The sequence below is a fragment of the Mycobacterium sp. shizuoka-1 genome (assembly GCF_002723835.1).
Classification (GTDB): domain Bacteria; phylum Actinomycetota; class Actinomycetes; order Mycobacteriales; family Mycobacteriaceae; genus Mycobacterium.
Window position 1 is genome coordinate 1 of sequence record NZ_BEWG01000033.1, and the last position, 55,135, is coordinate 55,135.

59 protein-coding genes and 1 other RNA gene (1 of these 60 cut by a window edge) are annotated in these 55,135 nt (G+C 65.5%); 27 read left to right on the plus strand and 33 right to left on the minus strand.

Going from position 1 to position 55,135, the window contains the following annotated elements:
* The 8 genes from ndhC to MSZK_RS11290 all read right to left on the minus strand — a co-directional run.
* Nucleotides 1–268, minus strand: a 268-nt coding sequence (ndhC, locus tag MSZK_RS11255; protein ID WP_099247983.1) for an NADH-quinone oxidoreductase subunit A, incomplete at its 3' end; no start/stop codon positions are given.
* A gap of 160 nt (nucleotides 269–428) precedes the next feature.
* Nucleotides 429–833 carry a hypothetical protein gene (locus MSZK_RS11260; RefSeq protein WP_233211233.1) on the minus strand — a complete coding sequence of 135 codons (405 nt, stop codon included), beginning with the start codon at nucleotides 831–833 and terminating at the stop codon, nucleotides 429–431.
* Between the two features lie 47 nt (nucleotides 834–880).
* Complete coding sequence (locus MSZK_RS11265; protein WP_099247795.1) at nucleotides 881–1,411, minus strand: YceI family protein; 531 nt, start codon at nucleotides 1,409–1,411, stop codon at nucleotides 881–883.
* A 21-nt stretch (nucleotides 1,412–1,432) separates the two neighbouring features.
* On the minus strand, nucleotides 1,433–1,816 hold the full coding sequence (locus tag MSZK_RS11270; protein WP_099247797.1) for a nuclear transport factor 2 family protein: 384 nt from the start codon (nucleotides 1,814–1,816) through the stop codon (nucleotides 1,433–1,435).
* Complete coding sequence (locus tag MSZK_RS11275) at nucleotides 1,816–2,169, minus strand: DUF6285 domain-containing protein (RefSeq protein ID WP_099247799.1); 354 nt, start codon at nucleotides 2,167–2,169, stop codon at nucleotides 1,816–1,818. The genes MSZK_RS11270 and MSZK_RS11275 overlap by 1 nt, the downstream gene beginning before the upstream one ends.
* Entirely contained in the window at nucleotides 2,166–3,137 is a 972-nt protein-coding gene (locus MSZK_RS11280) for a phosphotransferase family protein (protein ID WP_099247801.1), read from the minus strand. The genes MSZK_RS11275 and MSZK_RS11280 overlap by 4 nt, the downstream gene beginning before the upstream one ends.
* 1 nt (nucleotide 3,138) lies before the next feature.
* Complete coding sequence (locus MSZK_RS11285; RefSeq protein ID WP_099247987.1) at nucleotides 3,139–4,383, minus strand: acyl-CoA dehydrogenase family protein; 1,245 nt, start codon at nucleotides 4,381–4,383, stop codon at nucleotides 3,139–3,141.
* 17 nt (nucleotides 4,384–4,400) lie between these two features.
* Nucleotides 4,401–5,060, minus strand: coding sequence for a TetR/AcrR family transcriptional regulator (locus MSZK_RS11290; protein WP_099247803.1), 660 nt, complete (start codon nucleotides 5,058–5,060; stop codon nucleotides 4,401–4,403).
* 234 nt (nucleotides 5,061–5,294) lie between these two features.
* On the opposite strand from MSZK_RS11290, the gene MSZK_RS11295 reads away from it, so the two are divergent.
* Nucleotides 5,295–6,176 carry a cyclopropane mycolic acid synthase family methyltransferase gene (locus MSZK_RS11295; protein WP_199203295.1) on the plus strand — a complete coding sequence of 294 codons (882 nt, stop codon included), beginning with the start codon at nucleotides 5,295–5,297 and terminating at the stop codon, nucleotides 6,174–6,176.
* 10 nt (nucleotides 6,177–6,186) lie between these two features.
* Here the strand turns inward: MSZK_RS11295 and MSZK_RS11300 are convergent, their stop codons facing one another.
* The 5 genes from MSZK_RS11300 to MSZK_RS11320 are packed head-to-tail and all read right to left on the minus strand — an operon-like array spanning nucleotide 6,187 to nucleotide 11,006.
* Nucleotides 6,187–6,552 carry an RNA-binding S4 domain-containing protein gene (locus MSZK_RS11300; RefSeq protein WP_099247805.1) on the minus strand — a complete coding sequence of 122 codons (366 nt, stop codon included), beginning with the start codon at nucleotides 6,550–6,552 and terminating at the stop codon, nucleotides 6,187–6,189.
* 16 nt (nucleotides 6,553–6,568) lie between these two features.
* Nucleotides 6,569–7,474, minus strand: coding sequence for a hydroxymethylglutaryl-CoA lyase (locus tag MSZK_RS11305; RefSeq protein ID WP_099247807.1), 906 nt, complete (start codon nucleotides 7,472–7,474; stop codon nucleotides 6,569–6,571).
* Entirely contained in the window at nucleotides 7,471–8,676 is a 1,206-nt protein-coding gene (locus MSZK_RS11310) for a CaiB/BaiF CoA-transferase family protein (RefSeq protein ID WP_099247809.1), read from the minus strand. Before MSZK_RS11310 ends, MSZK_RS11305 begins: the two co-directional genes overlap by 4 nt.
* Entirely contained in the window at nucleotides 8,677–9,891 is a 1,215-nt protein-coding gene (locus MSZK_RS11315) for an alpha/beta fold hydrolase (RefSeq protein WP_099247811.1), read from the minus strand.
* Entirely contained in the window at nucleotides 9,891–11,006 is a 1,116-nt protein-coding gene (locus tag MSZK_RS11320) for a homogentisate 1,2-dioxygenase (protein WP_099247813.1), read from the minus strand. Before MSZK_RS11320 ends, MSZK_RS11315 begins: the two co-directional genes overlap by 1 nt.
* A gap of 190 nt (nucleotides 11,007–11,196) precedes the next feature.
* Between MSZK_RS11320 and MSZK_RS11325 the strand changes: the two genes are divergently transcribed.
* Nucleotides 11,197–12,180: an esterase family protein gene (locus MSZK_RS11325; protein ID WP_199203296.1), complete on the plus strand. Its 984-nt coding sequence runs from the start codon at nucleotides 11,197–11,199 to the stop codon at nucleotides 12,178–12,180.
* Nucleotides 12,181–12,239: 59 nt separating this feature from the next.
* Here the strand turns inward: MSZK_RS11325 and MSZK_RS11330 are convergent, their stop codons facing one another.
* A complete protein-coding gene (locus MSZK_RS11330) occupies nucleotides 12,240–13,238 on the minus strand; it encodes an oxidoreductase (protein ID WP_099247815.1) in 999 nt (332 codons plus the stop codon).
* Nucleotides 13,239–13,266: 28 nt separating this feature from the next.
* Nucleotides 13,267–13,860, minus strand: coding sequence for a TetR family transcriptional regulator (locus MSZK_RS11335; protein WP_233211234.1), 594 nt, complete (start codon nucleotides 13,858–13,860; stop codon nucleotides 13,267–13,269).
* A 100-nt stretch (nucleotides 13,861–13,960) separates the two neighbouring features.
* Here MSZK_RS11335 and MSZK_RS11340 point away from each other — a divergent pair, with 100 nt between their 5' ends.
* From MSZK_RS11340 to MSZK_RS11360, 5 genes are all read left to right on the plus strand, one after another.
* On the plus strand, nucleotides 13,961–14,791 hold the full coding sequence (locus tag MSZK_RS11340; protein WP_099247817.1) for a mycofactocin-coupled SDR family oxidoreductase: 831 nt from the start codon (nucleotides 13,961–13,963) through the stop codon (nucleotides 14,789–14,791).
* A gap of 7 nt (nucleotides 14,792–14,798) precedes the next feature.
* Complete coding sequence (locus MSZK_RS11345; RefSeq protein WP_099247819.1) at nucleotides 14,799–15,611, plus strand: mycofactocin-coupled SDR family oxidoreductase; 813 nt, start codon at nucleotides 14,799–14,801, stop codon at nucleotides 15,609–15,611.
* Nucleotides 15,608–16,411 carry a carboxymuconolactone decarboxylase family protein gene (locus MSZK_RS11350; RefSeq protein WP_099247821.1) on the plus strand — a complete coding sequence of 268 codons (804 nt, stop codon included), beginning with the start codon at nucleotides 15,608–15,610 and terminating at the stop codon, nucleotides 16,409–16,411. Before MSZK_RS11345 ends, MSZK_RS11350 begins: the two co-directional genes overlap by 4 nt.
* Nucleotides 16,384–17,850, plus strand: a complete 1,467-nt coding sequence (locus MSZK_RS11355; RefSeq protein ID WP_099247823.1) for an aldehyde dehydrogenase — start codon at nucleotides 16,384–16,386, stop codon at nucleotides 17,848–17,850. The genes MSZK_RS11350 and MSZK_RS11355 overlap by 28 nt, the downstream gene beginning before the upstream one ends.
* Before the next feature lie 124 nt (nucleotides 17,851–17,974).
* Entirely contained in the window at nucleotides 17,975–18,814 is an 840-nt protein-coding gene (locus MSZK_RS11360; protein ID WP_099247825.1) for a mycofactocin-coupled SDR family oxidoreductase, read from the plus strand.
* Here MSZK_RS11360 and MSZK_RS11365 read toward each other — a convergent pair.
* Nucleotides 18,807–19,406: a TetR/AcrR family transcriptional regulator gene (locus MSZK_RS11365; RefSeq protein WP_099247995.1), complete on the minus strand. Its 600-nt coding sequence runs from the start codon at nucleotides 19,404–19,406 to the stop codon at nucleotides 18,807–18,809. The genes MSZK_RS11360 and MSZK_RS11365 overlap by 8 nt on opposite strands.
* 143 nt (nucleotides 19,407–19,549) lie before the next feature.
* Between MSZK_RS11365 and MSZK_RS11370 the strand changes: the two genes are divergently transcribed.
* Genes MSZK_RS11370 through MSZK_RS11380 form a run of 3 tightly spaced genes read left to right on the plus strand, consistent with a single transcriptional unit; the run spans nucleotide 19,550 to nucleotide 21,737 of the window.
* The gene (locus tag MSZK_RS11370; RefSeq protein WP_099247997.1) at nucleotides 19,550–19,765 is read left to right on the plus strand and encodes a ferredoxin; all 216 of its coding nucleotides are present in this window, start codon (nucleotides 19,550–19,552) and stop codon (nucleotides 19,763–19,765) included.
* Nucleotides 19,762–21,042 (plus strand): cytochrome P450, encoded by a 1,281-nt coding sequence (locus MSZK_RS11375; protein ID WP_099247827.1) that lies wholly within the window; start codon nucleotides 19,762–19,764, stop codon nucleotides 21,040–21,042. Before MSZK_RS11370 ends, MSZK_RS11375 begins: the two co-directional genes overlap by 4 nt.
* A gap of 29 nt (nucleotides 21,043–21,071) precedes the next feature.
* Nucleotides 21,072–21,737 carry an FMN-binding negative transcriptional regulator gene (locus MSZK_RS11380; RefSeq protein WP_099247829.1) on the plus strand — a complete coding sequence of 222 codons (666 nt, stop codon included), beginning with the start codon at nucleotides 21,072–21,074 and terminating at the stop codon, nucleotides 21,735–21,737.
* A gap of 5 nt (nucleotides 21,738–21,742) precedes the next feature.
* Here the strand turns inward: MSZK_RS11380 and MSZK_RS11385 are convergent, their stop codons facing one another.
* Nucleotides 21,743–22,075, minus strand: coding sequence for a MarR family winged helix-turn-helix transcriptional regulator (locus MSZK_RS11385; RefSeq protein WP_233211235.1), 333 nt, complete (start codon nucleotides 22,073–22,075; stop codon nucleotides 21,743–21,745).
* 214 nt (nucleotides 22,076–22,289) lie between these two features.
* Here MSZK_RS11385 and MSZK_RS11390 point away from each other — a divergent pair, with 214 nt between their 5' ends.
* Nucleotides 22,290–23,141, plus strand: coding sequence for an oxidoreductase (locus MSZK_RS11390; RefSeq protein ID WP_099247833.1), 852 nt, complete (start codon nucleotides 22,290–22,292; stop codon nucleotides 23,139–23,141).
* On the opposite strand, the gene MSZK_RS11395 is transcribed toward MSZK_RS11390, so the two are convergent.
* The 3 genes from MSZK_RS11395 to hisN all read right to left on the minus strand — a co-directional run bounded on the left by MSZK_RS11395 (nucleotide 23,142) and on the right by hisN (nucleotide 26,753).
* The gene (locus MSZK_RS11395; RefSeq protein WP_099247835.1) at nucleotides 23,142–24,356 is read right to left on the minus strand and encodes an acyl-CoA dehydrogenase family protein; all 1,215 of its coding nucleotides are present in this window, start codon (nucleotides 24,354–24,356) and stop codon (nucleotides 23,142–23,144) included. It abuts the gene before it with no gap.
* A gap of 32 nt (nucleotides 24,357–24,388) precedes the next feature.
* Entirely contained in the window at nucleotides 24,389–25,771 is a 1,383-nt protein-coding gene (locus MSZK_RS11400) for an acyl-CoA dehydrogenase family protein (RefSeq protein ID WP_099247837.1), read from the minus strand.
* Between the two features lie 157 nt (nucleotides 25,772–25,928).
* Nucleotides 25,929–26,753 carry a histidinol-phosphatase gene (gene hisN / locus MSZK_RS11405; protein ID WP_099247839.1) on the minus strand — a complete coding sequence of 275 codons (825 nt, stop codon included), beginning with the start codon at nucleotides 26,751–26,753 and terminating at the stop codon, nucleotides 25,929–25,931.
* A gap of 123 nt (nucleotides 26,754–26,876) precedes the next feature.
* Here hisN and MSZK_RS11410 point away from each other — a divergent pair, with 123 nt between their 5' ends.
* Nucleotides 26,877–27,191, plus strand: coding sequence for a hypothetical protein (locus tag MSZK_RS11410; protein ID WP_099247841.1), 315 nt, complete (start codon nucleotides 26,877–26,879; stop codon nucleotides 27,189–27,191).
* Here MSZK_RS11410 and MSZK_RS11415 read toward each other — a convergent pair.
* Nucleotides 27,188–27,736: a TetR/AcrR family transcriptional regulator gene (locus MSZK_RS11415; RefSeq protein ID WP_099247843.1), complete on the minus strand. Its 549-nt coding sequence runs from the start codon at nucleotides 27,734–27,736 to the stop codon at nucleotides 27,188–27,190. The genes MSZK_RS11410 and MSZK_RS11415 overlap by 4 nt on opposite strands.
* A gap of 73 nt (nucleotides 27,737–27,809) precedes the next feature.
* Between MSZK_RS11415 and MSZK_RS11420 the strand changes: the two genes are divergently transcribed.
* Nucleotides 27,810–29,018, plus strand: coding sequence for an MFS transporter (locus MSZK_RS11420; protein ID WP_233211237.1), 1,209 nt, complete (start codon nucleotides 27,810–27,812; stop codon nucleotides 29,016–29,018).
* Between the two features lie 3 nt (nucleotides 29,019–29,021).
* On the opposite strand, the gene MSZK_RS11425 is transcribed toward MSZK_RS11420, so the two are convergent.
* Complete coding sequence (locus MSZK_RS11425) at nucleotides 29,022–30,389, minus strand: FAD-dependent oxidoreductase (RefSeq protein ID WP_099247845.1); 1,368 nt, start codon at nucleotides 30,387–30,389, stop codon at nucleotides 29,022–29,024.
* 194 nt (nucleotides 30,390–30,583) lie between these two features.
* On the opposite strand from MSZK_RS11425, the gene prfB reads away from it, so the two are divergent.
* From prfB to MSZK_RS11460, 7 genes are read left to right on the plus strand one after another with little or no spacing between them, the layout of a single operon-like run.
* A complete protein-coding gene (gene prfB / locus MSZK_RS11430; protein ID WP_099247847.1) occupies nucleotides 30,584–31,702 on the plus strand; it encodes a peptide chain release factor 2 in 1,119 nt (372 codons plus the stop codon).
* Nucleotides 31,689–32,687, plus strand: a complete 999-nt coding sequence (locus MSZK_RS11435; protein WP_099247849.1) for a mechanosensitive ion channel family protein — start codon at nucleotides 31,689–31,691, stop codon at nucleotides 32,685–32,687. Before prfB ends, MSZK_RS11435 begins: the two co-directional genes overlap by 14 nt.
* Entirely contained in the window at nucleotides 32,684–33,166 is a 483-nt protein-coding gene (locus MSZK_RS11440) for a hypothetical protein (protein ID WP_099247851.1), read from the plus strand. The genes MSZK_RS11435 and MSZK_RS11440 overlap by 4 nt, the downstream gene beginning before the upstream one ends.
* Before the next feature lie 40 nt (nucleotides 33,167–33,206).
* Nucleotides 33,207–33,896 (plus strand): cell division ATP-binding protein FtsE, encoded by a 690-nt coding sequence (ftsE, locus tag MSZK_RS11445; RefSeq protein WP_078020336.1) that lies wholly within the window; start codon nucleotides 33,207–33,209, stop codon nucleotides 33,894–33,896.
* Nucleotides 33,897–34,790 carry a permease-like cell division protein FtsX gene (gene ftsX / locus MSZK_RS11450; RefSeq protein ID WP_099247853.1) on the plus strand — a complete coding sequence of 298 codons (894 nt, stop codon included), beginning with the start codon at nucleotides 33,897–33,899 and terminating at the stop codon, nucleotides 34,788–34,790.
* Nucleotides 34,791–34,792: 2 nt separating this feature from the next.
* A complete protein-coding gene (gene smpB / locus MSZK_RS11455) occupies nucleotides 34,793–35,281 on the plus strand; it encodes an SsrA-binding protein SmpB (protein WP_099247855.1) in 489 nt (162 codons plus the stop codon).
* Nucleotides 35,278–36,123 (plus strand): EamA family transporter, encoded by an 846-nt coding sequence (locus MSZK_RS11460; RefSeq protein ID WP_371411327.1) that lies wholly within the window; start codon nucleotides 35,278–35,280, stop codon nucleotides 36,121–36,123. Before smpB ends, MSZK_RS11460 begins: the two co-directional genes overlap by 4 nt.
* 81 nt (nucleotides 36,124–36,204) lie before the next feature.
* On the opposite strand, the gene MSZK_RS11465 is transcribed toward MSZK_RS11460, so the two are convergent.
* From MSZK_RS11465 to MSZK_RS32620, 3 genes are read right to left on the minus strand one after another with little or no spacing between them, the layout of a single operon-like run.
* Nucleotides 36,205–37,386 (minus strand): sulfotransferase, encoded by a 1,182-nt coding sequence (locus MSZK_RS11465; RefSeq protein WP_099247859.1) that lies wholly within the window; start codon nucleotides 37,384–37,386, stop codon nucleotides 36,205–36,207.
* A complete protein-coding gene (locus tag MSZK_RS11470; RefSeq protein ID WP_099247861.1) occupies nucleotides 37,383–38,465 on the minus strand; it encodes a DUF1214 domain-containing protein in 1,083 nt (360 codons plus the stop codon). The genes MSZK_RS11465 and MSZK_RS11470 overlap by 4 nt, the downstream gene beginning before the upstream one ends.
* 9 nt (nucleotides 38,466–38,474) lie before the next feature.
* Entirely contained in the window at nucleotides 38,475–39,071 is a 597-nt protein-coding gene (locus MSZK_RS32620; protein ID WP_099247863.1) for a TetR family transcriptional regulator, read from the minus strand.
* A 199-nt stretch (nucleotides 39,072–39,270) separates the two neighbouring features.
* Between MSZK_RS32620 and ssrA the strand changes: the two genes are divergently transcribed.
* The 3 genes from ssrA (at nucleotide 39,271) to MSZK_RS32020 (ending at nucleotide 42,910) form a co-directional block, all read left to right on the plus strand.
* Nucleotides 39,271–39,639, plus strand: a transfer-messenger RNA (tmRNA) gene (gene ssrA, locus MSZK_RS11480).
* A 76-nt stretch (nucleotides 39,640–39,715) separates the two neighbouring features.
* Nucleotides 39,716–40,846: a tyrosine-type recombinase/integrase gene (locus MSZK_RS11485; protein ID WP_371411322.1), complete on the plus strand. Its 1,131-nt coding sequence runs from the start codon at nucleotides 39,716–39,718 to the stop codon at nucleotides 40,844–40,846.
* A gap of 528 nt (nucleotides 40,847–41,374) precedes the next feature.
* A complete protein-coding gene (locus tag MSZK_RS32020) occupies nucleotides 41,375–42,910 on the plus strand; it encodes a hypothetical protein (protein ID WP_142389910.1) in 1,536 nt (511 codons plus the stop codon).
* Between the two features lie 101 nt (nucleotides 42,911–43,011).
* Here MSZK_RS32020 and MSZK_RS11500 read toward each other — a convergent pair whose 3' ends face one another.
* Entirely contained in the window at nucleotides 43,012–43,650 is a 639-nt protein-coding gene (locus MSZK_RS11500; RefSeq protein ID WP_099247867.1) for a cation transporter, read from the minus strand.
* A complete protein-coding gene (locus MSZK_RS11505; RefSeq protein WP_199203297.1) occupies nucleotides 43,647–44,018 on the minus strand; it encodes a helix-turn-helix transcriptional regulator in 372 nt (123 codons plus the stop codon). The genes MSZK_RS11500 and MSZK_RS11505 overlap by 4 nt, the downstream gene beginning before the upstream one ends.
* 182 nt (nucleotides 44,019–44,200) lie before the next feature.
* On the opposite strand from MSZK_RS11505, the gene MSZK_RS11510 reads away from it, so the two are divergent.
* Nucleotides 44,201–44,416, plus strand: a complete 216-nt coding sequence (locus MSZK_RS11510) for an SHOCT domain-containing protein (RefSeq protein ID WP_371411323.1) — start codon at nucleotides 44,201–44,203, stop codon at nucleotides 44,414–44,416.
* Between the two features lie 5 nt (nucleotides 44,417–44,421).
* Complete coding sequence (locus MSZK_RS11515; RefSeq protein WP_099247871.1) at nucleotides 44,422–45,180, plus strand: sulfocyanin-like copper-binding protein; 759 nt, start codon at nucleotides 44,422–44,424, stop codon at nucleotides 45,178–45,180.
* Nucleotides 45,181–45,195: 15 nt separating this feature from the next.
* On the opposite strand, the gene MSZK_RS33405 is transcribed toward MSZK_RS11515, so the two are convergent.
* On the minus strand, nucleotides 45,196–45,327 hold the full coding sequence (locus MSZK_RS33405) for a hypothetical protein (RefSeq protein WP_255414206.1): 132 nt from the start codon (nucleotides 45,325–45,327) through the stop codon (nucleotides 45,196–45,198).
* 332 nt (nucleotides 45,328–45,659) lie between these two features.
* Entirely contained in the window at nucleotides 45,660–46,268 is a 609-nt protein-coding gene (locus MSZK_RS11525) for a recombinase family protein (RefSeq protein ID WP_099247873.1), read from the minus strand.
* A gap of 252 nt (nucleotides 46,269–46,520) precedes the next feature.
* On the opposite strand from MSZK_RS11525, the gene MSZK_RS11530 reads away from it, so the two are divergent.
* Nucleotides 46,521–49,250, plus strand: a complete 2,730-nt coding sequence (locus tag MSZK_RS11530; protein WP_158230568.1) for a restriction endonuclease — start codon at nucleotides 46,521–46,523, stop codon at nucleotides 49,248–49,250.
* Nucleotides 49,251–49,266: 16 nt separating this feature from the next.
* Here MSZK_RS11530 and MSZK_RS11535 read toward each other — a convergent pair whose 3' ends face one another.
* The 4 genes from MSZK_RS11535 to MSZK_RS11550 form a co-directional block, all read right to left on the minus strand.
* The gene (locus MSZK_RS11535) at nucleotides 49,267–49,515 is read right to left on the minus strand and encodes a helix-turn-helix domain-containing protein (RefSeq protein ID WP_099247889.1); all 249 of its coding nucleotides are present in this window, start codon (nucleotides 49,513–49,515) and stop codon (nucleotides 49,267–49,269) included.
* A 398-nt stretch (nucleotides 49,516–49,913) separates the two neighbouring features.
* On the minus strand, nucleotides 49,914–51,605 hold the full coding sequence (locus tag MSZK_RS11540) for a hypothetical protein (protein WP_099247891.1): 1,692 nt from the start codon (nucleotides 51,603–51,605) through the stop codon (nucleotides 49,914–49,916).
* A gap of 713 nt (nucleotides 51,606–52,318) precedes the next feature.
* Complete coding sequence (locus MSZK_RS11545) at nucleotides 52,319–54,265, minus strand: YhgE/Pip domain-containing protein (RefSeq protein ID WP_099247893.1); 1,947 nt, start codon at nucleotides 54,263–54,265, stop codon at nucleotides 52,319–52,321.
* 4 nt (nucleotides 54,266–54,269) lie between these two features.
* Nucleotides 54,270–54,965: a hypothetical protein gene (locus MSZK_RS11550; protein WP_099247895.1), complete on the minus strand. Its 696-nt coding sequence runs from the start codon at nucleotides 54,963–54,965 to the stop codon at nucleotides 54,270–54,272.
* Nucleotides 54,966–55,107: 142 nt separating this feature from the next.
* Between MSZK_RS11550 and MSZK_RS11555 the strand changes: the two genes are divergently transcribed.
* Nucleotides 55,108–55,135: the 5' end (the start) of a TetR/AcrR family transcriptional regulator gene (locus tag MSZK_RS11555; RefSeq protein WP_158230569.1), read on the plus strand. The gene runs 530 nt beyond the window's last position; only the first 28 of its 558 coding nucleotides appear in the window; it begins with the start codon at nucleotides 55,108–55,110; its stop codon lies off the right edge, out of view.

Here is a 55,135-nt window from a genome sequence, read left to right on the forward strand (position 1 = left end):
TCCCCAACGCATCAAACGACACCGCCCACGGATACAAAAACACGATCTCGATGTCGAACACGATGAACAACATCGCCGTCAGGTAATACTTGATCGGAAACCGCTGACCCACCGGCTCCCCAACCACCGGCTCGATCCCACACTCATAGGCCTCCAACTTGGCCCGATTGAACCGCCGCGGCCCCACCACCAACGCAATCACCACCGACACCACCGCAAAACCCGCCGCAATAACGCCCAACACCAAGATGGGTGTGTAGAGACTCATGTGGCTGTGTCACTCCTCGCTTGGGCTGGAGATGTGAGCTACGACACAGCCTAGCGATCTTGAGTCCCGCTGTCGCGATTTCGTTAGGATGACTCGAAGAGCTGAGCGCGGCCCGTCTCCATCCGAGAGGGCAAGGGCGCCAGCGTATTTGGCGTTTACGTCACTGCGCTGGCATGCGCAGCAAATCTACGACCGCCTCGCCGAGCCGGATCGGGTCGATCGGGTGCGGCACCGCAGCCTCGGCTCGCGACCAGTTGGCCAGCCAGGCATCGTCGGCACGGCCGGTCAGCACCAGCACCGGCGGGCAGTCGTCGATCTCGTCTTTGAGTTGTTTGGCAATGCCCATGCCGCCGACCGGTGCCGCTTCGCCGTCGAGGATCACCAGATCGAAGCCGCCGGCGTCCATCAGTTGGATCACCATGGGTCCGGTCGCCACGTCGGTATAAGTCAGCTCCGGCAGTTCCGGATGGACGCGCTTGCCCAGCGCCAGGCGGACCTGTTCCCGGGTGCGCGCATTGCTGCTGTAGACCAGCACGTGCAGGGATGGCGCATCCGGGCGGGGCACGGAGCCGATGCTACTGGGCCAATGGCGATTTCGGCNNNNCGCCGAAATCACGCTTTGGCGAAGACGACGTCGGCGATCAATGTGGTCATCACCGGCATCATCCCGATCATGTTGCCGCTGACCCCCAGCGTGGTGCGGTCGATCGTCGCCGTGGTGGTCAGCTGCACCGAGCCGTCGCCCAGCGTGGTGATCCTGGCCGGCAGCGGAAGCGGCCGGGTGATGCCCCGAACGCTGATCGTGGCGGTGAGGTTGGCGGTGTCCGGGCCGGTGGGCTCCAGTGCGCTCACCTCGACGCGGATGTCGGGGTGCTGGTCGACGTCGAAGAAGTCGGCCGAGCGCAGGTGCTCGTCGCGCTTCTTGATCCCGGTGGTCAACGACCCGGCCCGGATCTCCAGCTCACCGGACACCGAGTCGTCCGGGGCGAGCTGGCCCTGGCCGCGCACGTCGGTGAACTCGCCGGTGACGGTGAGCAGGCCCCAGAACGTCTTGTTCTTGAACCGCACCGAGGATCGCTCGGGCGCCAGTTGCCAACGCCCGGCGGCGTCGGGATTGCCGACTACAGCCTGCAGGTCGGACATGGATCTCCTTTCCCACACCCCTCAGGGCAGCAGTGGGGACAGCTCGGCCGGATCGAGGTATTCGTCGATGCGCCGGATGAGGTCGTCTTCTCCTAGTTGCACCACCAGGCATACCCGCAGAGCCAATGTCTCACCGGTGCCGGTGGTGCAGTGCAGGATGTGCTGCTGAACGAAGCCGCCGTCGAAGACGTGCCGGTCGAGTATCTCGTAGCGCCGGTCGCTGGTCACGCTGACGAACCAGTCGATGACCTTCAGCGCCCGCGCCTTGTCGCGTTCGCGGCCGCCGCCTTGCCGCCATACGGTGATGTCGTCGGACCACTGCGCGCTCACGGCGGCGACGTCCCCGGCGGTGATCGCGGCGAACAACTGGTCGGCGGCAGCGCGGATCCGGTTCTCGGCGGCCATCAGCGGTGCTCTCCGTCGGGTCGGTCGTATCCGGGGTGGGCGATGGCCAGCCGATGGCGGACCAGTGTCCGCAGACATCCCATGACGTCGTCGGCGCGGTTGTCGAGTTCACCGGCGCGGATCGCCGCAGCCAGTGCGTCCTCGTCGAGGTAGCCGAGCCCGGCCAGCGCGGCCAGCGGCTCGGCGGTGCTGTCGTCGAGCAATTCGCGCTCGACGATGCGCAACGCGTTGGCCGCGACGAGGGCGTGGAAGTTGACCGACCCGGTGGTGTTGGCGCGGACCTCTCCTTCCAGGAACTCGGCCGCGGCCGCGACCAGCTCAGCGGCGGTGGGCCGCCCGGTCAGGCCGGTCATGACGCTCCCTCCAGCAGGTCCAGAAGGTCCCATTCGGTCTCGCAGACCCGGCGCCCGATCGCGGCGAGCTCGACCGATCGGGTCTGGCCGGACAGGTGACGTTCGGCCTGGAACCGGCAGATCACCCCCCAGCGCAGGGTGGCCACCACGAGCCACCAGCGCAGCGCCTCGCGGTCGACGGGTGCTCCGCCGGCGGCTTCGTAGGCCGCGACGAACTCGTCGATACTGCCGAGCCCGCCGGCGGCCATGCCGGACGGTGCGCCGAACCGCCAGGCCCGGATGCAGAACCAGGCCAGGTCCTCATAGATCTCGCCGATGTGGACCAGCTCCCAGTCCAGTACGGCAGCCAGGTTCGAGCCGTCCACGATCAGGTTGCCCATCCGGAAGTCACCGTGCACCAGTCGCGGGGGAGACGGTGGCGGCCGGTGTGCGGCCAGCCATCGAAATGCCCATTCGAATGTCGCTGTGGTGTCCCTCATTTCATCCAGCTGTTGCCGCCACTGTGCCACGTCGTCGTGCGCGGCCAGGCCGGGGGCGTCGGCGGCGGAGCGGTGGATCGCGGCCAGCGCCTGCGCGCACTGCCGCAACAGCGCGGCCCTACCGTCGTCGTCGAGTTGGCGTTGGATGCGGCGCACGATGGTCTCGCCGGCGATCGCACCGCAGATCAAGAACGGATTGCCCAGTGCGTCAACAGAATCGGAGGCGATCAGTACGTCGGGAACCGGCGCACCGGCCGCCGCGGCGGCGGTCTGAACGGCCGCCTCCAACTCCATTCCGGCGTGCAGGTCGTCGGGCTGGCCGGTTCGCAGGATCAGGGGGCGCCGGGTCGACCCGGTCACCGCGTCGAACGCCCACGTGGTGCGGCTGGCTCCGCCGGTGAGCGCGCGCAGGTTGTCGATCTCGGTGGCCGCACCCAGCAGCGGTCGCAGCACCTGGGCCAGATCGTCGGACAGCGTCTCTGCGGTCACGTCAGCGGGCCGGCTTGCCGAACTTGAACATCCGCTGAGCGACCCGGCGCATTTGGATCTCCTCGGCGCCCTCGGTGATTCGGTAGCGGCGGTGATGGCGATAGATGTGTTCGAAGGGCTCATGGCGGCTGTAGCCGACACCACCGTGCACCTGCATGGCCCGGTCGGCCGCGTCGCATACCAGGCGGTTGGCGCGGTAGTTGGCCATCGACACCTTGTCGGACACTTCCAGGTGGTGGTTGCGGTCGAGTTCCCACGCGGCATAGCGGACCAGCAGCCGCACCATCTGGGCCTCGGTCTGCAGCTCCACCAGCGGCCACTGGACCGCCTGGTTGACCGACAGCGGCTTGCCGAACGTCACCCGCTTACCCGCATACTCCACAGCGCGATCGATGCAGTGCTGGGCGGCGCCCAGGCTGCTGGCTGCCTGGCGAATCCTGTTCTCGTGCAGGAAGGTCTGGGCCACCTCCAGGCCGTGGTCGAGTTCGCCGAGGACGGCGTCGGCCGGTACTCGCACATCGCGGAGTTCGACCTCGGCGTGGTCGGTGGGCATGTTGAACGTCCACCAGTAGAACGGCACCTCGAAGCCCTTGGCGTCGCACGGGACCAGGAACGCGGTGATGCCGCGGGCTTGGCCGGGCTCGCCGGAGGTGCGGGCGAACACCAGATCGTGGGTGGCTCGGTGCACCCCGGTGTTCCAGCGTTTGGAGCCGTTGATCACCCAGTCGTCGCCGTCGCGTTCGGCGCGGGTCTCCAGCCAGGTGGCGTCCGAGCCGTGGTCGGGTTCGGTGAGGCCGAACGCCATCGAGCGCGTGCCGGTCAGCATCGCTTCGATCCACTCGCTCTTCTGCTCGTCGGTGCCGAACCGGTCCATCATGATGACCTGCGGGAAGTTGCCGACGATCGACGACTCGTCCTGCAGGTCGTTGTGCAGCCCGAGGCCCTTGTGCGCCAGATGTTCCCGGATGACGGCCATGTCCAGGTTGGTGCCGTCGCGTCCGCCGAACTTCGACGGAAGCCCGTAGCGCAGCCAGCCGGCCTTGTCGGCCCGGCGGCGCATCTCGTCGAGCAGGTCCTCCCATTCGCGGCGGGGGATGCCGCCGTTTTCGACATCGGTGCGGGCGAATTCGCGGCGCTCGTCGAAGTACTGCATGTGTTCGCGCTCAAGCGGTTTGATCTCGGCCTCGATGAAGGCGTCCATCTCGGCCAGCAGCGCCGGAAGATGGTCGGGCAGGGTGAAATCCACGTTGATCTCCAATCACATCAGAAGCCGTAGAGCGTTTTCTTCCAAATGGTGGACAGGGTAGTGACGGCCTCGCCATCGGTGAGTCGCAGGCCCAAGCCCGCGCTGTCCGGGCGCAGGCACACGGTGGTGAACTGTTCGAACAGCAGCGCGATCGCCAGGGCGGTGTGCTCGGGCTGCAGGCCGGCGGCATAGCCATGGTCCTGGGCCCGGCGCACCGATGCGGTGACGATGTCGATACCGAACTGGCGGAACTGATTCTGCAGCGCGGCGAACCGGGGTTCGGTGGCGGCAAGTTGGTCGACGGCGACCATGATGCCGATGTTCTGTTTGAACATCTCCCAGTATGCGGTCACGACGGTGACGAAAAAGCTTGTGTCGTCCGGGGACTCGGGAAGATGCAAGCGCAGGCCGGACGGCAGGACGACATCGTGCAGAAAGGAGTCGGCCAGCGCCGCCAGCAGATCTTCCTTGTCATCGAAGTAGCGGTAGAACACCGCGGGCGATCGGCCGACGGCCGCGGTGATATCCACCAGGGTGGTGCCGTGAAATCCCCGCTCGGCGAAGAGCTTACGAGCTGCGTCTTCGATCGCCCGGCGGGTCTGTCTGCCTTTGGAGCTCAATGCGCGCGGGCCGTCGCTGGCCCCGTCCGCGATCGGCGGACGGCTGGACGGTTCCATAGGTTGGCCCCCGTGCTTGCCGGTGCAAAACTAAAGCTGACGTTACTTTTTGTTTCGCCGGTTTTCAAGAGCGCGGCGCTCCCTGAGAATTCGTGTTGACCTGGTGCAACGCACCCGACGGCCGCGTCGGGGCGCCGTTCTTGACATCGGTGCGTAAGCTTGAACGCGGGTTGGGGAGGCTCTTGAACAGACTGGAGCTGCGCAAAATCACAGCACACGTCGAAGGCTATTCCCTTGTCACAACCAGCGAGCACCGCACCTGTCCTGAAGCCGCACTTCGAAGACGTCCAGTCGCACTACGACCTGTCTGACGAGTTCTTCCGGCTCTTCCTCGATCCGACGCAGACGTACAGCTGCGCGTACTTCGAACGCGACGACATGACGTTGCAGGAAGCGCAGCTGGCGAAGATCGACCTGTCGCTCGGCAAACTCGGCCTGCAGCCCGGTATGACCCTGCTCGACGTCGGCTGCGGCTGGGGCGCAACGATGCGCCGGGCGATCGAAAAGTACGACGTGAACGTCGTCGGGCTCACGCTGAGCCGCAATCAGCAGGCTCACGTCGAACGGTCCTTCGCCGAGATGGACACCCCGCGCAGCCGCCGGGTGCTGCTCCAGGGCTGGGAGCAGTTCTCCGAGCCGGTGGACCGCATCGTGTCGATCGGCGCTTTCGAACACTTCGGCGCAGACCGCTATCCCGCATTCTTCGACTTCGCCTACGACGTGCTGCCCGCCGACGGCGTGATGATGCTGCACTCCATCATGCAGATCCCGAGGGCCGAGATGGAGGCGCGCGGGCTGCCCATCACGATGAGCATGCTGCGGTTCTTCAAGTTCATCTCGGTGGAGATCTTCCCCGGCGGCCACCTGCCGACCCGGGGTCTGGTTCAAGAACTGTCCGGCAAGGCCGGTTTCACCGTCGATCGGATCCAGTCGCTCGAGCAGCACTACGCCAAGACGCTCGACCTGTGGGCAGCGGCCCTCGAGTCCCGCCGCGACGAGGCCATCGCGATCCAGTCCGAAGAGGTCTACGACCGCTACATGAAGTACCTCACCGGCTGCGCTGACTTGTTCCGTAACCGCTATACCGACGTCTGTCAGTTCACGCTGAGCAAGTGAGCCCGGCGGGTCATCGCAGGCCCGCGCGCCACCTGTCCAGCGCCCGGCGTTCGCGCTTGGTCGGACGACCCGCGCCGCGCTCGCGAGCCGCCACCGGTATCACCGGAATCTTGGGCGGCGCGGGAGTGCGGTCCAGATAGCAGGTCGCGGCGTCGACCGCGCCGACCCGCTTCGGTATCGCCCGCACCACCTCCACGACCCGCGTCGTGTCGCCCACCAGGGCCCGAACCACGTCGCCGGGGGAGACCGTCGTCGAGGGCTTGGCCACCCGGTCGTTGACCCGCACGTGCCCGCCCCGGCACGCCGCGGCCGCGTCGGGACGGGTTTTGGTCAGCCGCACCGCCCACAACCATCGATCCACCCGGGTCGAGTCCATGAGGGGCGGCGTCCGCTCAGTCCCGGATCCGGTCGCCGGCGCGCAGCAGCGCGCTGGGCAGCGGATGGCCGACGGCCGATTGTGCGACGGCGGCGGCGCGGATCGCGGTGTCGAGGTCGACGTCCACACCGATGCCGCTGTCGCGCAACAGATAGACCAGGTCTTCGGTGGCGATGTTGCCGCTGGCACCCGGCGCGAACGGGCAACCACCCAGCCCGCCGACCGACGAGTCGAGCCTGCTCACACCGGCCGTCACCGCGGCGTAGGCGCTGGCCAAGCCGGCCCCGCGGGTGTTGTGGAAATGGGCGCCCAACGGCAGGTCGCCGATGCGCGGTGCCACCTGATCGATCAGTGCGGTGACCCGCCCCGGGGTCGTGGTGCCGATCGTGTCGGCGATCGCCAGCCGGTCGGCACCGAATTCGCATGCGGCGTCGACGATCTGGAGCACGCGATGCGGTGGGGTCGGCCCGTCGAACGGGCAGTCCCAGGCGGTGGCGATGATCACCTCGACGGTCACGTCCGCGTCGTGGGCGATCGCCACGATCTCGGCGATCTGCGCGGTGGCCTCCGCGCTACTGCGCCCGACGTTGGCCCGGCTGTGCCCGTCGGCCGCCGACACCACGTACTCCAGCGAGCGCAGGCCGGCCGCGATCGCGCGCCTGGCACCGTTGGGGCTGGCCACCAGTGCGGAGAACTCGATGTCGGGATAGTCGCCGAGGCGGGCGGCCAACTCGGGCGCGTCGGCCAATGCCGGAACCTTCGACGGCGAGACGAACGCCGTCGCCTCCACTTCGCGAACCCCGGTCGCGGCGATGGCATCGAGCAGTTCCAGCTTGGCCGACAACGGAATCGGGTCTTCGATCTGCAGGCCGTCGCGCAGGGCGACCTCGCGGATCGTGACATGGTCGGGCAGCCGGCTCACAGCACCCCCGCGGACTCGAGGTCGGCGATCTCGCCGCCGGTCAGGCCCAGCAGGCCCGAGTAGACCTCGGTGTTGTGCTGACCGGGGCGGGCGGACCCGGCCGACCGGATGGTGCCGGGCGACTCCGAGAGCACTGGAACCACGCCCGGCCCCTTGACATTTCGGCCGATCCGTTCGTCCCAGTGGTCGGCGATCATCCCGCGGGAGAGCAACTGGGGGTCGGTGACGACCTCGGCGACGGTGTTGATCGGGCCGCTGATCACACCGGCTTCGCTCAAGGTGGCGATGATGTCATCGGGTTCGCGGGCGGCGGCCCAGTCGCCGATGATCGCGTCGAGCTCGTCCTGATTACGGCCCCGGGCAACGTGATTGACAAATCGCTCGTCGTCGGCGAGTTCGGGCTGACCCATCGCCGCGCACAACCGGCGAAACACCGTGTCCTGGTTGGCGGCGATCACCACCCAGCTGCCGTCGGCGCTGCGATAGATGTTCGACGGTGCGATGCCTTCCAGCCGGGTGCCCGACGGTCCGCGGACCACGCCACCGATGTCGTAGTCCGGAATCGTCGATTCCTGCACCGCCAGACAGGATTCGGTCAGTGCCGCGTCGACGACCTGTCCCTCGCCGGTGACGGTGCGCCGGTACAACGCCGCCAGTGCGCCCTGCGCGGCGAACATCCCGGCCAGGCTGTCGCCGAGCGACAGGGCCAGCCGTGGCGGGGGGCCGCCGGGAAAACCGTTCATGTGCCGCAGCCCGCTGGCGGCCTCGGCCACCGAGGCATAGCCGGCCTTCTTGGCCTCCGGGCCGGTCTGGCCGTACCCGGATACTCGCACCAGGATGATGCCCCGGTTGCGTTCGCGCAGAACGTCATAGCCGAGGTCCCACTTCTCCAGGGTGCCGGGCCGGAAGTTCTCCACGATGATGTCGGAGCGTTCCACCAGATCGAGAAACAGGTCGCGGCCACGAGATTCGCGCAGGTTGAGGGTGATGGCTTTCTTGTTCCGGGCGTGCACCGTCCAGAAGAAGTGATGGCCCTCGAGTTCGGCTTGACCCCAGGTGCGCAGGGGATCGGGGGCGCCGGGCGGTTCGATCTTGATCACTTCGGCGCCCATGTCGCCGAGCAGGCGGCCGGCGAACGGTCCCGAGATCAGGGTGCCGACCTCGATCACCCGAATGCCGTCGAGCGAACCTGTTGGTGTCACCTAGTCCGCCTTCGCGAAGTCGTGCCGAACCAGCCAGTCGGTGACGATCGCCACCGCCTGGCGCAGCGTCTCCTTCTGGTCGGGGCCAGAGTAGTAGTGGTTGGCGCCGGGGATCTCGTGCATCTCCTTGTCGGGGTGCCCGATCGCCTCGAACAGCCGGCGGGTGTGGCTGGGCGTGCACGCGTCATCGGCGAGGTTGCCGATCACCAGCGCGGGAATCGCGATGTCGGGGCCGGCCTTCACGGCGTCCCCATTGGCGTCGTCATAACTCCACTGTGACAGCCAACTGCGCAGGGTGCAGAACCGTGCCAGCCCGACAGGGCTCATGTTGACCACCTGCGGGTCACCCAGGTAGCAGGTGCCGGGTGCGCGTTCGTTGGGATCGACCGTCGGGTCGAGCCAGCGCGGGTCGGCCATGGTGCCGTGCACGACGAAACAGAACTCGTCATCGGGCCTTCCGGCAGCCTTCAGCTCGGCGAGCTTCTCTTTGACCCACGCCGTAATTCGCCGGTTGCGGGCGATCTGCGCGGCGTGATAGCGCTCCAGGAACTCCTGCGTGTAGGGCGGTTGGTTCGGATTGTCCGGGTTGTACAGGTCGAGTTCGGGATCGCGTTTGGTCGGGTCGCTCTCGTCGAGGATCGAGGCGTCCATCCACTCGGTCATCGTGCCGTGTCTGCTGATGTGCGCGGCCAGCAACATGATCCCGTCGGCGGGGATCAGGCCCAGCGTGGTCAGATCCGGGCCGTCGCCGGACGGGCTGGCCGTGATCGTTGGGTGCTGCGCCTGCTGCTGGTAGAACACCGACAGCGACCCGCCGCCGCTCCAGCCGGCCAGCACGACCTTGGAGTAGCCCAGCCGGTGCTTGGCGTCCTTGATGCACTCGCCAAGATCCTCGACCACCTTCTCCATCAGCAGCCCGGAGTCCGTGCCACGGAAGCGGCTGTTGCAGTAGATGACGTGGTGACCGGCGCGGGCCAGCGCATTGATCATCGGCAGATACGCGCCGCCGCCGATCGGGTGCATGAACACCAGCACGGTGTCCGATGTCGCCGGCCCGGCGGCTCCGGTGTCCGACGGCGTCGTCGGCTTCAGCAGGTAGCTCTCCAGCACGACCAGCTCGGCCACCCCGCCGTAGACGTCGCGCACGGCCGAATTGTTCTGGTAGGCAATCAGGTACGGGATGCGCTCGTAAGCCCGCTTGACCGGCGTGACCATCAGTGCTGGCCGAGGTCGTTGGCGAGGACGTCCGCGGACGGGACCAGGCGCTTTCGGGTGTCGATCGCGATCACCTGCCAGTCCACGCTGCTGTACTCGTCGAATTTGCGGCGAGCGCGTTCGCGCGCCTTCTCGGGTGCGCCGTGGTGTACCCCCTGCGGGGCGTGGCTGATCAGTCCGGGCGGCATCGGGATGCCGTAGAGCGAGCCGCCGTGGAAGAACGCGATCTCGTCGTAGTCGACATTGCGGTGATACCAGGGGGTGCGTTCGGTGCCCGGCACCGATTCGGCCGGTTTGGGCAGGAAGTTGCACACGTAGACGCCGGTCGCCTCCATGAAGAGATGGACCATCGGTGGCAGGTGCACGCTGTCGGACGTGATCACGTTGTAGTCGGCCACGTTGAAGGTGAACGCGTAGTTGTCGCCGCGCCAGCCCACTACGTCGAGCGGATTGTGCGGATACACCAGCGTCGTCGTCTCGACAGCGTCGATCGGCCGGTGATACAGCCGTACCTCATATTCACCGTCGTGGTGCGGCCCGTCGCCGTCGTCGAGGGGAGCCGGGTCGGGGATGACCGCCTGAGACGGGTCGAAGGGCCAGTGCCGGCCGAGTGGGCCGGCCGGTGGCACCCGGAACTCGTCGGCGGCCTCGATGATCAGCCAGGTGCTGTCGGAGTCGGGCGTCTGGCGCCACGTGCACGCTTTCGGCAGGTAGATCCAGTCGCCGGTGCGGTAGGTCAGCGGACCGAACTCGGTCTCCAGGCGGCCCGAGCCCTGGTGGACGAAGCAGAGCAGGTCGCCGTCGATGTAGCGGACATAGAAAGGCATCGCCGCCGTGCGCCGGCTCAGTGAGATGCGGCAGTCGGCGTTGGAGAACAGCAGCAGCGGCGCCCCGGCGGGGTCGGTCGCATCGCTCGGTTTGAGCTCACTGGACAACACATCCAGCGGCCGTAACGGCCCACTCGCCCGAAATGTGGTCGGATCGTTGCGGCGGTACATGTTGGCGGTTCGGCCGGTGAAGCCACCACGGCCCAATTCGTCGTCCTTGAGGCCGTCGAGGTCGGCGTGCGGACGCCGCGGGGTCGTGCCTTTGCGCAGGTGAGTGAAGGATTCCATGGAATCTCCCGAGATCGGCGTCGAAGTACGGGCAGGCGAAAAACTAAAAGTGACATTAGTTTTTGTTTGACCCGCTGACAAGGCCCGATCCGGGGCTGGGTAACGTGGCGGACTTTCACAGGTTCGAGACGGCATGTTTTACTCAAGGCTGCAATCCGAGTACCGGGGTAATAGAAAGCTGGGTGGATTTGTGAAGTCCTTGTTTGACAAGGTGCGCGGATGGCCGCGCCGATTCGCGGTCGCCGCAATCGTCACGGCGGCCCTCCCGGGCCTGATCGGCCTTGTCGGCGGGTCGGCAACTGCGGGCGCGTTCTCGCGCCCCGGCCTTCCGGTGGAGTACCTCATGGTCCCGTCGCCGTCGATGGGCCATGACATCAAGATCCAATTCCAGAGCGGCGGCCCCAACTCTCCTGCGGTCTACCTGCTCGACGGCCTGCGCGCCCAGGACGACTTCAACGGCTGGGACATCAACACCCAGGCGTTCGAGTGGTACTACCAGTCCGGTCTGTCGATCGTCATGCCGGTCGGTGGCCAGTCCAGCTTCTACGCCGACTGGTATTCGCCGGCCTGCAGCAAGACCGGTTGCCAGACCTACAAGTGGGAGACGTTCCTGACCTCCGAGCTGCCGCAGTGGCTGGCAGCCAACCGCGACGTCAAGCCCACCGGCAGCGCCGCGATCGGTCTGTCGATGGCGGGTTCGGCCTCGCTGATCCTGTCGGTGTACCACCCCGAGCAGTTCATCTACGCGGGGTCGATGTCCGGCTTCCTGAACCCCTCCGAGGGCTCGTGGCCGTTCCTGATCAACATCTCGATGGGTGACGCCGGCGGCTTCAAGGCCAACGACATGTGGGGTCCGACCCAGGATCCGAACAGCGGTTGGAAGCGCAACGACCCGATGGTCCAGATCCCCAAGATCGTCGCCAACAACACCCGCATCTGGATCTACTGCGGTAACGGCCAGCCCAACGAGCTGGGCGGCGGCGACCTGCCGGCCACCTTCCTCGAAGGCCTGACCATCCGCACCAACATCACCTTCCGCGACAACTACCTCGCCGCGGGCGGTAAGAACGGTGTGTTCAACTTCCCCGACAACGGCACCCACAACTGGGCCTACTGGGGTCGCGAGCTTCAGGCGATGAAGCCCGACCTGCAGAAGTACCTGGGCGCCGCCTAGCAGTTCACGTCAAAGCGGGCCGCCGGCATTGCGCCGACGGCCCGCTTTCGTGTGTCGGGTCAGAAGCCGCCGGTGACCCGGACCACCGCCCGGCCGGAGTACTTTCCGGCCCGCACCTGGTCGATGACTCCGACGACATCCTTGACATCGACTTCGTGGGTGACGTCGGTCAGGTGGCGGGGCTTCAGGTCGCCGCCCAGACGCTCCCACAGCGCGCGGCGCGGGCCGATCGGCAGCTGTACCGAGTCGATGCCCAGCAGTGCGACGCCGCGCAGGATGAACGGCATCACCGTGGTGTTGAGGCCGGGTCCGCCGGTCAGGCCGCTGGCCGCAACCGCACCGCCGTATTTCAGCGTGCTGATGACGTCGGCCAGCGTGGCGCCGCCGACGCAGTCGACCGCCCCGGCCCAGCGCGTCTTGCCCAGCGGACGCGGTTTGGCATCAGGGTCTTCGGGCAGGCGGCCGATGACCTGCGCGGCCCCCAGCGCCTTGAGGTGCTCTTCGGCTTCGGGCTTGCCGGTGGATGCCACCACCTCGTACCCGGCCGCGGCCAGGATGTCGACGCTGACCGATCCGACGCCGCCGGTCGCACCGGTCACCACGATCGGACCGTCCTGCGGGGTGATGCCGTGGGCGACCAACGCCTCGACGCTCATCGCGGCGGTGAATCCTGCGGTACCGATCGCTGCGCCTTCCCGCGGAGTGAGCGCACCCAGCGCGACAACCTGCTCGGCAGGCAGCCGCACGTATTCGCCGTACCCGCCGTGATGTCCGGTGCCGATGTCGTACCCGTGCGCCAAAACCAGGTCGCCCACGGCGAATTCGGGGGACTGGGAATCCACGACCTCGCCGGTCAGGTCGATGCCGGGCACGATCGGGTACTGCCGCACGACCCCGCCACGCGGGGTCAGCGCCAGCGCGTCCTTGTAGTTGACACTGGAATAGGCGACCCGGATCGTGACGTCGCCGGGCGGCAGTTCGGCGGCGTCGAGAGTCTCGATCGCAGCGGTGATCTGATCGCCGTCCTGACGTGCCAGCAGTGCTGAGAAGGAATCCATAGCCAAGACCGTAGCGTCCGCCGGTCGATCACCGGCGAGATGCCTCGTAGCCGACCGTCAACCACCGCACGGTGCGCTCGATGGTGGGCAGAATGTCGGTGATCGCGATCTCGCCGGCGGCGAAGCGCCCGGACAGCCCGTAGACCAGGCTCGTCAGGATCGAGTCGAGATCGTCGACGAACGATCGGTCGACGCCGGCCAGCACGTTCATCGTGGTCGACGCGACGACGTCGAATCCCCGGTTCACCAGGCGGTCGCCGCCGGGTGCCGAGCGAGAACGGAAGTAGGCCTGCAGCATTCCGGGATGGCGTTCCCAGGGCTCGAAGATGGTGCGGAACACGCGCATGAGCCCGTCATGCAGAGATTCGCCGGGGCGGGGCGCCAGCTCGGCGAGCCCGGCGTAGCGATGCTCGTCCATCCAGGCCTCGAGCGCGGCGAGGATCAGGCTGTCCCGGGTGGGGTAGCGCTTGTAGATCGTGGTCAGTGAGGTCCGCGAGCGTCGTGCGACCTCGCGGAGTTGGACCGCGTCGTATCCCTGGGACTCGAGGATGTCGACCACGACGTCGATCACCCGGTCGCGGCTGTCCACCGCGGCGCCCGTCGCGCTGCCGTCGTTGACCACGATTCGACCAAACCCCTTGCCATGTCGAGAGTAACCGGGTTACTTTACCGCAGTAACACGGTTACTGCGCGAGGAAACCGGCGACGCGAAGGCGGTATCGATGGGCTCTTTGGACGGCAAAGTCGCATTCATCACCGGGGTGGCCCGCGGCCAGGGGCGCAGCCATGCGGTTCGGCTGGCCGCTGACGGCGCCGACATCATCGGCGTGGACATCTGCGCGGACATCGCGTCGAACGGCTACCCGATGGCCAGCCGGGCCGAACTCGACGAAACCGTCGCGCTCGTCGAGGCCAAGGGCGCCAAGATGATTGCCGCGGTCGCCGATGTCCGCGACTTCCATGCGGTGAAATCCGCGCTCGACCGCGGGGTCGAGCAGTTCGGCCGACTCGACATTGTGTGCGCCAACGCAGGCATCGCCACGATGACGTTCCGTGAGCTGACCATCGACGAAGAACTGGAACAGTGGACCGACGTCGTCAACGTGAACCTCGTCGGCGCCTTTCACACCGCCAAGGCCGCGATCGGACATCTGATCGCCGGGCAGCGGGGCGGGTCGATCGTGTTCACCAGTTCGACCGCGGGTCTGCGCGGCTTCGGTGGACTTCTGGGCGGGGGACTGGGCTACGCGGCGTCCAAACACGGTGTCGTCGGCCTCATGCGAACCCTGTCCAACGCGCTTGCCCCGCACAGTATTCGGGTCAACTCGGTTCACCCGACCGCGGTGCGCACCATGATGGCCGTCAACCCGGCGATGGTCGAGTTCCTGCAGAACTACCCCGACGGGGGTCCACACCTGCAGAATCCCCTGCCGGTGGACATGCTCGAGCCCGAGGACATCAGCGCCGCGATCGCCTACCTCGTCAGCGACGAGGCGAAATTCGTCACCGGGGTGACCTTCCCGGTCGACGCCGGCTTCTGCAACAAGCTCTAGGAGTCTGATGACCGAGACGACAGGACGGGTGGCCGGCAAGCGAGTTCTGGTCACCGGAGCGGCCCGCGGAATGGGCCGTAGTCACGCGGTGCGACTGGCGGAAGAAGGCGCCGACCTCATTCTGGTCGACATCTGCCGGTCGTTGCCGGAGGTGGAGTATCCGCTTGCCTCCCGCGAGGACCTGCAGGAGACGGCCCGGCTGGTGGAAGGCCACGGGCGGCGCGCCGTCACCCACGTCGTCGACGTGCGAGACGCCGCGGCCCTCGCGGCGGCCGTCGACGACGGCGTCGAGCGGCTCGGCGGGCTGAACGCGGCAGTCGCCAACGCCGGGGTGCTCACCGTCGGAAGCTGGGACATGACCACGCCCGAGCAGTGGCGAACGGTGCTGGACGTCAACCTCATCGGCACCTGGAACACCTGCGCGGCGGCGCTGCCGCACCTGGTCTCCCACGGCGGGAGCCTGGTCAACATCAGCTCGGCGGCCGGGCTGAAGGGGACGCCGCTGCACACTCCGTACACCGCCTCCAAACACGGTGTCGTCGGGCTGAGCCGGGCGCTGGCCAACGAGCTTGCCGCGGTGAATGTCCGGGTCAACACCGTCCACCCGACTGGCGTGGAGACCGGCATGCGGCCGGAGTCCCTGCACGAGGTGCTCGGTGAGCGCCGGCCCGACCTGGTACCGCTGTTTGTCAATGCGCTGCCGATCGTGATGGCCGAACCGATCGACATCAGCAACGCGGTCCTCTATCTCGTCTCCGACGAATCTCGCTACGTGACCGGCACCGAGCTCAAGGTCGACGCCGGGGTCACCATCCGATGAGCGACAGCGAGCGGCGCGAGCGCGGCAGGCGGGCGTTCGCCGAGGTGATGACATTCCCTGCGCCTGAAGACGACTCACCGGTGGTCACCGGACTGATCGATTTTGTGTACGGCGAGATCTGGTCGCGTCCGGGGTTGAGCCGCCGCGACCGACGGTTCGTCACGCTGGCCTGTGTGGCAGCCGCCGACGCCGAGGCGCCGCTGCGTGACCACGTGTATGCCGCACTCAACAGTGGTGACCTCTCCGTCGGCGAGATCCGGGAAGCGGTCCTGCATTTCGCTGTTTACGCGGGATGGCCCAAGGCGTCGCTGTTCAACATGGTCGTCGACGAGCAATGGGAGCGGATCCATCGCGACCGCGGGCAGCGCCTACCACCGCCGGAGCCGTTGCTGCCGCTGATCACCCCGACCAGCCCGGAAGGGCGCCTGCTGGTCGGTGAGCAGTCGTTCAAGGACATCAACTGCATACCGTTCGCGCCGTCCCGGGACAATCCGTACTCCGGAGCGGGAATCCTGAACTTCGTCTTCGGTGAGATGTGGCTTCGTCCCGGACTGGGGATGAAGGAACGCCGGCTGATCACGGTGGCGTGTGTGGCTTTGCAGGACACGGTGATACCGATCGTCAGCCATGTCTATGCCGCCCTGAAGAGCCGCGATGTCTCCTTCGGCGAGATGGCGGAGCTGGCATTGCATTTCGCTGCGTACTACGGCTGGCCCAAGGCGTCGCATCTCGATCAGGTCATCGCTGAACAGAGTCAGCGCGTGCTCGAGGAATGGCGCGTCGAGGCCGGCGCGCCGTGACCACCGTCGCGGGACTGCTGATCGGCGACGAGCGAATCACTCGTTCCTCGGCGGGTACCCACGATCACGTTTATCCGGCGACCGGGCAGGTGAACGCTGTTGTCGCACTGGCCGGTCCGCCGGAGATCGATCGTGCTGTCGCCGCCGCCTGGCAGGCGCACCGGCACTGGATGTCGTTGACGGTGGACCGGCGGCGGGATCTGCTCATCGACCTCGCCGACCTGGTGCACGAGCACCTCCACGAGCTTGCCGAACTCAACGTTCGCGACTATGCCGTGCCGATTTCATTCGCCGGGACCGCGCTGCTGCTGGAACGATTCCTGCGCCATTACGCCGGCTACGTCGACAAGCCACACGGGACGAGCAGCCCCGTCAACGGGTCCTTCGACATCAACCTGATCGAACGCGAGCCCTATGGCGTGGTCGCCGTGATCGCCCCGTGGAACGGTGCGCTGGCCGTCGCCGCGTCCGGCCTGGCTCCGGCGCTGGCCGCCGGAAATGCCGTCGTGTTCAAGCCGTCCGAACTGGCACCCCTGGCGGCACTGCGATTCGGCGAGCTGTGTCTGCAAGCCGGGCTGCCACCCGGACTGGTCAACGTGGTCCCCGCCGGCGCCGAGGGCGGAGACGCGCTGGCCCGGCACCCGGGCATCCGCAAGGTGCACTTCACCGGTGGCGGGGTGACCGCCCGCAAGGTGATCGCCGCGGCGACGACCAACCTGACACCCGTGGTGGCGGAGTTGGGCGGCAAGTCCGCGAACATCGTCTTCGCCGATGCGGACCTGGCGTCCGCCGCCTCGCTGGCCGCGCATCAGGGACCGCTGATGCAGTCCGGGCAGAGTTGTGCCTGCGCCAGCCGGATTCTCTTGCAGGACAGCGTGTATGAGGAGTTTCTGGAGGCCTTCCTCGCCCGCATTGCGGCAGCGTCGATCGGGGATCCACTCGACCCCACTGTCACGTTTGGGCCGGTGATCAGTGCGGCAGCCGCCGATCGCATCCTGGCGGTGGTCGACGACGCCGCGGCGCGGGAGAGCGGGCAGTTGCTCACCGGTGGCAGGCGGATCGGCGGTGCGCTGGCCGACGGGTTTTACATCGAGCCGACGGTGTTCGGCGACGTCGACAATGCCTGCGAGCTGGCGCAGCTCGAGACTTTCGGTCCGGTGGTGTCGGTGATCAGATTCGGCGACGCCGACGAGGCCGTCGCCATCGCCAACGACAATGCCTATGGGCTCAACGCTTTCGTGCACACCCGCGACCTCGCCCGGGCCCACGGGGTGGCCCGGCGGCTGGAGTCGGGCTCGGTCTGGGTCAACACGTACAGCGACATGTCGCCGCAGGGTCCGTACGGCGGCTACAAGCAGAGCGGCTTCGGCCGCACCGGTGGACTCGAGGGACTGCACGAGTTCCTTCAGGTCAAGAACATCCGGATCGGGATGCCCTGACCGCCGATGGCGGTTGACACGCGAGGGTGCGCCTGCGACAGTGTTTTATCGATCGATCAAATTTGATCGCGGTGTGGTGGTCAGGCGCGGTACGCGTCGAGTTCATTCGGAGACGAGGATTTTCATGACTGGACGAGTCGAGGGCAAGGTCGCGTTCATCACCGGTGCGGCCCGGGGGCAGGGCCGCAGCCACGCGGTTCGGCTGGCGCAGGAGGGCGCCGACATCATCGCCGTCGATGTGTGCAAGCGCATCAGCAGCAACGAGGACATCCCCGCACCCACGCCCGACGACCTGGCCGAGACCGCCGACCTGGTGAAGGGTCTCAACCGCCGGATCGTGACCGCGGAGGTCGACGTGCGCGACTACGACGCGCTCAAGGCGGCAGTTGACAGTGGTGTCGAACAACTGGGGCGACTCGACATCATCGTGGCCAACGCCGGTATCGGCAACGGCGGACAGACGCTGGACCACACCAGCGAGGCGGACTGGACCGACATGATCGACGTGAACCTCTCCGGTGTCTGGAAGACCGTCAAAGCCGCTGTACCCCATCTAATTTCTGCCGGTCGCGGCGGTTCGATCATTCTGACCAGCTCGGTCGGCGGGCTGAAGGCGTATCCGCACACCGGTCACTACATAGCCGCCAAGCACGGCGTGGTCGGTCTGATGCGGACCTTCGCCGTCGAGCTCGGCCAGCATTTCATCCGGGTGAACTCGGTGCATCCCACCAACGTCAACACCCCGCTGTTCATGAATGAGGGCACCATGAAGCTGTTCCGTCCGGATCTGGAGAACCCGGGCCCTGACGATATGGCGGTGGTCGCCCAGATGATGCACGTGCTGCCGATCGGCTGGGTCGAGCCGGTCGACATCAGTAATGCGGTGCTGTTCTTGGCTTCTGACGAGGCGCGCTACGTCACCGGTCTGCCGATGACGGTGGACGCCGGGAGCATGCTCAAGTAGCCGGTGCCTGCTGCGTGGCAGCGAACCGATTCAAGAACCGGTCGACCAGTTCACGCATTTGTTCGTGTCCCTCGGTCATCCCGATCGCGCTTTCGTTGCACAGACTGCGCGCAATCTGCGCCACGAGCATCGAGATTGCCACGGGCGGATATTCGTTCAGGTCGAAGCCGTGTGCGCGCAGAGCGACTGTTGCAGCGGCAGTTTCGATGTCACGCACCCGCTCGGCGTACGACTTGAGCTCAGCGCTGATGGCCTTGCGGTGGTTGGCCAGGGCGACGAATTCGGTGTAGAGGCCCGTCCAGCGCTGGTCGGTGTTGATCGACCACAGCGCTCGCAACGGTTCCTCGGCGGTTATCGCTTGGCGCATCCGGGCCAGCGACGCCTCGGAGCCGGACCGCAACACGGCCACGAACAGGTCGTCCATCGTCGGAAAGTAGTAGTACACCAGGGCGGATCGCACTCCGGCGCGTGTCGCCACCCGCCTTGAGGTGGCGGCGGCGTACCCCTCCTCCAGCATGATCTGAGCGGTCGCCTCCATCAGGCGGGCACGCGCGCCGGCATCTTTGTCCTTGGACTTCGGTGTCGGCGCCATGGTCGCCATCCTCTCAGGGCGGTCGGCCAGTTGGCTAGTCGGTCGCCCGGGTCGCCTCTTGACCGCTGATTTCCGGCCATGGTAAGCATGTCCAATCGTAGAATTTGATCGATCGATCAATAGTCAAACCGATGGAGGGTTCGATGACCGCGGCTCGCTGGAGCGTGCAGGTCGACCGGAATCTGTGCGAGGGCCACGCCCTGTGCGTCGAACTGGCCGCAGAGGTCTTCGACGTCGACGCCGACGATCAGGCCATCTGCGATCAGTCACCCGCGGACGAGCTGCGCGCCCACGTCGAGGCCGCCGTCGCCGCCTGCCCCCGGCAAGCCATCAGCATCGTGAAAGGCCCCCAGGAATGACCGATTTGGCAGCCGCCGATTACTTCTCGGATCAGGACATCGCCCAGGATCCCTACGACTATCTCGCCTACCTGCGGGCGCAGAACCCGGTGTTCCGCGAGCCGAATTACGGTGTCGTCGCGGTCACCGGATACGACGAGGCGGTCGCCGCGTTCAAGGACTACGAGACGTTCTCGGCGGTGAATGCGATCGGCGGCCCGTTCCCGCCGCTGCCGTTCATTCCCGAGGGCGACGACATCTCCGAGCAGATCGAAGCGCACCGCCACCTCTTTCCCATCAACGAGTTGATGGTCACGATGGACCCGCCGGCGCACACGCGCGCCCGCTCCCTGCTGAGTCGGCTGCTGACGCCCGCGCGGCTGAAGGAGAACGAAGACTTCATGTGGGAGCTGGCCGACCGGCAGCTCGACGAGTTTATCGGCAACGGCACGTGTGAGTTACTCGGTGAGTATGCCAAGCCGTTCGCCACGTTGGTGATCGCCGATCTGCTGGGGGTGCCTGCCGAAGACCGTGCGGAGTTTCGCGCGAGTCTGGGCGCAGGCAAGGAGCCGGGCAGCGCGGTCGGCGCCCTCGACCACACTCCCGTCGCGGTCAATCCGCTGGAGTGGCTGGAGGGCAAATTCACCGGCTACATCGCCGAGCGACGCGAGCAGCCACGCGACGACGTCCTGAGTTCGCTTGCGGCAGCGACCTACCCCGACGGTACGACGCCGGACGTCGTCGACGTCGTCCGTCAGGCCACCTTCCTGTTCGCCGCCGGTCAGGAGACCGTGGTCAAACTGCTCAGCGCGTCCGCGCGGGTGCTGGCCGAGCGGCCCGACCTCCAAGACGCACTGCGCGCGGATCGCAGCCTGATCGGCACCTTTATCGAGGAATCGCTGCGCATCGAGAGCCCGACCAAGGTCGACTTCCGGCTGGCGCGCAGGACGACGACGCTGGGCGGGGTGCACATCCCGGCCGGGACCGTGCTGATGCTGTGCCTGGGCGCGGCCAACCGCGACCCGCGCAAGTTCGACCGGCCCGACGAATTCCGGCTGGACCGCAAGAACGTTCGCGAGCACATCACGTTCGGCCGCGGCATCCACACCTGTGCCGGTGCGCCGCTGGCCCGCGTCGAGGCGAAGGTCACGCTCAACCGGCTCCTGGATCGCATGACCGACATCGCCATCGACGAGACACAGCACGGACCCGCCGGGGATCGTCACTACCGCTACGAACCGACGTTCCTGCTGCGCGGCCTGAGCGAACTGCACCTCACCTTCAAACCTGTTGCGTGACGAGGCAGGTACCGGAACGATAGACCGACATGCTCATCCATCCCTGGGACGCCGCGCTCGATGCCGCCGAGTGGCAGGAGTGGCTGTCGACGACTGACCGATTCGGGGTGCTCGCGGTCAACAATCGCGATCCAGGCCAAGCCCCGCTGCTGTTGCCCACCCATTTCACCGTGGCGGGCGAGGAGCTGCTGATCCATCTGGCGCGGCCCAATCCGGTGTGGCCGCATGTGGAGGCCGCCGCCGAGGTACGGCTGGCGGTGATCGGTGACTACGCCTACATCCCGACCTACTGGCGGGCCAAGGCGGGCGGCCCCGACGAGGACGGCGTGCCGACGAGCTACTACGCGTCCGTCCAATTCGTCTGCCGTCCAACGATTGTCGATGACTCACAGGGCAAGGTCGACATCTTGCGGGCGCAGCTCGATGACTTCCAGCCCGAGGGCCGCCACGCCGAGGTGGCCGTGGGGGAGGACCCGTACGGCCGGATGCTGCCGGGCATCCGCGGCGTGCGGCTCGCGGTCGAGCGCGTCGAGGCCAAGTTCAAGTACGACGACGCCAACCCCGTCGAGCACCGTGAGCGAGTCATCGGCCATCTCCAGGAGCGTGGCCGGGGTCTCGATGCCGGGGTAGCGGCCCAGCAGCGACGACGCCTGTCCGAGATCGGCGACTGGCGGGCTCGCCGCGACCGCACGTAATCAGCTCAGTCGCCGACCGAATCTGCCAGCCGGTGCAGCAGGTCGGTGAGGACCACCTGTTCGTCGCCAGAGAGCACCCCGAACAACTCGTGCGACGCCGCGGTATAGGCGACCGCCCACGTCTGCGCCTGGCGCCGGCCCGTCGCGGTCGTCTGTAACAGCGTCACCCGGCGATCGGAATCGTCGGCGCAGCGTTCGACGAGACCGTCCCGGACGAGCGCGTCGACCAGGGTGGAGGCGGTGCCCTGCGTGATGCCGACCGTCCGGGCGAGATCGGTGAGCCGGACCGGACCGCAGCGGTCCACCTCGAATAGCACTTTCGAGCGCGGGGTAGACACCCCGTGGTCACCGAGTCGCTCGTCGAGCGCGCGGACGAGGGTCTTGCCGGCGCGGCCGAACGCGTCGGCGAGTTCGGCGGCCCGCTGCCGGGATTCGCTGTCGTGAGCAGGCTTCGGAATGTCGCTTCACCTCCGTTGGTTGACAAGCAGCGTAGCGTGCGGGCAGGATAGTTCGACATCAAATAATTCGATCACAATGCGAATGGATGGCCCCATGACACGCTTCCCGTTGGCCGCCTACAACGTCCACCGCGTCGGATTCGGCGCCATGCAGCTTCCTGGGCCGGGAGTGTTCGGGCCGCCGCGCGACCACGACGAGGCGCTGGCGGTCCTGCGACGTGCGGTCGATGCCGGCGTCGACCACATCGACACCTCGCAGTTCTACGGCCCCGACGTCGCGAACGAACTGATCCGGGAGGCGTTGCATCCCTACCCCGAGAACCTGGCCCTGGTGAGCAAGGTCGGTGCCCGCCGCGATGACCAGGGCGATTGGCTGCCCTACAACCAGCCGGCCGAGTTGCGCGCCGGCATCGAGGAGAACCTGCGCACCCTCGGGGTGGATCACCTGGCCGCGGTCAACCTGCGGGTGATGGAGAACGAGGCCGATACCCTGTTCACCGACCAGCTCGGCGCCATGATCGCCGCCCGCGACGAGGGTCTGATCGGCGGTATCGGGCTCAGCAACGTCAGCCATGAACAACTGCTGCACGCGTTGGAGATGACCGACATCGTCTGCGTGCAGAACCCGTTCAACCTCGTCGATCGCTCGTCGCAACCGGTGCTCGACGAGTGCATCGCCCGCGATATCGCGTTCGTGCCGTTCTTCCCGCTCGGGTCGGCCTTCCACGAGGTCAATCCGGTGCTGACCCACCATCTCGTCACCGGTGCCGCCGACCGGCTCGGCTACACGCCAGCGCAGATCGCACTGGCGTGGACGCTGAGTGTCGCCGACAACGTCCTGCTCATCCCGGGCACTTCGTCGCTGGGCCACCTCGAGGAGAACCTGGCCGTCGCCGACATCGAACTCGACGACGAGACCCGGCGCGAGCTGACCGCGGTCGCCTGACTACTTCAGCTCGGTCGACGACAGACCCAGCAGCCGGCGGGCCACCACCAGCTGCTGGATCTGCTGGGTGCCTTCGAAGATGTCGAGGATCTTGGAGTCACGGGCCCACTTCTCCAGCAGGGTCTGCTCGGAATAGCCGGCGGTGCCGGCCATCTCGACGGCCTTGAGGGTGATGTCGCTGGCCACCCGGGCGGCCTTGGCCTTGCCCATCGACGCTTCCTTGGAGTTCGGGATCGCATTGTCGGCCTGCCAGGCCGACCGGACGGTCAGCAGGTAACCGGCCTCCCAGTCGGCCTCCATCCGCAGGAACTCCGCGGCGGCCGCACTCTGCGCGTGGGCGGGCTTGTCGTAGGAGATCTCCACGCCGGCCTCGGTCAGGATCGTGCGCAGTTCCTCCAGCGCGGCCCGCGCCACACCGACCGCCATCGCGGCCACGATGGGGCGGGTGTTGTCGAAGGTCTCCATGACCCCGGCAAAGCCCTTCTCCACCTCGATCTCCGGGCTGCCGAGCAGATTCTCCTTGGGGATCCGGGCGTTCTCGAACCGGATCGCCGCGGTGTCGGAGGCCTTGATGCCCAGTTTGTGCTCGAGGCGTTCGACGGTCACCCCGGGATGATCGCGCGGCACGATGAACGATTTGATCGCCGCGCGGCCCTTAGACTTGTCCAACGTCGCCCACACCACGATGTGGGTGGCGCGCGAACCCGCCGTGACATAGATCTTCTCGCCGTTGATCACATACTCGTCACCGTCGAGCACCGCCGTGGTCGACACCGCGGCCGAATCCGAGCCGAACGACGGCTCGGTGATCGCCATTGCGGCCCAGACGTTTTTGCCCAACCGCTGCAGCTGCTCGTCGGTGGCCACGCCTGAGATCGCGGCGTTGCCCAGCCCCTGACGGGGGACCGACAGCAGCAATGCGATGTCACCCCAGGAGATCTCCAGTGCATTGAGCAGGGCGGACATGTTGCCGCCGTTGATGTTTCCCTTGGGTCCGGCGTCGCTGTCGCGGAAGGCCTCCGTACCGGCGAACGAAATCGTATTGGCTTCGGAGATGCCCTCGAAGAGGGTGGCCAGCGTGTCCAGCTCGACGGGGTAGGCGTGCTCGGCCTTGTCGTACTTGCGCGAGATCGGCCGCAGCATCTCCGCGGCGCCCTGGTGGGCCTTTTCGATCACGGCTTCCAGCTTGCGCGGCATTTCGAGATTGATTGCCATGGCAGTTCGTTTCCGTTCGTTGGCCGTGAGTTCTACAGGACGACAACACCTTCGGCGACGCCGATGGCCCGCAGATCGCGGTACCAGCGTTCGACCGGGTGTTCCTTGGTGAAGCCGTGGCCGCCGAGCAGCTGCACACCGTCCAGGCCGATCTGCATGCCCTTGTCAGCGCCCAGCTTCTTGGCCAGCGCAGCCTCGCGGGCGAACGGCAGGCCGCGTTCGGCGCGGGCGGCGCCGCGCCAGGTGATCAGGCGCAGCCCGTCGAGTTCGATCGCGATGTTGGCGCACATGAACGCCACCGCCTGACGGCGCGCGATCGGCTCGCCGAACGCTTCGCGTTCCTTGACGTAGGGGATCACGTAGTCGAGCACGGCGTGCGAGGTGCCGACCGCCAATGCGGCCCAGCCCAAGCGGGACAACGCAATTGCCTCGGAGTAATCCGCGTCGGTGGCACCATCCTCGCCGAGTCGTGCCGACAGCGGAACCGAGACGTCGGTCAGCTCCACTTGGCCGAGTGCGGCGGCCCGGATGCCCATGCTGGGATCGGCCTTGATCGACAACCCGGCGGTCGCGGCCTCGACAATGAACATCGCCGGCTTGCCGTTGAGTTGTGCTGCGACGATGAACAATTCGGCGTCAGCGGCGGCGGGAACCAATGATTTGATGCCGTTGAGGCGATAGCCGCTGGGCGTGCGTACCGCGGTGGTCTTGAGGGCGGTCGGGTCGAACAGGGCGTGGGGTTCGGCGATCGCCACGCACGCCTGGGGGGCGTTCTCACCCGCGAACTCGGCGAGATAGGTGGCCTGCTGGTCGGCGCTGCCCCAATGGGTGAGTGCCGATGCGACGCCGCCTGGCGCCAGGATCGGCAGCGCCAGACCCATGTCGCCGTAGGCCAGTGCCTCGGTGACCAGGGCGTTGGTGACGGTGGTGCGTTGTTCGGCGATACCGTCGAAGTCCTCGGGGATGTTGATCGCGGTGATGCCCAGCTCCGCGGCCTTGGCGATCAGGTCCGGGGGATAGGCCGCCGCCTCGTCGGCATCGTGGGCGGCCGGTCGCAGAATCTCTTCGGCGAACTCGTCGACCGTCGCGACGATCATCTTCTGGTCGTCGTCGGGAGTGAGGTCGAAATAGTCGGCGCCACCGGTCTTCAGCCGAGTCGGCGGCTTACCGATGCTCTGGACCTTCTTGAATTGCCTGGTGGCCGCTCCGGCGGTCGAGAACGCCTGCTTGACACCGTATTTCAGGCCGCGGTTGAACGGATCTCTGAGGTGGTAGCGGTCCAGGAACTCCTGGCCGACCACCGGCGTGATGACCGCCAGTGCGATGTCGGTGAAGGACCGCTTGTGTTTGAACTGTCCGACCGCGCTGTCGCGGGCCCGGGCGCTCGTTGTTGTGTGCGGAAGAGTATTCGTCATTGTCGTCAGCCTCGTCGACGGTGGGCGGTGCTGGTCAGAACTCGCTGACGGCTATCTTACTCCAAAGTAAGGTAGAACTCGGAAGCTCTTCCGGTGCCGGGTTGTGTTGGGTAGCTCACAGCCGACCGTGGGGAGGGCGGCGTCGACTCGACGCGATCTAGCGCGGTGCCAGCGCCGCCAGGGTCGCCTCGTGCACCAATCCGTTGGTGGCGACGGCATTCCCGCCATGCGGACCGGGGCGGCCGGCCAGGTTCGTGAAGCTGCCGCCGGCCTCGCGCACCAGAATGTCCAGCGGAGCCAGGTCCCAGAGTTTGACCTCCGGCTCGGCGGCGATGTCGACCGCGCCCTCGGCGACCAGGCAGTAGGAGTAGAAGTCGCCGTAGCCGCGCACCCGCCAGACCGCGTCGGTCAGCTCGACGAACTGCTCGCGCAGCCCGAGGTCGGCCCAGCCGGACAGGCTCGAGAACGACAGGCTGGCCGACGCCAGGTCGGCCACACCCGAAACCGCCAGCGTGCGCGCCGGTCCGCCGCCGACGCTGGCGAACGCGCCGAGGCCGAGCCCGGCCCACCAGCGACGGTTGAGAGCGGGGGCGCTGATCACCCCGACCACCGGCACGCCGTCCTCGAGCAGGGCGATCAGGCTCGCCCACACCGGCACGCCGCGGACGAAGTTCTTGGTGCCGTCGATCGGGTCGATCACCCACTGCCTGCCCTCGAACGCGGCGGTCCCGCCGTACTCCTCGCCGACAATCGCGTCGTCGGGGCGCTCACGGGACAAGACCGCTCGCAGCTCGGCCTCGACGGCCTCGTCGGCATCGGTGACCGGCGTCAGGTCGGGCTTGGTGTCGATCCGCAGATCCAGGGCGCCGAACCGGTCGAGAGTGATCGCGTCGGCCCGGTCGGCGAGTTCGGTCGCCACCGCCAGGTCTGCCTGCACATCGTGGCCGCTCACTGCGCCCCCTCGCAGGCTCGGGTCCGGCATGTCCGCTGTTGTTTCGCTCCGCACACCTCGCTCATGCCGTGCCCTCGCAGGCTCGGGTCCGGCATGTCCGCTGTTGATTCGCTCCGCACGCGTCGCTCATGGCAGCAGTCCTACCATGGCCGCATGTGGGAATTCGCGGTGCTCTTGCTCATCGTCGGCGCGCTGGTCCTCGTGCTGGGCCCGCGCTTCATGCGCCGCGGCCCGCGTGGCGAGGCCGCGCAGGGCACTCTGCTGGTGACCGGGGTCAGCCCGCGCCCGGATGCGACCGGCTCGCAGTTCGTCACGATCAGCGGCGTCATCACCGGCCCCACGGTCAGCGAACATGTGGTGTATCAGCGGATGGCGGTCGACGTGGACAGCTGGCCGACGATGGGCCAGCTCATCCCGGTGGTGTACTCGCCGAAGAATCCGGACAACTGGTGGTTCGCGCCCAGCTAGCTCCGCGGCACGTTCACGCACCCCTCGATGATCCGGTCGATCACCGCCAGCAGCCCCTCGTCGAGTTCGGCCCGCGGCTGACCGCCGAGCGCGTTGGACATCGCGTGGTGGTAGAGGCCGTCGCCGATCAGCTTGATCGTTCGCGCGACGTCGCGGTCGCCGATGGCCTCGGTGAGTGCGGTCAGCCACTGGTCGGAGATCATCTCGATCGCCGCCCGTGCCCGTAGATCGCCGGCCTGCTGCAGCCGGGCGACGGCGACCAGGGTGCGGTCCAGCGGGGTGTCCGCGTAATGCGAGGTGCGGATGTAGTGCCGCGCGGGTCCGTCGGTCGCGCTGCGCATCTTGGCCACGTCGTCGGCGGCCAGGGTGATCAGGCGATCGCACAGGGCCTCGGCGAGCTGATCCTTGGACGGGAAGTGGTAGAGCAGGCCGCCCTTGGACACCCCGGCCCGTGCGGCCACCGCGTCGAGGGTCGCGTGGCGCTCCCCGTCGACCGCGAGCGCCTCGGCGTAGGCGTCGAGAATGCGCTCGCGCGAGGTCGTCATCGGCCGAGTTTAATCGGTTTCCAACTGTACCGTCTGGACGGTACAGTTGAGGCGACGTAAAGCACGATGACCGATGAAGGAAGTGATAACCGTGCGCGCCTATGTCGAGCTCGTGCGGGTGCCGGGCGTGGTCAATGTGACCGCTTCACAGCTGTTCGCACGGCTGCCGCTGGGCATGCTGTCGCTGGCGATCCTGCTCCATGTGCAGGCCCGTACCGGGTCCTACGCAGTGGCAGGCGCGGTGGTGGCGGCTACCAGCATCGGTGAAGCGCTGGCCATGCCGATGACCGCGCGGCTGCTCGGGCGACTCGGGATGGTCACGACGCTGGTGTCGGCCGCCGTGCTCAACGGCATCTCCATGCTGGCGCTGGCCTTCGTGCATGCCCCCGCGACCGTCCTGATGGTGCTGGGGTTCTTCATCGGCGCCTCGGTGCCGCCGCTGCTGCCCGCGGCCCGCGCGCTGTATCCGCAGCTGGTGCCCAGTGACGGGCTGCGGGCCCTGTTCGCGCTGGACACCACCGCCCAGGAACTGATCTGGGTGATCGGTCCGGTGGCCGCCACGTTCCTGGCGTCGGCGATCTCGACGGCGATCCCGCTGCTGTTCTCGGCGGCGGTCACGGTGGCGGGCACCGTGTGGTTCCTGCTGAGCGCCCGCCGGCTGCGCCCGACGATCGTGCGCAGCACGGTCGCGTTCGGCCGAGTTCTGGCCAACCCCGCGGTCATCCTGGCCATGGCCGCCAGCCTGGCGCTGGTTGCGTCGTTCATGGCACTGGAAGTCGGCGTGCTCGCGATGTTCGGCAACCACAACCTCTCCGCCGGTGTGGCGTTGGCCGTGGCCAGCCTCGGCTCGCTGATCGGTGGCGTGTTCTTCGGACATCGCAGCCTCGGTGTCCGCGGCTTGGCGCTGTCGATGACGGTCGTCGCCGTAGGCACCGCGCTGTTCGGCATGGTCGACGGCTACGCCATGCAGCTGGCCGCGCTGTTCGCCTCCGGGCTGGGCTTCGCGCCCGCGCTGGCCGCGCTGTACGTGATGGTGTCCCGCAAGATCGCCCAGAACTCCACCGCCGAGGCGTTCGGCTGGCTCAACAGCGGCGCCCTGGTCGGCGGCGCGCTGGGCACCGCGATCGGCGGCGTGGTCGTCGACAACTACGGCGCGTTCGCGGTGATCATGGTGTCGGCGGCGCTGGCCCTGACCGCGGCCTGCACCCCGCTGGTGGCGCGGACGCTGGGCCCGGTCGGCGGGCTGTCCCGTGACCGCGAGCCGGAGACCTGCCAGGTCTGATCGCTACGCGTGGCCGATTCGCAGCAGTTCGGCCACGTTGGCGATCTTCACCCGCGGCCGGCCGTGCGGTTCGCCGGCCGAGCGCTCGTAGGCGTCGATGGCCTGCCAGTGGTCGTCGGTCACCAACAGTGGCTGGCGCTCCACCAGCCAGCGGACCAGCCCGTCGGCGTGCTCGGGTGCGACTTCACGCAACTGCGCCCCGGCGAGGTCGGCGAGCAGGGTGTCGACGGTGTCCTGGGAGTCCTTCTTGTTGGTGCCGATGATCCCCGACGGGCCACGCTTGATCCAGCCGACCACGTACTCGTTGGGGCTGCCTGCGATGCGGCCGTCTTCGTGCGGGATGGTCCCGGCGCCCTCGTCGAACGGCAGGCCGGGGACCGGGACGCCCTTGTAGCCCACCGCGCGCACGACCAGCTGGGCGGGCAGCGTCTCGCGCTCGCCGGTGTCCTTGGCGACGACCCGGCCGCTCTCGTCGGACACCAGTTCGTTGCGGCCCAGCACGATCTCCTCGACCCGGTCGGTGCCGCGGATCTCGATCGGTGACGTCTGGAAGCGGAACACGATGCGGCGATGACCGGGGGTGGGCTCCCGCCCGGCGTAGTCGCGCAGGACTTTGATGTTGGCCTTGGCGATCTTGCCGGCCGCTTCGGCGTCCTCGTCGGTGATGGTGGCCAGGTCCGCCGGGTCGAGCACGACGTCGACGCCCTCGAGCTCGCCGATCTCCCGTAGCTCCAGCGTGGTGATCGCGGACTGCAGCGGACCCCGGCGGCCCAGGATCACCACCTCCTCGACACCTCGGTCGTGCAGCGACTCCAGCGCATGGTCGGCGATGTCGGTGTTGGCCAGCACGGTGGGGTCGGTCACCAGGATGCGGGCGACGTCGATCGCGACGTTGCCGTTGCCCACCACGACGGCACGGCCGCTGCTGATGTCGGGCATCATCTCTTCGAAGTGCGGGTGGGCGTTGTACCAGCCGACGAAGTCGACGGCGGCCACGCTGCCGGCCAACTCCTCACCCGGGATCCGCAGCGCCCGGTCGGACTGGGCGCCGACGGCGTAGATCACCGCGTCGTAGCGCTGCGCCAGTTCGTCGGCCTGGACGTCCTTGCCCACGGTGATGTTGCCGAAGAAGCGGAACCGCGGATCGGTCGACGTCTTCTCGAACGTCTTGGAGATCGACTTGATCTTAGGATGGTCCGGCGCCACGCCCGAGCGCACCAAGCCCCACGGGGTGGGCAGCATCTCGAGCATGTCGACACGCACGTCGGGTCCGCCGTCGGCAACGGAGATGTCGGCGAATTTCAGCAGCGACGCCGCGGCGAAGTATCCCGAAGGTCCCGCACCGACGATCGCGACATAGTAAGGACGCATTCTCGCGCTTTCTGTCCGGACCCGGCCGCGCGCAAGGGGCTGTCGCATCGCAGTCGAGAAGCGCCGCAAGGGGCTGCGCGGCGCACATCCTGTTACGAAAGTGATGTTAGACGCGCAACCGGCGCACAGGCCCCAGAAGTCTCAGGAGCTGCCGTGGATCACAACGTGTCGCGACGCCGGTACCCTGAGGACCCGTGGACCTCGATCGTCAGTCAGATATCGCCGCCCTCGATTCCACCTTGACGACGGTGGAACGAGTGCTCGACATCGACGGGCTGCGGGCCAAGATCGACAAACTCGAGCACGAAGCCGCCGACCCCAACCTGTGGAACGACCAGAGCCACGCCCAGAAGGTCACCAGCGAGCTGTCGCACGCCCAGGGTGAACTGCGCCGGGTCGAAGGTCTGCGCGCCCGCCTCGAAGACCTCCCGGTGCTGTACGAGCTGGCCGCCGAGGAAGACGGGGCAGGGGGGACCGAAGCGCTGGCCGAAGCCGACGCCGAACTGAAGTCGCTGCAGGCCGACGTCGAACAGCTGGAGGTCCGGACGCTGCTGTCCGGCGAGTACGACGAGCGCGAGGCGCTGGTGACCATCCGATCCGGCGCCGGCGGGGTGGATGCCGCCGACTGGGCCGAGATGCTGATGCGGATGTACATCCGCTGGGCCGAGCAACACAAGTATCCGGTCGAGGTGTTCGACACCTCCTACGCCGAAGAAGCCGGCATCAAGAGCGCGACGTTCGCCGTGCACGCCCCCTACGCCTACGGCACGCTGTCGGTCGAGCAGGGCACCCACCGTCTGGTGCGCATCAGCCCGTTCGACAACCAGAACCGGCGTCAGACCTCGTTCGCCGATGTCGAGGTGCTGCCGGTCACCGAAACCACCGACCACATCGACATTCCCGAGCAGGACGTGCGGGTCGACGTCTACCGCTCCAGCGGCCCGGGCGGACAGTCGGTGAACACCACCGACTCGGCGGTTCGACTCACCCACATTCCCACCGGTATCGTCGTGACCTGCCAGAACGAGAAGTCGCAGCTGCAGAACAAGGTGTCGGCGATGCGAGTCCTGCAGGCCAAGCTGCTCGAACGTAAACGCCAGGAGGAACGCGCCGAGATGGACGCCCTCAAGGGCGACGGCGGCAGTTCCTGGGGCAACCAGATGCGCTCCTACGTTCTGCACCCCTACCAAATGGTCAAGGATCTGCGGACCGAGTACGAGGTCGGCAATCCCGCGGCGGTACTGGATGGGGACATCGACGGATTCCTGGAGGCGGGGATCCGGTGGCGCAACCGACGAGATGACGACGACTGATTTCGTGGCTTCGGCCGCGAGAACCGACTATCTGGCGATTGAGTTCTCGAATCGCTGGCACGACTTCTGGCACGGCACCATCGGCGAGTGGATCCTGACCCGGGGGCTGCGGATCACGCTGCTGGTTCTGGGCGGCCTGCTGGCCGCCCGATTCATCAACTGGTCGGCGCAGAAGATATCGCGGCGCATCGACGCCGACTTCCGGGAGAGCGACGCGCTGGTCCGCACCGAGAGTGCCAAACACCGCCAGGCCGTCGCCTCGGTGATCTCCTACGTGGCGATCGCCCTGCTGGCCGTCATGGTGGTCGTCGAGGTCACCGACGTGCTGGCCGTTCCGGTCAGCTCGCTGGTGGCACCGGCGGCGGTGCTGGGCGCCGCGCTGGGCTTCGGTGCGCAGCGCATCGTGCAGGACCTGCTCTCGGGGTTCTTCATCATCACCGAGAAGCAGTACGGGTTCGGTGACCTGGTCTCACTGACGGTCGCCGGCATCGCCAAGGAGGCGACCGGCACAGTCGAGGACGTCACGCTGCGGGTGACCAAGCTGCGGTCGTCGGAAGGGGAGGTGCTGACGATCCCCAACGGGCAGATCGTCAAGACCCAGAACCTGTCCAAGGACTGGGCGCGGGCCGTCATCGACATCCCGGTGCCGACGGCCGCCGACCTGAATCTGGTGAACGACGTGCTGCACGGGGTATCAGAGAAGGCGATCGCCGACCCTGGGCTGAAGGACCTGCTTCTGGACGCCCCGCAGCTGATGGGAGTGGAAAGCATCGAACTCGACACCGTGAACCTGCGCATGGTGGCGCGCACGCTGCCGGGTAAGCAGTTCGAAGTCGGCCGCAAGCTGCGCGTGCTGGTGATCGCCGCCCTGGTGCGCGCCGGTATCGCCAGCCCGGCCGACAACTCGCCGGTGGTCGAGGCCATCGTGCACCCGGCGACCGCAGGCGGCGCCGAGGAGACCCAAGGGCCGGTGACGTCGAAGTGAAGCTGACCCCGACGCGCAGAGAAGGCCGCGGCTGGCCCAACTACATCCTGTGGGGGCGCGTCCGCACGTCGACCGCGGCGCTGCTGGCCGCATTCATCGCGGTGTGGTGGCTGTATGCGACCTACCAGCCGCAGGTGGCGCCGACCGAGGCACCGGCCAATCAGGTGGTGCCGCCGGGCTTCATTCCCGACCCGTCCTACACGTGGGTGCCGCGCACCGACGTCCGGGATCGCAGCACGACCACCAGGACCACGACGCCGACGACGACCACGACCACCACGACGACGGAGACCACCGAACCGAGCACGTCGGAGACCTCCCCGACGTCACCCACCACCCCGACGTCGCCGACGACCACCACGACGCCAGGCCCGGCACCGCTGGAAATCCCCGGGTTGCCGACCCCGACCACCACGCCGATTCCGACGCCGGCGCCGGGGCAGGGGCCGATGGTCACGCCTGCGGCGCCGACGCAGTAACCGGCGCGTCCGGCCCGGACAGCTACACTGGCGTGCCGTGATGATCACCCTTGACCATGTCTCCAAGCAGTACAAGTCGTCGGCGCGGCCCGCCCTCGACAATGTCAGCGTCAAGATCGACAAGGGTGAGTTCGTGTTCCTGATCGGCCCGTCGGGGTCGGGCAAGTCGACGTTCATGCGCCTGCTGCTGGCCGAGGAAACCCCCACCTCCGGCGAGATCCAGGTGTCGAAGTTCCACGTCAACAAGCTCTCCGGCCGCCACATCCCCAAACTGCGCCAGGTGATCGGCTGCGTGTTCCAGGACTTCCGGCTGCTGCAGCAGAAGACCGTGTTCGAGAACGTGGCCTTCGCGCTGGAGGTGATCGGCAAGAAGCCCGACACCATCAACCGGGTGGTGCCCGAGGTGCTGGAGATGGTCGGCCTGTCCGGTAAGGCCAACCGGCTGCCGGCCGAGCTGTCCGGCGGCGAGCAGCAGCGGGTGGCGATCGCGCGGGCGTTCGTGAACCGTCCGCTGGTGCTGCTGGCCGACGAGCCCACCGGCAACCTGGACCCCGAGACCAGCAAGGACATCATGGATCTGCTCGAACGGATCAACCGGACGGGCACCACCGTCTTGATGGCCACTCACGACCACCACATCGTCGACTCCATGCGTCAGCGCGTGGTGGAGCTGTCCCTGGGCAGGCTCGTCCGCGATGAGCAGCGTGGTGTCTACGGAATGGATCGATAAGTGCGCTTCGGCTTCCTGATCAACGAGGTCTTCACCGGACTTCGCCGCAACGTCACGATGACCGTGGCGATGATCCTGACCACCGCGATCTCAATCGGTCTGTTCGGCGGTGGTCTGCTGGTGGTGCGCCTGGCCGACCACTCGCGCACCATCTACCTCGACCGTGTCGAGACCCAGGTGTTCCTGACCAACGACGTGTCGGCCAACGACCCGACCTGCGACGCCGACCCGTGCAAGGCGCTGCGTACCAAGATCGAGCAGCGCGACGACGTGCGCTCGGTGCGGTTCCTGAACCGCGACGACGCCTACGACGACGCGATCCGCAAGTTCCCGCAGTACAAGGACGTCGCCAGCAAGGACTCGTTCCCGGCGTCGTTCATCGTGAAGCTGGACAATCCCGAGCAGCACAAGAACTTCGATGCCGCGATGCAGGGCCAGCCCGGGGTGCTCAACGTGCTCAACCAGAAGGAGCTGATCGACCGGCTCTTCGCGGTGCTCGACGGGCTGTCCGCAGCCGCGTTCGCAGTCGCGGTCGTGCAGGCGGTCGGTGCGATCCTGTTGATCGCCAACATGGTTCAAGTCGCGGCTTACACCAGGCGCACCGAGATCGGGATCATGCGCATGGTGGGCGCGACGCGGTGGTACACCCAGCTGCCGTTCCTGTTGGAGGCGGTGCTGGCGGCGACGATCGGTGTCGTGATCGCGATCGTCGGCCTGATCGTGGTGCGGGCATTGTTCTTGGAGAACGCGCTCAACCAGTTCTACCAAGCCAATCTGATCGCCAGGATCGACTACGCCGACATCCTCTACATCTCTCCGATCATGTTCGGCGTGGGCGTGTTGATGGCCGGTCTCACCGGTTACGTCACGCTGCGCCTCTACGTCCGGAGGTAGCGGTGGCCAAGAACCCGGACAAGAAACCCGACCACAAGGTCGTGGCCACCAATCGCAAGGCGCGCCACAACTATTCGATCCTGGACACCTACGAGTGCGGTGTCGTGCTGCAGGGCACCGAGGTCAAGAGCCTTCGGGAGGGCCATGCGTCGCTGGCCGACGCGTTCGCGACCGTCGACGACGGCGAGATCTGGTTGCGCAACCTGCACATCCCGGAGTATCACCACGGCACCTGGACCAACCATGCGCCGCGGCGCAACCGCAAGCTGCTGCTGCACCGCAGCCAGATCGACACGCTGGTGGGCAAGATCCGCGACGGCAACCTGACCCTGGTGCCGCTGTCGCTGTACTTCTCCGACGGCAAGGTGAAGGTCGAACTGGCGTTGGCGCGCGGTAAGCAGGCCCACGACAAGCGCCAGGACCTGGCCCGCCGCGACGCGCAGCGTGAGGTGATCCGCGAGCTCGGCCGCCGGGTCAAGGGCAAGTTCTGATCGGGGTCCTGCTGGCGCTGGCATCGGCAATCGGTTACGGCGTCAGCGATTTCGTCGGCGGTATCGCGGCCCGACGAGTCGCCGCCCTGCGGGTGGTGCTGGTCTCCTATCCGCTGGCGATGATCCTGCTCGGGATCCTGGCCGCAGTCGTCGGCGGCAACGTGACCACGCCCGCGGTGGTGTGGGGTCTGCTGTGCGGGGTCAGCCAGGCGTTCGGGGTGTGGTGGTTCTACGCCGCGCTCGGGGCCGGCCCGATCTCGGTGGTCTCGCCGCTGACGGCGGTGCTGGTGGCGGCCGTGCCGGTCAGCGTCGGGTTGGCCGCGGGGGAGCGGCCCGGGCTGATCGCCGGAATCGGGATCGTGCTCGCGCTGTTCGCCGTGGTGCTGGTCAGCCGGGAAGCCACCGACGAGGATGTGCGCCCGCACCGGTTCACCGCGACGGTGGCGTGGCTGACCGTCGGGTCGGGGCTGGCGTTCGGGCTCAACTTCGTGCTGATCCACCAGGCCCCGGTCGATGCCCGGCTGTGGCCGCTGTTCTTCGCCCGGGTGTCGGCGACGGCTGTCGTACTCCTGGTGGCCGCGTTCACCGGGAACTTCCGCGCGCCGCGCGGATTCCCGCTGAACATGGCGGTGGCCGCGGCACTGCTGGACACCGGGGCCAACGTGGCGATGCTGCTCGCGTTGCAGGCCTCGATGCTGTCGCTGGCCAGCGTGCTGATGTCGCTCTACCCGGCGGCGACGGTGCTGCTGGCGATCGTGGTGCTGCGCGAGCGGGTCACCCGCTGGCAGGTGGTCGGCATGGTGCTGGCCCTGGTGGCCGTGGGCATGATCGCGGTGCATTGAGCCTTGGCGCGACCGTGCGCGCCTGCCCGCAATACGCAGATAGCTGCGTAGCATTCGTGCACGCTCGCTAGGTGATGGGCGTCAGCGCAGCGGCTCGCTGGGGACGTGATACCGCTCCTGATAGGGCCGGACCTGCTCGCGCAACTCGGCCGCGTCCAGGCCGGTGTCCGCCCAGGTGTATCGGCTGCCGCCGCCGTCGCCGGGGTTGGCCGAAAGGTGCTCGCGCATCCGCTGTTCGGCGACCGGGGTCAGCTCGCGGCCCAGCTGGCCGTAGATCGTCCTGATCGTCGCGAACGGATCGGTCATGAAGTCGGCGAACTGCACGTCGATGATCCGGTCCGGCGCGATCACCCCGTCGTCGACCATCCGCATCGTGCGTTCGAGCCCCAATTGGATTTCGGCGCTGCACAGCCCGGCGGCCCGCGCGACCGACGCGCCGTCGCTGGCCAGCTTCTGCAGATGGGCGATCAGGGCGCTGATCGAGGAGATGACCACCAGCGGATCACGATGGGTCTGAACCAGAATCGCATCGGGATACTCGGCGAGCAGCTTGTCCAGCTGCCAGGTGTGCGCGGGGCTCTTGAGCAACCATTGGCCGGGAACCCCCGACTGCAGGTGCTGCAGGTAGGTGCGGTGGTAGCGGTAGGCGGCGCTGTGGTCGGCTTCGTAATGCAGCCAGTGCGCGTAGTTGGGCAGCCGGTACTGGGTGCTGTAGATCATGCTGCAGAACGTGCCTGCGGTGATCCGGACGCATTCCTGCCCGCCGCGCGCACTCATCGGATGGAACTTCATGAAGCCGGGCATCAGCTGCTCGGTCATCTCCAGCTGCGCCTGGGTTTCGGCGATCCGCGGGTCGGTGTCATAGGTCTCGGGCTGCGGAACCGGGAAGGGCTGGTCGACCTCCCACGTCAGCGGTGCCCGCAGGTCGGGATCCTGGGCGAGCAGGTCGTAGAGGATCGTCGTGCCGGTGCGGGGCTGGCCGAGAATGAAGATCGGCTGCTCGATGCGCTCGTCGGCGATCTCAGGATGGAGGTTGCGCCAGCCGGTGATCTGCAGCCGGTTGCGTAGCGGTACGAGGATGTCGGCGGCGGCGATCTCCACACCCAGCGGCGACAGGTCGGCCTCGGCCACGAAATCTCCGACCAGCCGGGACAGATTGTCCCGCCAGCCGTCGTCGACGCCGAAGTCGTCGCTGCCGGCCAGCTCGCAGGCCTGTTCGATGAGTTTCTCCGGGTCGAGCCGGGCCTCGACAGCGCTCGTCATCGCTGCACCTCCTTCTCCACGACGCGGGTGGTCACCTCGGGGGCGCTGGGATGGTCGAGCCAGCGCAGGGTGACGAATCCCCGTGTGCGCCCGCCGGTGTCGAGCCAATATCCGTCGCCGGTGTCGTCGGCGCCGATATTGATTCGGACCACGCCGTCGGCGCCGGCGTCGACGCCCTTGTTGGTCACCGAGCTCGAGGTGCGCAGCGGCTCTGGGCATTCATGCCAGAGGCTTTCCAGAGTCACTGCCCAGTACCGGGTTTCGGGAGGGGTGAACTCCAGCTGCAGGGACTGGTGGGGTTGCAGGTCGAACACGCCGAGCATGTACAGGTTGTCCGGGGTGGTGTTCTCGGTGCCCAGCGCCTCGGATTCGGAGGTGATCAGCCTGTTGGGGGTGTCGAGAAGGTCCGGGCGCACGGTGCGGTGCAGGGTGGTCAGCTTCACGATCATCCAGCCCATCGCGGTGAGCTGCTGGGCGAGCACCTCGTCGGTGATCGGCTGTGGTCGGCGCGGTGGCCCCAGCAGTTCGATGTCGAGCCGGACGGGGACGGCGGCGGTGGTCTCGGCGATGTATTCGCGCACCACGATGGAGCTGGCGTCGTCGGGAATCTGGACCCAGGTGGACCCGGCCAGATCGATGTCCGGGGGTGGGGTGGCCGAGAAGATGAGGGTGAACCGGCCGTTCTCGTCGAGGATCAGGTCACGGTCGGAGACGTAGTTGCTCATCCGGCGGGGATTGAGGCCGGTGCCGGCCAGCACCTGGATGCCCAGGTAGGTCGACGTGCCCCGGACGCCGGTGACGCGGTAGGCCCGGTCGCCGCTGATGCTGGCCAGCGGGTAGCTGCCGTGCGGGTTGGGGCCGCCGACGTAGCGCTGCGGCGTGGTCATCTGGACGAAGTGCGGGTCGTCGAGGTCGGCGTCGATGGTTAGCTCGGTACACAGCGCGGTGACCCGGTTGAGCACCCGAAGGCCTTCGAGCAGCTCGCGTTCGTCACGTGCGTCCTGCTTGATCTGCTCGGTGATGTCGTCGAGCACTTTGCGGACGAAACCCCATGCCGCCAAGGACTGTTCGCCACTCATGGTCAGCCGCTACCCTTCGTCGTCGATCGGTTGAGGCGCCATCGACGCGATAGCGCGGCAGATTCGGTGGTGCAGTGAGCCGCCGTCGCGCAGCCAGTCGTCCAGGGAGATGCGGACGGCGGCCATGGTGAGCGCGCCGATGAGGCGGGGCCGGGGATCGTCGACGGTCAGATCGTGCAGTCGTGGCGCCACCGCCTCGGCGATGGCGGTCTCGAAGCTGAGGTAGCACAGCAGCGTCCAAGCCCGCAGGCTCAGCGATTCGCGGGTCTGCTGTTCGATCTCGGCGATCTGTCCGGAGATCGCCTCGAACCCGGCGGCGAGTTCGTCGAACGCTCCCAGCAGGGCGCCGGTCGGGGAGAGCGGTTCGGGCTGGCGCCGCACGGCGTCGGTGATCGCGGAGATCCAGGTCGCGGTGAACCCTTCGGCGACGGCGTACTCCTTGGATTCGAAGTACCGGAAGAAGGTGGCCCTGGCCACGTCGGCTTCGGCGGCGATCCGGTCGGTGGTGGCCGCCGCGAGGCCGTCGGCCATCACCAGCTGGGCCGCCGCGGCGGCGATCCGCTCCCGGGTCCGCTGGCTCTTGCGGACCCGCACGCTGTCAGGCACCGGCTCAATGTAGACAAAGTCTCATTTTCTGGGGCGCAAACGGGCAACTTGCCCGCCCAAACCGACACACGGGCGCAAAAGTCCCAGGACAGGCCCGCCGCAACGTCGATCTCGAGGCCCCCCGGGATTAAAGCGCTTCAATTCGCGGTTGGATCTCACGTACCATTGACTGTCCGGCCGAACCTCGGCCGGGGTGCGAGGGGCTGAACGGTTTCGACTTCGCGCATCGAATCAAGGGAAGCGTGCCGGTGCAGGCAAGAGACCACCGTAAGCGTCGTTGCAACCAATTAAGCGCCGATTCCAATCAGCGCGACTACGCTCTCGCTGCCTAAGCGTTAGCTAGTCCGTCAGACCGGGAGAGCCCTCGACCCGGACCCTGGCGTCATCTAGAGGGATCCACCGTTGAGTCCGGTCGCGGGACCCAACGGGACATCTAACAGCGACTGGGATCGTCATCCCGGCGGGTCTGCGAGACCGGGAGATCCAAGTAGAGACACAGCGGACTGCGCACGGAGAAGCCTTGAGGGAATGCCGTAGGACCCGGGTTCAATTCCCGGCAGCTCCACAATTGAATAGCAGGTCAGAGACCTAAATCTGGTCGAACGAGGGCCACGTCAGCACCTAGTCAGCACACTGCGATTAGTATGCCCGGCGTGGCCTTTGTTCGTGAGCGCACCAAGAGGGACGGCGCGACCGTCTATGGAGTCACCTATCGCATCGGTGGACGAGCTGGTCGACAATCGTCCGTCACATTCCAAGACAGAAAAGAGGCCGACCGCTTCTGTGCGCTTGTTGACGCGTTCGGACCGGTAGAGGCATTGGCGAAGGCCGGCATCTCGGACACGCGACCCGCAATGTCGCTGCTCACTGTGACGGAGTTCCTGGGGCAACACATCGACAGCCTGTCGGGCGTCGAACGTAAGACGCTCACTGAGTATCGGCGCTATGTCCGCAATGACATCGGCCCCGCGTTGGGTGCTTTGCCGTTGAGCAAGTTGACGCGCGCCGATGTTGCGGGGTGGGTCAATGTCATGCAGGAGGCCGGAGCCAAGACAGGCACCATGCAGAACAAGCACGGGTTTCTGTCCGGCGCATTGAAGCAGGCAGTCAAGGATGGCCTTCTGGCAGTCAACCCCTGCGACGGGGTCAAGCTACCGAGGACGGAAGAACGCGAAACCGTGTTCCTTACCCGCGACGAGTTTCAAACCCTCAAGGCATCGTTCACTGAGCACTATCAACCGCTGGTTGAGTTCCTGGTGGCGTCGGGCTGCCGGTTCAATGAGGCCGCAGCACTCAAGCCGTCCGACGTTAACCGTACTGACAACACGGTGCGGATCGCCCGCGCATGGAAGCAAGACGGCACCCATTACACGATGGGTCCACCGAAGACGCAGAAGTCTAATCGGACGATCAACGTGCCGGAGGCCGTGCTTGACCGGCTGGACTACTCACATGAGTGGCTGTTCACCACTACTAGAGGAGAACCGATCCGGCTGTCGTCTTGGCGCACAAACGTGTGGAACAAGTCACGCGCAAGGGCGCAGGCGGCGGACCCGCAGAGCACGGAGAAGTCCGTGTTGCTCAAGTCTCCAACGCCGCACGATCTGCGGCATACGTGTGCCAGCTGGATGATCCAAGCCGGCGTGCCGCTACCCGTCATCCAGGCGCATCTAGGCCACGAATCCATCACGACCACGGTGGACAGGTACGGACACCTCGACCGGACCAGTCACGTTGCAGCCGCCGACGCCATCAGCAAGATGCTGCTGGGTTGAGGTGTCCAGAAAGTTGGACACGCAGCAGTGCCCGTGAGCTGCGATTTCTCGCCGTTCTCGGTTCGAATTTGTCCGACTTTGTGGACAGATTACGAAAGGGAACGTCCTCGGATGCGACGATATGTATAGGTAGGAACGGGACGGAACGACCTGCCTAAAGAATGGGGAGCACAGTGCTCGTCAGTAGCATCCGTCAGTTAGAACCGTACAAATGACAAAATCTCTCCTCATGGGAATGGATGAGTTCTTTGAGTTGACCGGAGTGCCGGTTAATACTCAGAAAGACTGGCGCGCTAAGGGTGGTCGTAAAGGTCCTCCATCTGCGGTAATTGCCGGGAAGCTCAAGTATCGCCGTGTCGACGTAATGACATGGATAGACGAGCAATTCGAGCAGCCCGCTAAGCACGCTGCTAACGCGGTGGCCGAGTTTTCTCCGCTTGGTAAGCGCGCGCTAACGCGTGCTGCGTCTTAACTCATTAGTCATTGTCATCAGAGACACGAATATCTCCACTTAACAGAGGGAACTTAGTGAACAGGGAAAACGCCTATCTGGCAGAAGACTTCTTCCTTAACTCCGACAGTGAGCAGTTAAGCAGCATCTACGGTTGGGCGCGGACGCGGTACGTATCGCCTACTGCGGTGCTCTTCGGGGTATTGCTGCGTGTCGCTGCTTGCGTCCCGCCATACGTGCAGTTGCCGCCTGTAATCGGTGGCCGCGCCAGCCTGAACCTGCTCTGCGCTTTCGTCGGTAGATCAGGAACCGGTAAGGGTGCTAGCGCAAAGGTCGCAGCTTTGGCGTGGCCAACTGATGTCCTCACATTGCCCATCGGTTCAGGCCAGGGGATCGCCGAACAGTTCACTAAGCGGGACGCGGCTGAGGTTAATCCGGTCATCTTCGATATTCCGGAGATAGATACGCTTACGGGTCTATCAAGTGCCCACGGAAGTATCCTGCTGCCGACGCTAAAGAGTTTGGCAATGGGTGAACAGCTCGGGCAGGCTAACGCTACTAAGGACACCAGCCGTAATGTCCCTGCCCATTCGTATAGGGCGTGTGTTTCGATTGGTGCACAGCCAGGTCACACAGGCGTCCTTTTCAACGACGTGACCGGCGGTACTCCGCAACGGTTTCTATGGGCATCAGTGACCGATCCCAATATCCCCGACGGGTCATTTCCCCAACCTAAACCGTTGTCAACGACAATGCCGATATGGACGCCGCCAGGCGACGGCAATGCTATCGACATCGTGTATTCAACGCCTGAGATAGAAGAGCTTATTCTAAGCAGCCACATTGCGCGCCAGCGCGGCGACGGAGACCCGCTCGACGGTCACGCTTTGCTCACGCGCTGCAAGGTGGCAGCGCTGTTGGCCATCATGCACCAGCGCCTTGCGGTTACCAAGCACGATTGGGACCTATCCGGGCAGATTATGAAGGTTTCCGACCAGACTCGCGCCTTGCTCCGACAGCAGGAAGCCGAGATTCATGCCGCTGTCCTCCGGGAGCGCGGCAAGAATGACGCGTTGCGCTATGAGGGGCGCGATGACTACCAACTGGAATCGGTTAGGAACAGCGTGGTCGCATTTCTGACGAAGCAGGGCGGCACAGCATCCGCCAGCGACGTGAAGTCAGCGATGGGGAAGCCGCATCGTCGGAAGCTGCTTCCGCAGGCCGTCGCCGAGTTGGCTGATGACGGTCTAGTGGTGCCCATTTCCGTGGCTGGCGGCACCCGCTATCAGCTAACAGGGATTGTTCAGGGTGAACAGGGCGTTCAGGGGTTGTCTTCGCAGTTCAGGGAGGATGAACAGTGCGTTCAGGATGAACGCTCCGCCACCGTCGTAAGTTTGGAATCGCGCAGGCCGCAAAGCTCGGCTACGGAGAAAATCTCATGCCAGAAATGGTTTGACGGGCACCTCGCCGACCTTCGCGCAAAGGGCCAAGAAACCGTAGAAGGAGCCGCTGTGCGGAAGGCTGGGCAAGCAGCGGGATATTCCAGGGGACAGCTCTACGTTGCCGCGACTACGAGGCGTCTCAAGGGAACGCATTGGCCTTTGTCGGGCTGAATACCGCCGGAGAGAGAGGGGTCGCTGGCCGTACGAGGCGGGGTGAGGTGAGTTATGGGGTTACCCCCCACCCCCATCGTCTGTGTCAGGTTCCCTTTCGCTCAGTCTTCGACGAGTTCACCGGCCCAGGCTTCTCGGCCTTCGTGGATGGCGAAGGCCGCGATGACGAACCCAGCCACGGGGTCGAGCCATGCGGCTCCGGTCAGTTGGAATAGACCGACTCCGAGCAGGGTGGAGGCGCTGAGCAGCACGCAGATTTTAGTTTGGGCGGCGTCGGCCAGGATGAGGTTGTCGTGCAGGGCTATGCCGATGCGCTTTTTCGCCGCTGCTAGGACGGGCATCACGATCAGCGACGCCGCGAGCAGTATGAGTGCGGCTGGGGAGCTGTGTGGTGTCTCGCCGCTCGTGATGTTGCGGATGCCTTCGACGGTGACGTAGGCGGCGAGGATGAAGAACGAGATGGCGACGAATCGCAGGGTTTGTCGTTCTTTGCCCTCGTCGGCGACGCCGTGGCGCAGGCGGGCCGACAGGCGCAGGGCGACCAGGATTGCGGTGAGGGATTCGATGGCCGAGTCGAATCCGAATCCGATGACTGATATGAGTCCAGCAAGGAGTCCGGCTGTTACCGCGATGGCACCTTCGGCGATGTTGTAGGCGATGGTGAATTGCGCCAGGTGCAGGGCCTTGCGGGTCAGCCGGGTGAGTTCAGCGTTGCTGGGTTCGCTGCCGGTATTGGTCATGGCGTTTCGTCGGTGCAGCCGTCCATGCCGTAGGTCGGGCAGACGGCCACAGCTTCACCGGTAGCTTCCAGGACGATCTGGGCCGACGAAAGTAGGTCAATCAGTGCGGGCTGGGTGAGGCGAAACAACGAGGCCCGTCCGACCGGCTCGGAGGCGACCAGACCGCACTCCCGCAGGCAGGCCAGGTGTTTGGAGACGGTGGACTGAGCCAATCCCACGGCCTGCACCAGCTCCACAACGCGCGCCGGGCCGGCGGCCAGTCTGCGCACAATGGCCAGGCGGGTGGGGTCCCCGAGGGAACGGAATAGTGCCGCCGCCGGGGCCAGCTCGACCCGCTGTAACTCCGCCGGTACGGCCATCATCTCCATTCGGCGATGTTATAGCAGTCTATAGATAAGGGGACTATCGGCCCTACTGCGTAGTGGAGCGACCCGCGCATGCTGACCTCATCAAACAGGAGGACGGGCTTAGCTCTTCTTAGGAGGCGGCGATGTGCGGATACGGGTGGGGCAACGGCTGGCACAGCGGTTGGGGCTGGGGCGGTGTGACCATGAGCGTGCTGATGGTGCTGTTGGTTGTCGCTGTAGTGGTGGCGATCATTTTCGCTGTCCGTTATCTCTCGGGCAGCGCGAGCCTCCATCACCGGGGCGGTGCAGCACCGGACGGGGTGCGTGCCGAAGACCGACTGGCCGACCGGTTCGCGCGGGGAGAGATCGACGGGGATGAGTTCCGTCAGCGCATGGCGCTGTTGCGCGAACACCGCTGACCGCCATGAAGACTCCTCGCAGAACGCGTGACTTGGTCATTGCCGTGGCAGCCTTAATTGTCGCTATCGGCTGTGCGGTCGCACTGAGTATCGGAACAGCCATGCGGCACAACCAGATAGCCGCGAGTCTGCCGTACCCGCCTGGCTTCGGGATGATGGGAACCGGGCAGCCGGGGGCCGGGATGATGATGGGTCCCGGCATGATGGGGCCGGGGCGGTCCCCCGCGATCCCGTCATGTTCCGCACCGGCGTTGCCGGGCACCGTTGTCGACGTGACCCTTACCGATATGCACGGGATGATGGGACCCGGCGGCATGATGGGGCCAGGGATGATGGGTCCCGGCGGCGGGATGGGGCCAGGTCAAGGCGGCAATCAAGGCGCGCCGATGGGGATGATGGCGATGATGCGCATTGTCCTCAATCCGGCCACGGTCCCGCCTGGGCAAGTGTCCTTTCGAGTTACCAATGCCGGTGCCCTGAACCACGAATTGGTGATCCTGCCTCTCGGGAAGGGCCAGTATCCCGGCCAGCGTCCCAGCGGTCCGGACGGCAAGGTCGATGAGGCAGGCAGCGTGGGTGAAGCCTCACGCTCCTGCGGTGCAGACAAGGGTGACGAGAACGCCGCTAACAGCGGCATCGCGCCAGGGGCCAGTGGATGGACCTCTGTGAACCTCACGCCTGGACGCTACGAGTTGATCTGCAACCTAAGCGGTCACTACTGGACCGGCATGTACGCCGAATTAGATGTCAGCCCAAGCAAGTAACTCATCGCGACACCCTCAGACGGAACGAGAAGGGGTGAAGATCATGGCCACCGTCACGACGTGGACGATCACCAGTGCCGTAGTCGTCGCGCTCACCGGGTCGGTGATGTGTGCCGCACCAAGCAGCGGCACCACCGGAAATGACAAGTCGGCAGCTGTGCCGGCCCCCGTCTCTAGAAGCCCCTACGCGGCCCAAGGTCCCAACCCGCTAGACCCGCCGGGATGTTGGGACGCCGACGGCATCTGGCATCCCGACTGCTGGGGTCCCGGACAGTGGGCACCTGGGCAATCCGTTCCCGGACAGTGGGGACCTGGCATGGGGCCGGGAATGATGGGACCGGGACCGTGGGGGCCGGGAATGATGGGTCCCGGCCAGTGGGGACCCGCGATGGGACCTGGGCCTTGGGATTACTAGCCAACGACACAGCGCGACAACGCATTCTGCGATCCATGACCGAGACGAGTCCCGGCATACAAGCTCAGTCGCGCTCTTGAGCGGCCTCGGCAAGCACGCGGTAGACCGTCGCCCGGCTCACGCCCAAAGTGGCGGCAATGGTGCTCGCCGACTCCCCGCTCGCATGCATCCGCTGAGCCAGCGCCGCCTTCGACCTGTCGAGTGCCTTTGGGCGACCAATGTGTTGCCCACGCGCACGCCGCGCCTCACGCGCGGAAGCGCGGCGTTCGCGACCAAGCTCAAGTTCTAGCTCAGCCAGGCTCGCCAGGACACCGGCCACCATGCGACCCGTAGCGTTCGAGGTGTCGATGCCTTCCCGCAGCGACCGCAGCACAATGTTGCGTTCACCAAGTTCGCGAATCGTCGTCATGACCTCGGCTGCGTTGCGGCCCAGGCGGTCGATGCCCACCACCACAATGGCGTCACCCTCGCGCGCGTAGTCCAAGAGGGCCGCCAGACCGGGACGCTGCTCGCGTGTCGAGGTGCCGGACAGCTTGTCGCTGTAGATGCGCGCGGTGTCCACCCCCGCTGCGGCGAGCGCATCGACCTGCTGGTCGAGTGACTGATGGCCGGTCGAAACGCGGGCGTAGCCGAGTTGGGTTCCGGTCGCGGCGGATGCGGTGCTGACTGCCATGCCACTAGTGTCGCAAAAGTCGCAGAACGTGTCAATTGAGACAGGCGTTTTGATTCATGTTCTGAGACACACCGTCCTGGGAGTTTCTGCTCTCTAACGAGTCCCGCCACCAACGTCTCAGTTCTTTAGTTTCGAGACCTCGAAATACGGATGACTGCTGCATCCTCCCCCCGCCGGAGCGCTTGGCGACACCCGAGGCTTTCAGCCCGCAATGCCGCTTGGCGCAGGCCTCCTGTAGCGACAATGTCAGGCATGACAGACGGTGCGGTGCCTCCGCAGAGTGTTCAACCGCTCAGAGTGGTAGATCCACATGTGTTGATACTCGCGAGCGACGAATCCGACGCCGCGTCGAGCAACAAGCGTGGAGCGTTGTTCGAGAGCTTCGTGGCCTCTCTCCTAAACACGTACGGCTACAACGAGCCAACTCGCGAGAGCCTGAACACCACCGCGAACGGCATCGAACTGGACGTGTCGGCAGTACATGGACTCACAAATCATCGTGCTATCGCGGAATGCAAGGCATACAGCAGTCCGGTGCCCGCCCACATGCTGGGCACCTTCCACAGCAAGCTTGTCACGGGGCGGTACGTCGACGCTGATCTCCAAGGCTTCTTTGTTGCCATTCCGCGTCTGACCGGGCAGGGTCAGGAACAGGCGAAGCTGATCGAAGCTAATGATCCACGCTTTCGATGTCTCACAGGGAAGAACATCTACGAGTCCTTGTTGGAACGTCGTTCGTTAGTTCCGTGCCCGGTAGACCTAAATCTCAAGAGTGACGACGCCGTCGTCATTTCAGAGGACGGCATCTACGCCGCATGCATAGAGCTGGACCCTGGCACTCGGACACCAGCACAGGTGTACGTCTGGGGCTCAACAGGGAATGTTCCAGAACGCACGAAAGAGCTACTCCAAGCGGAGGATTACTGCAAAAGCGCGCCAGTTCAAGACGCCCGCCAACCTTGGGCAGCAACGCCAACTTCCCCGAGCGAGGCAGCTCCGCTCATCGTTCAAGTAGCAGGTAGCGAGTCTGATTTCGAATACCAGCTACCTACGTCGCCGAAGTTCTTCGTTGGACGGAAGAACGTCGTGCAAGCGATGGAGAAGGCGGTTGGAGAGCACGCTGGCGTACTTGTACTCAATGCGCAATCCGGATGGGGGAAGAGTTCGGCTGCGCTTCGCCTGAAAGCCTTGGCTGCCGATCAAGCTGGCTTTGCGCTGGTGGTGGACTCTAGAACGGCCAGCTCTCGGCGTTTTGTGACGGAGGCTTTAAGCAAGGCCGCGCAGGAGGCGGCCCTGGTGGGGGTTCTCGACCTACCGGCGAACGCGAGCTGGGCAAGTCTGCCTAGCTCGTTGCGGACCCTTTCGGAGGCAGAATGGAAAGCGGGACCGCTCATTGTGTTCTTCGACCAGTTCGAGAACGTGTTCCGCGATGAAGCCCTGACCCGAGAGTTTCGAGATCTCGCTCTGAGTACGAGGGAGACTGCGGGCAACCTGATGGTGGGGTTTGCATGGAAAACTGATCTGGTCGGCTGGACGGAGGGCCACCCGTACCAGTTGAGAGATGAAATCCGTTCAAGCGCTACCGTTCTGGCATTGGGGCCTTTTGGGGCTTCGGAAGTCGAGACGTTGCTCCGACGCTTAGAGCGTGAGCTTGGGCAGACGCTCGCACGCGACTTGCGAACGCGTCTACGCGAATACAGCCAAGGTCTGCCCTGGCTCTTCAAGAAACTTGCGGGTCATCTGATCCGTGAGGTCGAAGCTGGTGCGACGCAAGAAAAGCTGGCAAGTGAGGCGCTAAACGTGCAGGGATTGTTTGACGCCGATCTAGCGGAGTTGAACATGCAAGAGCAAGAAGCTGTGCGCTTCATCGCTCGGCACGCACCTATCGCGATCAGCGAAGTGATCGAACGAGTGACGCCGCCAGTCGTCGAATCCCTTGTGAATCGTCGCTTGATCGTGCAGGTGGGCGAGCGACTGGATACATACTGGGATATCTTCCGCGACTATCTGAACACGAATCGTGTTCCAGTCGAAGACTCGTACATTCTGCGGCAGAGCCCGAACTCTGTGGCTAGGTTGCTCAGGGAAGTTGAGATAGACAACGGCGACGCAACTGTGCATGATCTCGCCGAGCGCCTTTCTACCAGCGAGAACGCCGTGTTCAACCTCAGTCGCGAACTCCGTTTGCTTGGCGCGACATCGTACGAGCCCAATCGGGTGCGTCTCTTGCCGGAGGTCTGGGAGGCCGACGACCGCGAGGAAGCGATCCGGAAGCGTGTTGCTCAGTCCATCAAGCGGCACAGGGCTTTTAGCGCGTTTCTGGGTATTGAAGAACGTGTCGGCAGCGTGACGGTCAGCGCGTTCGCCTCCGAGTTACCTTCGGCATTCCCCGCGATCGAAGTCACGACGAATACATGGAACACCTACGGGCGTGTCTTCCTGAGGTGGTTCGAGTATGCCGGTCTAGCGACGATGAAGTCTCAAACGCTCTGGGTCTCCGCTGCGGAAGGCGCACACGGAGTCGGCAAGCTACTTGGTGCGCCGCTTAGGCGCAGAACGGTCGGCGGCTTCCCTCACGCCGCCCCCGGCCCGAGCATCGCCTTATTGAGGGAACTTGCTTCGAATACGGCTGTGGACGTGCCTCGGAGACGAAGCGCCCTGCGACCGTTGCTCGACATCGACGCCGTTCGTGAGGAGGACGGTGGCCGCATTGTTGTTCAACATCAGCTCGTCCAACATGGGGAACTGAGCGCACCCGTACTTCGAGATCTGCTATCGCGAGTGCCCGGAGTTTCCCCAGGCTTGTCGTTACTAGAGCAGAAGCCCGACGCCTCACCGATGGAGGTCGGAACCACGGTGGCGGAGGCGCTCTCCGCAGACTGGGCACCGGGGACCGTGCACTCGCTTGGGAAGTATCTGCGCGCCTGGGCGCGCTTCGCTGGCGTAGCTATCGCGAGACCGTCACGCGCACCTGCGCATTGAGCGCATCACGCTACGCTCATCGGTCGAGATCCACTTCCCACGGAAGCAGGTCGACAAATCGTTCAAGTTCGGTGACCGGGAAGAGTACCTTCTTCCCGTGGCGCTTGGCATGCAAACGCCCAGCGCGGCGCAGGTTGTCAATTTCAGATTCGGAGAGCGACAGGATGCGAGCGGCCTCGGGCCTGGTTACCAACAGTGGCAACGGGCGGAAGTCGTCCTCTCTCAAGCTCTCTGAGCTGAGGCGCTGTCCGGGCGTATGCGTCATAGGGGCCGAAGCTATCCCAAGTCGGCAGACCCCGCGAGTACGAGCGGCGTACCCCACTCTGTCAGCGAGTAAGAGTGGCAGCGTGCTGACGGTGGTCAGCACCTAGCCCATGTCGGCTCATGTTTTCCCATGTCGGCCCGTGCTGACGCGTTTCGCGTATTCGCAGCTCAACGGCATTATATGCGGCTTCAATTCCCGGCAGCTCCACGAGTTAATGCAGGTCAGGTCGAAAGGCCTGGCCTGCATCTTTGTTGCGTACGGAAGCGAAAAACAAGTTTGGCCGGCTGAGGACTCTCCTCGCTGACCTCCGAACTCTCCGACATTTGAACGGGCGATTCGCTTATCGGGGCGGCTTAGGTCCGCCGCTAGCGAAAGAGCTTTCGTCACATACCGTCAGATCAAGTCTTGGTGTTTGGAAGTAACTTGTGAGGACCGAAGAAGCCAACATGCGTTCGGCAGTGCCCGTCATCGAAGTGGAAGTAAATGCGGGGTGCGAGGTTTCCACCGCCCGTCGCGATCTTCAGGTGCGCCTGCATAAAAATCTTGCCTGTTGGTTGGACGTCAACTGACACCGGGAACTCCCTTGTGCGCCTCAGCTTCGGCGAGTTGTTGACACTCTCGGATTCCACCATCGCAAGCTTCTTGTCAGTTGCCCTCCACGCGCGCAGATTACCTGAGTGCTTGCACCACTCCCAGAATCCGCCTCCATCCCATCCGGCTGCGCGATCGGACGCGTATGCATGCAGGGCGAGGAATCCTTCCCAGGAGGTTTGGCCCCACGCTGCTGATGTCGGGGCTGCGTCAAGTTGATCAAGGTCGTGTAGGGCGGCGGGGGGGATTACAAGCCGGTCGGAGAGGTATTCCCGTGCCAGTTCGGCAGCGTGTGACAAACTTGCAGCGGTTGCGGGTGGTTGCTGATCCCTCTCGAGCGCATAGAACTCGTCGGGAGCCTTCAGTTGCCCCTGTAGCGACTGCACGTGACGCTCGAGTTCCTCAATCTGCCGTAAAGCGTAAGCGCGTTCTTCGGCAGCCACGCCGAGGTCGAGTGCGAGACCTTCAATGGACTCATCGCGATCGCGGATCTGCTCACGCAGTTCCGCAATAGCGCTGTCTGCTTCGCGCAATTGTGTGTCTGCAAGTTCGAGCAGCAATTCGTGGTCACCAGAAGTTCCGACTTGCTCGAGCAGACGCTTCGCAGCGGGGTAACTCTGGGGCGGCCTCCGCACGGCAGATACCGGTCCGAGCAGTCGCCCAACGGCCTGCCGTGCGGTGGTCTTGGAGCCGGCATAACGGTTGGCGGTGAAATACCTATGGCGCCAAGCGTTGCCGGAAGCCGCCGGATCCACATCTGTGAGGTAGACCCTCATCGCGCCGTCCCACACCCCGTGTGAGCGGCCGAGTGCGTCGATTACTCCGTCCGCAGCTTCATTGTCGATCGTATAGACCACTGCTATGCCGGCTGTGGCGCGGCGTACGGCCTCGACTACGTCCGGGAGATACAGGTCGTGGTCAGCCGCCTTGCATCTAGACTGCACGTCATCGTTGACGACGATAACTGGGAGTGTCCGGTCGGGCCGGGAGATTGTCTCTGCTAGTTGCTCGCCTGCGGCAAATCCGGTGATCTCTGCATTGAGTGGTTTCAATAAGTCGCCATCCACGGTTGGCGACCCACCCCTGCCGAGTAGGTCGTTGACGAGTCTTGGTGCGGCACTGGCGAGTCGCGCGATGTCGACGTCCCCTACAACCTCAACGTCAACCCAGATCCACCGCTCTAATGCATCTTTGTCCGGTTCACTGGCCTCCCAACTGCGCAGCGTGGTGTGCCATCGTGAATTGCCGCTGCGCGTCTCAATGAGGTCAGCACGGTATATGCACGATATGCCCGTGTCGGGATCGCTGGCTCCGCTTGTGCGGACCTCAAGCTCAACCTGCTCAGCGCCCTGCTTGTCGACTCCGTAAGCAACTCCGTTTTCGGGCACCACTATTGAGCGCCACTTTGAAGTTACCCATCGGCTGAAGGTCTCAGCAGCTAGGTCGCACACATCGCTAAGGTCCTGATCCTGCCAAATGGCCCGATAGATCAACGACATGGAAGAGCCTTAAGTTTGTAAAGGACCGGTGCCGGCGATACACGCTTAGCATCGTCATGGTTTCTGCGGAGACGAAACTGTGTTAACAGGCCCGCGTGCCAGGATGGCATCGGCAGGACGGCGGCCAAGAAGTGCTGGCGGCGTGGATTTGGTAGATGCATGTCGACAATTAAAGGACATTAGTGAACGAAAGTGCATCAGAGACTACTATCTCGGTCCATTTTCCGTCGATTGAAAGAACTTAGCCTGTTCACGAAGCGCGCCGTTCTCACTCTTGAGACTTGAGGAAGGAGGGTATGCAGGCGCCAATGACCACGATGCGCGCCGTAGAAGACTACCGTGTCTTAGGGCTCGTTAGCCGATGCAGTTAGTTGTTCTCGCCACTTCTATTTGCGGTTCTGTGATCCTCAAGGTCAGCGGATGGAATGGGGCCATAGAATGCCCAGTTAGAACGGATTCCTGCGATATCCCGACGGTGGCACAACCCCAGGTTGAGTTCACAGCATCTCGCTGATCATGGGGAACTGGCGTCCGAGTCTATTGACCTTCTAGGAGGCGTTGATGCTTGTACACGGCCATGCTTACGCGTGAGGAGTCAAGTTCGCAAGGTAGTCCGTTTACGTAGTCCATGTTGAGAGCAACATGGGCCAGATCTTCCCGGCAGCTCCACCGAGAACAGGCCAGGCCGAAAGGCCTGGCCTGTTTTGTTCTCGCTACATCTTGACGCTCGGCACCAGCCGGGTCAGGTTCCACAACTGGTTGCGCCGCGCGGCCAGCGAGGTCAGCAGGATCGACCCCAGCGACAAGGCGACCATGAAGATCAGTGCCTGCCAGAGCCGGTCGTCGATGCCGCCGAGGATCAGCTGGCGTAGTCCGTTGACGCCGTAGGCCATCGGGTCGAGCCGGTGCAGAGCCTGGAACGGTCTGGTGGTGGTCTCGACGGGGTAGAGCCCGCCGGCGCTGACCAGTTGCAGCATCAAAAGTGTCATCAGCAGAATCTTGCCCAGCACCGGGCCGAGCAGGGCGCTGATCGCCTGTGCCACCGCCGTGAACGCGCACGAAACCAGGACCATGAAGCCCAGCATCGCCACCGGGTGCTCGGCGTGCACGTGCAAAGCGAACCGCACGACGCAGTAGAGGATCACCGCCTGCGGAATCCCGATCAGGACCGCGGGCAGGTAACTGGCCAATGTCACCCGCAGCGGACTGATCTCGGCGGCGATGGCCCGGTTCTGCAGCGGGCGGAATGCCATCCACAACAGCATGGCGCCGAAGAACAGTGCGAGCGTGAGGAAGAACGGTGCCATGCCGGTGCCGAAGTTCGGCGCCGAATTCTCATGTGAACTGGTCAGCTGGACCGGCCCGCCGATCGCCTGGGCGATGGCGTCCTTCTGCTGAGGGCTCCAGTCGGGAACCTGCCGGGCGCCCTCGGCCAGCTTGGTTGCGAGTTCATTTGAACCGGAACTCAATTGCGCAGCACCGGTTTTCAGCTGCCGTGCACCGTCGTCGAGCTTGACGATGCCGGAATTGAGCGCTGCGTTGCCCGACGCCACCTGCTGGGCGCCGTCACGCAACTGATTGAGCTTGTCGGTGAGTTCCTTGCCTTTGGCCGAGATGTCGGTCAGCGCGGAACCGACCGGACCCCCTGAGTTCGCGGCGGCACGTGCCTTGTCGAGCTTGCCCTGGATGTCCTGGGTCCGCTCATGAGCCAGTAGCTGGTCGCGGGTGTCACGCAGTTTCGCGGTGGCCATCACCGACACCGGATCCTGGTTGGCGGACAGGTTGTCGATGATCGAGGTCAACGACTGAGCCGCAGCGTCTTGGGCGCCGGTGATGGTCTGCAGTTCGTCAGAGGCCTCGCTCAGCGCCGACGAGCTGTCCTGGACCTGGCCGTTGATCTGATCGCTCTGGGTGCCGATCTGCGCCAGCAGGTTCGTCATCTTCAACAGGGGGTCGGTGGCGGTGTTGATGCCGTCCGACAGCGTGCGGGAGCCGGCCGCCAGCTGTGCGGAACCGCTGCGCGCGCTGTCGAGTCCGGCCGCCAACTGGCTTGCGCCGGTGTCGAGTTGGGCGGCGCCGTCGGAGAGCCGCTGCGCTCCGTCGGCCGCCTGTTTGATCCCCGTCCCGGAGGTGGTGATCACCGAGAGCACCTGGTTGACGGCCTGCCCGGAGATCCTGGTCGACACGGCGTTGAGCACCTGTTCCAACGCGGTGCGGCCGATGCTCGACGAAATGTAGTTGTTGGCGTCGTTGTACTCGGCGATCAGCTGCGCCTTGCGGGGATTGCCGGTCGTGGGCGAGGCGATGGCCTCGCTGAAGTCCGGCGGCAATTCCAGCATGAAGTAGTACTTGCCGTGCGCCACTCCGTCGCGTGCCTCGGCGTCGTCGACCAGGTGCCAGTCCAGGCTCTTGTCATTGGTGAGCCCGTCGGCGATCTGGGCGCCGACGTTCATTTGCTCGCCGGACACCTCGGTGCCGCGGTCCGAATTGACCAGTGCGACGGGGAGTTTGTTCACGTGGCCGAACGGATCCCAGTACGCCCACAGATACAGCGCACCGTAGGTCAGCGGCATCAGCATCAGGACGACGACGGCGATCCGCGTCATTCGATTGCGGGCGAAGCGCTTGATCTCCGACCCGAGGGCAAGTCCGCCCACCATCTCTTCAGTCCTTTCCCGCGATATTGGGGATGTGCACGTCGTGTTCGGGTGCCTCGTCGCCGAGCGAGTTCGTCACGCCCACAACGACCAGACGGTCGGCGGCGATGACGCCGAGGCGTTGTGCCGCCTGCGCCCGTCGCGCGTTGTCGCGGACCTGCTCGAGATCGCCGACCACCAGGACCGGTCGGTCCGAGCACAGCGCCAGGGCGATCTGCAGCAGGAATGTCTCCAGGTCACCGAGGTCGCCGATGTAGTCCGATGGTGCCGGGCGGTCGATCTCGCCGAACACTTCGGCCAGCACGTCTCGGTCCGAATCATGGGAGCGCCGGAACAGGGGAGCCAGCCAGCGGCGCTGTTCGGTCACGACCGTCTCGACGGTGACGGCCTCGTCGAGATCGTCGATGTCGCCGAAGGCCGCGATCGCGCAGTGCCGACGGATGGCCCGCGGTGCGGTCTCGCCGAATACGGTCACCGTGCCCGCGCTGGGCTTGAGCCGGCCGGCCAGGGTGAGCAGCAGTGCCTTCTGGCTGTGGCCGCCGGGCATGTGCACCGCGTTCAGGCCGTGGTCCAGGGTCAGGTCGACGTCACTGAACAACGGGCCGTGCTCGCCGTTGAAGGTCAACCCCCGCGCCACGATGATCGCGTCCCGGTCGGTGCCGGGATGCGCCGGCGGGGCCTGGACCGCAGTGCGTCGGCTCATGGTGACCTCCTGGGTTGCCGTCTCGGTGGATCCTTCAATACAATATGTATTCAATACAGAATGTATCGAGTCGGAAGGGCGATATGCGGTGAAGGTCACAGAGGCCCCGGCGACCCGCCGGCGCACCAACACCCGGGCCCGTTTGATCGAGGCCACCGACGCACTGATCC

What these genes read in the sequence shown, in the direction of transcription:
- MSZK_RS11265 (WP_099247795.1), bottom strand. Translation starts at nt 1,411, where the DNA reads ATGTCCGACCTGCAGGCTGTAGTCGGCAATCCCGACGCCGCCGGGCGT.
- MSZK_RS11270 (WP_099247797.1), bottom strand. Translation starts at nt 1,816, where the DNA reads ATGGCCGCCGAGAACCGGATCCGCGCTGCCGCCGACCAGTTGTTCGCC.
- MSZK_RS11275 (WP_099247799.1), bottom strand. Translation starts at nt 2,169, where the DNA reads ATGACCGGCCTGACCGGGCGGCCCACCGCCGCTGAGCTGGTCGCGGCC.
- MSZK_RS11290 (WP_099247803.1), bottom strand. Translation starts at nt 5,060, where the DNA reads ATGGAACCGTCCAGCCGTCCGCCGATCGCGGACGGGGCCAGCGACGGC.
- MSZK_RS11300 (WP_099247805.1), bottom strand. Translation starts at nt 6,552, where the DNA reads ATGGACTCGACCCGGGTGGATCGATGGTTGTGGGCGGTGCGGCTGACC.
- MSZK_RS11315 (WP_099247811.1), bottom strand. Translation starts at nt 9,891, where the DNA reads ATGGTCACGCCGGTCAAGCGGGCTTACGAGCGCATCCCGTACCTGATT.
- MSZK_RS11320 (WP_099247813.1), bottom strand. Translation starts at nt 11,006, where the DNA reads ATGGAATCCTTCACTCACCTGCGCAAAGGCACGACCCCGCGGCGTCCG.
- MSZK_RS11330 (WP_099247815.1), bottom strand. Translation starts at nt 13,238, where the DNA reads ATGGATTCCTTCTCAGCACTGCTGGCACGTCAGGACGGCGATCAGATC.
- MSZK_RS11340 (WP_099247817.1), top strand. Translation starts at nt 13,961, where the DNA reads ATGGGCTCTTTGGACGGCAAAGTCGCATTCATCACCGGGGTGGCCCGC.
- MSZK_RS11345 (WP_099247819.1), top strand. Translation starts at nt 14,799, where the DNA reads ATGACCGAGACGACAGGACGGGTGGCCGGCAAGCGAGTTCTGGTCACC.
- MSZK_RS11350 (WP_099247821.1), top strand. Translation starts at nt 15,608, where the DNA reads ATGAGCGACAGCGAGCGGCGCGAGCGCGGCAGGCGGGCGTTCGCCGAG.
- MSZK_RS11355 (WP_099247823.1), top strand. Translation starts at nt 16,384, where the DNA reads ATGGCGCGTCGAGGCCGGCGCGCCGTGACCACCGTCGCGGGACTGCTG.
- MSZK_RS11360 (WP_099247825.1), top strand. Translation starts at nt 17,975, where the DNA reads ATGACTGGACGAGTCGAGGGCAAGGTCGCGTTCATCACCGGTGCGGCC.
- MSZK_RS11365 (WP_099247995.1), bottom strand. Translation starts at nt 19,406, where the DNA reads ATGGCGCCGACACCGAAGTCCAAGGACAAAGATGCCGGCGCGCGTGCC.
- MSZK_RS11370 (WP_099247997.1), top strand. Translation starts at nt 19,550, where the DNA reads ATGACCGCGGCTCGCTGGAGCGTGCAGGTCGACCGGAATCTGTGCGAG.
- MSZK_RS11375 (WP_099247827.1), top strand. Translation starts at nt 19,762, where the DNA reads ATGACCGATTTGGCAGCCGCCGATTACTTCTCGGATCAGGACATCGCC.
- MSZK_RS11380 (WP_099247829.1), top strand. Translation starts at nt 21,072, where the DNA reads ATGCTCATCCATCCCTGGGACGCCGCGCTCGATGCCGCCGAGTGGCAG.
- MSZK_RS11390 (WP_099247833.1), top strand. Translation starts at nt 22,290, where the DNA reads ATGACACGCTTCCCGTTGGCCGCCTACAACGTCCACCGCGTCGGATTC.
- MSZK_RS11395 (WP_099247835.1), bottom strand. Translation starts at nt 24,356, where the DNA reads ATGGCAATCAATCTCGAAATGCCGCGCAAGCTGGAAGCCGTGATCGAA.
- MSZK_RS11400 (WP_099247837.1), bottom strand. Translation starts at nt 25,771, where the DNA reads ATGACGAATACTCTTCCGCACACAACAACGAGCGCCCGGGCCCGCGAC.
- hisN (WP_099247839.1), bottom strand. Translation starts at nt 26,753, where the DNA reads ATGCCGGACCCGAGCCTGCGAGGGGGCGCAGTGAGCGGCCACGATGTG.
- MSZK_RS11410 (WP_099247841.1), top strand. Translation starts at nt 26,877, where the DNA reads ATGTGGGAATTCGCGGTGCTCTTGCTCATCGTCGGCGCGCTGGTCCTC.
- MSZK_RS11415 (WP_099247843.1), bottom strand. Translation starts at nt 27,736, where the DNA reads ATGACGACCTCGCGCGAGCGCATTCTCGACGCCTACGCCGAGGCGCTC.
- MSZK_RS11420 (WP_233211237.1), top strand. Translation starts at nt 27,810, where the DNA reads ATGAAGGAAGTGATAACCGTGCGCGCCTATGTCGAGCTCGTGCGGGTG.
- MSZK_RS11425 (WP_099247845.1), bottom strand. Translation starts at nt 30,389, where the DNA reads ATGCGTCCTTACTATGTCGCGATCGTCGGTGCGGGACCTTCGGGATAC.
- MSZK_RS11435 (WP_099247849.1), top strand. Translation starts at nt 31,689, where the DNA reads ATGACGACGACTGATTTCGTGGCTTCGGCCGCGAGAACCGACTATCTG.
- ftsE (WP_078020336.1), top strand. Translation starts at nt 33,207, where the DNA reads ATGATCACCCTTGACCATGTCTCCAAGCAGTACAAGTCGTCGGCGCGG.
- MSZK_RS11465 (WP_099247859.1), bottom strand. Translation starts at nt 37,386, where the DNA reads ATGACGAGCGCTGTCGAGGCCCGGCTCGACCCGGAGAAACTCATCGAA.
- MSZK_RS11470 (WP_099247861.1), bottom strand. Translation starts at nt 38,465, where the DNA reads ATGAGTGGCGAACAGTCCTTGGCGGCATGGGGTTTCGTCCGCAAAGTG.
- MSZK_RS11485 (WP_371411322.1), top strand. Translation starts at nt 39,716, where the DNA reads ATGCCCGGCGTGGCCTTTGTTCGTGAGCGCACCAAGAGGGACGGCGCG.
- MSZK_RS11500 (WP_099247867.1), bottom strand. Translation starts at nt 43,650, where the DNA reads ATGACCAATACCGGCAGCGAACCCAGCAACGCTGAACTCACCCGGCTG.
- MSZK_RS11505 (WP_199203297.1), bottom strand. Translation starts at nt 44,018, where the DNA reads ATGGAGATGATGGCCGTACCGGCGGAGTTACAGCGGGTCGAGCTGGCC.
- MSZK_RS11510 (WP_371411323.1), top strand. Translation starts at nt 44,201, where the DNA reads ATGAGCGTGCTGATGGTGCTGTTGGTTGTCGCTGTAGTGGTGGCGATC.
- MSZK_RS11515 (WP_099247871.1), top strand. Translation starts at nt 44,422, where the DNA reads ATGAAGACTCCTCGCAGAACGCGTGACTTGGTCATTGCCGTGGCAGCC.
- MSZK_RS11525 (WP_099247873.1), bottom strand. Translation starts at nt 46,268, where the DNA reads ATGGCAGTCAGCACCGCATCCGCCGCGACCGGAACCCAACTCGGCTAC.
- MSZK_RS11530 (WP_158230568.1), top strand. Translation starts at nt 46,521, where the DNA reads ATGACAGACGGTGCGGTGCCTCCGCAGAGTGTTCAACCGCTCAGAGTG.
- MSZK_RS11535 (WP_099247889.1), bottom strand. Translation starts at nt 49,515, where the DNA reads ATGACGCATACGCCCGGACAGCGCCTCAGCTCAGAGAGCTTGAGAGAG.
- MSZK_RS11540 (WP_099247891.1), bottom strand. Translation starts at nt 51,605, where the DNA reads ATGTCGTTGATCTATCGGGCCATTTGGCAGGATCAGGACCTTAGCGAT.
- MSZK_RS11545 (WP_099247893.1), bottom strand. Translation starts at nt 54,265, where the DNA reads ATGGTGGGCGGACTTGCCCTCGGGTCGGAGATCAAGCGCTTCGCCCGC.
- MSZK_RS11550 (WP_099247895.1), bottom strand. Translation starts at nt 54,965, where the DNA reads ATGAGCCGACGCACTGCGGTCCAGGCCCCGCCGGCGCATCCCGGCACC.